The 54217-nt window shown below is 34.0% G+C and carries 52 protein-coding genes, 2 tRNA genes, 1 riboswitch and 1 other annotated feature; of the genes, 18 read left to right on the top strand and 36 right to left on the bottom strand.

The features are described from left to right. Positions 1-308 precede the first annotated feature (308 nt). A complete protein-coding gene (locus tag RPL90_RS07800) occupies positions 309-1490 on the bottom strand; it encodes a PDDEXK-like family protein (RefSeq protein ID WP_313547490.1) in 1182 nt (393 codons plus the stop codon). Positions 1491-1918: 428 nt separating this feature from the next. Here RPL90_RS07800 and RPL90_RS07795 point away from each other — a divergent pair, with 428 nt between their 5' ends. The 12 genes from RPL90_RS07795 to RPL90_RS07740 all read left to right on the top strand — a co-directional run bounded on the left by RPL90_RS07795 (position 1919) and on the right by RPL90_RS07740 (position 12200). Continuing rightward, complete coding sequence (locus RPL90_RS07795; RefSeq protein ID WP_313547488.1) at positions 1919-3346, top strand: DUF6038 family protein; 1428 nt, start codon at positions 1919-1921, stop codon at positions 3344-3346. A gap of 127 nt (positions 3347-3473) precedes the next feature. Continuing rightward, complete coding sequence (gene cch1 / locus RPL90_RS07790) at positions 3474-5273, top strand: cassette chromosome replicative helicase (protein ID WP_313547486.1); 1800 nt, start codon at positions 3474-3476, stop codon at positions 5271-5273. A gap of 69 nt (positions 5274-5342) precedes the next feature. After that, on the top strand, positions 5343-5621 hold the full coding sequence (locus tag RPL90_RS07785) for a recombinase family protein (RefSeq protein WP_084944755.1): 279 nt from the start codon (positions 5343-5345) through the stop codon (positions 5619-5621). A gap of 190 nt (positions 5622-5811) precedes the next feature. Further along, positions 5812-7161 carry a cassette chromosome recombinase CcrA gene (ccrA, locus tag RPL90_RS07780; protein ID WP_313547484.1) on the top strand — a complete coding sequence of 450 codons (1350 nt, stop codon included), beginning with the start codon at positions 5812-5814 and terminating at the stop codon, positions 7159-7161. 19 nt (positions 7162-7180) lie between these two features. Then, the gene (gene ccrB / locus RPL90_RS07775; RefSeq protein ID WP_313547482.1) at positions 7181-8809 is read left to right on the top strand and encodes a cassette chromosome recombinase CcrB; all 1629 of its coding nucleotides are present in this window, start codon (positions 7181-7183) and stop codon (positions 8807-8809) included. Positions 8810-9283: 474 nt separating this feature from the next. After that, positions 9284-9622, top strand: a complete 339-nt coding sequence (locus tag RPL90_RS07770) for an SAUGI family uracil-DNA glycosylase inhibitor (RefSeq protein WP_313547480.1) — start codon at positions 9284-9286, stop codon at positions 9620-9622. A 95-nt stretch (positions 9623-9717) separates the two neighbouring features. Further along, positions 9718-10029 (top strand): DUF960 family protein, encoded by a 312-nt coding sequence (locus RPL90_RS07765; RefSeq protein ID WP_313547478.1) that lies wholly within the window; start codon positions 9718-9720, stop codon positions 10027-10029. A 15-nt stretch (positions 10030-10044) separates the two neighbouring features. Next, entirely contained in the window at positions 10045-10551 is a 507-nt protein-coding gene (locus RPL90_RS07760) for a DUF1643 domain-containing protein (protein WP_313547476.1), read from the top strand. Between the two features lie 20 nt (positions 10552-10571). Then, entirely contained in the window at positions 10572-11018 is a 447-nt protein-coding gene (locus tag RPL90_RS07755) for a JAB domain-containing protein (protein WP_065865876.1), read from the top strand. Between the two features lie 169 nt (positions 11019-11187). After that, complete coding sequence (locus RPL90_RS07750) at positions 11188-11727, top strand: HTH domain-containing protein (protein WP_229347799.1); 540 nt, start codon at positions 11188-11190, stop codon at positions 11725-11727. Positions 11728-11751: 24 nt separating this feature from the next. Then, positions 11752-11964 carry a hypothetical protein gene (locus RPL90_RS07745; protein ID WP_229347794.1) on the top strand — a complete coding sequence of 71 codons (213 nt, stop codon included), beginning with the start codon at positions 11752-11754 and terminating at the stop codon, positions 11962-11964. 56 nt (positions 11965-12020) lie between these two features. Then, positions 12021-12200, top strand: coding sequence for a hypothetical protein (locus RPL90_RS07740; protein ID WP_065865875.1), 180 nt, complete (start codon positions 12021-12023; stop codon positions 12198-12200). 132 nt (positions 12201-12332) lie between these two features. Here the strand turns inward: RPL90_RS07740 and RPL90_RS07735 are convergent, their stop codons facing one another. The 4 genes from RPL90_RS07735 to RPL90_RS07720 form a co-directional block, all read right to left on the bottom strand. Continuing rightward, complete coding sequence (locus RPL90_RS07735; RefSeq protein ID WP_107529391.1) at positions 12333-12470, bottom strand: hypothetical protein; 138 nt, start codon at positions 12468-12470, stop codon at positions 12333-12335. Between the two features lie 13 nt (positions 12471-12483). After that, a complete protein-coding gene (locus RPL90_RS07730) occupies positions 12484-13368 on the bottom strand; it encodes a permease (RefSeq protein ID WP_313547468.1) in 885 nt (294 codons plus the stop codon). An 89-nt stretch (positions 13369-13457) separates the two neighbouring features. Beyond that, a complete protein-coding gene (locus RPL90_RS07725) occupies positions 13458-13778 on the bottom strand; it encodes an ArsR/SmtB family transcription factor (protein WP_040030671.1) in 321 nt (106 codons plus the stop codon). Positions 13779-13810: 32 nt separating this feature from the next. After that, the gene (locus RPL90_RS07720; protein WP_040030670.1) at positions 13811-14011 is read right to left on the bottom strand and encodes a hypothetical protein; all 201 of its coding nucleotides are present in this window, start codon (positions 14009-14011) and stop codon (positions 13811-13813) included. Positions 14012-14215: 204 nt separating this feature from the next. On the opposite strand from RPL90_RS07720, the gene arsR reads away from it, so the two are divergent. The 3 genes from arsR to arsC are packed head-to-tail and all read left to right on the top strand — an operon-like array spanning position 14216 to position 16238. After that, positions 14216-14530, top strand: a complete 315-nt coding sequence (gene arsR / locus RPL90_RS07715) for an As(III)-sensing metalloregulatory transcriptional repressor ArsR (RefSeq protein WP_040030669.1) — start codon at positions 14216-14218, stop codon at positions 14528-14530. Continuing rightward, positions 14527-15819, top strand: coding sequence for an arsenite efflux transporter membrane subunit ArsB (gene arsB, locus RPL90_RS07710; RefSeq protein ID WP_313547462.1), 1293 nt, complete (start codon positions 14527-14529; stop codon positions 15817-15819). Before arsR ends, arsB begins: the two co-directional genes overlap by 4 nt. A 17-nt stretch (positions 15820-15836) precedes the next feature. Next, positions 15837-16238 (top strand): arsenate reductase (thioredoxin), encoded by a 402-nt coding sequence (gene arsC, locus RPL90_RS07705; protein WP_002434455.1) that lies wholly within the window; start codon positions 15837-15839, stop codon positions 16236-16238. A gap of 19 nt (positions 16239-16257) precedes the next feature. Here the strand turns inward: arsC and RPL90_RS07700 are convergent, their stop codons facing one another. The 15 genes from RPL90_RS07700 to RPL90_RS07635 form a co-directional block, all read right to left on the bottom strand. Next, a complete protein-coding gene (locus RPL90_RS07700) occupies positions 16258-16599 on the bottom strand; it encodes an ArsR/SmtB family transcription factor (RefSeq protein ID WP_025907459.1) in 342 nt (113 codons plus the stop codon). An 18-nt stretch (positions 16600-16617) separates the two neighbouring features. Further along, positions 16618-17235: a CadD family cadmium resistance transporter gene (locus RPL90_RS07695; RefSeq protein ID WP_313547459.1), complete on the bottom strand. Its 618-nt coding sequence runs from the start codon at positions 17233-17235 to the stop codon at positions 16618-16620. Between the two features lie 235 nt (positions 17236-17470). Then, positions 17471-17950 (bottom strand): 23S rRNA (pseudouridine(1915)-N(3))-methyltransferase RlmH, encoded by a 480-nt coding sequence (gene rlmH / locus RPL90_RS07690; RefSeq protein WP_313547457.1) that lies wholly within the window; start codon positions 17948-17950, stop codon positions 17471-17473. 533 nt (positions 17951-18483) lie between these two features. Further along, positions 18484-19266, bottom strand: a complete 783-nt coding sequence (locus RPL90_RS07685; RefSeq protein ID WP_313547492.1) for an MBL fold metallo-hydrolase — start codon at positions 19264-19266, stop codon at positions 18484-18486. A gap of 559 nt (positions 19267-19825) precedes the next feature. Further along, entirely contained in the window at positions 19826-20899 is a 1074-nt protein-coding gene (locus RPL90_RS07680; RefSeq protein ID WP_313547455.1) for an NAD(P)-dependent alcohol dehydrogenase, read from the bottom strand. Positions 20900-20911: 12 nt separating this feature from the next. Next, a complete protein-coding gene (gene xylB, locus RPL90_RS07675; RefSeq protein WP_313547453.1) occupies positions 20912-22402 on the bottom strand; it encodes a xylulokinase in 1491 nt (496 codons plus the stop codon). A gap of 15 nt (positions 22403-22417) precedes the next feature. Next, positions 22418-23269 (bottom strand): MFS transporter, encoded by an 852-nt coding sequence (locus RPL90_RS07670; protein ID WP_398573860.1) that lies wholly within the window; start codon positions 23267-23269, stop codon positions 22418-22420. Positions 23270-23278: 9 nt separating this feature from the next. Then, positions 23279-23719, bottom strand: a complete 441-nt coding sequence (locus RPL90_RS12970; RefSeq protein WP_398573859.1) for an MFS transporter — start codon at positions 23717-23719, stop codon at positions 23279-23281. Positions 23720-23796: 77 nt separating this feature from the next. Further along, positions 23797-24807 carry a LacI family DNA-binding transcriptional regulator gene (locus tag RPL90_RS07665; protein ID WP_313547451.1) on the bottom strand — a complete coding sequence of 337 codons (1011 nt, stop codon included), beginning with the start codon at positions 24805-24807 and terminating at the stop codon, positions 23797-23799. A gap of 223 nt (positions 24808-25030) precedes the next feature. Further along, positions 25031-25819 (bottom strand): two-component system regulatory protein YycI, encoded by a 789-nt coding sequence (locus RPL90_RS07660; RefSeq protein WP_313547449.1) that lies wholly within the window; start codon positions 25817-25819, stop codon positions 25031-25033. Further along, positions 25820-27160 carry a two-component system activity regulator YycH gene (gene yycH, locus RPL90_RS07655; RefSeq protein ID WP_313547447.1) on the bottom strand — a complete coding sequence of 447 codons (1341 nt, stop codon included), beginning with the start codon at positions 27158-27160 and terminating at the stop codon, positions 25820-25822. It abuts the gene before it with no gap. Next, positions 27150-28976: a cell wall metabolism sensor histidine kinase WalK gene (gene walK / locus RPL90_RS07650; RefSeq protein ID WP_313547445.1), complete on the bottom strand. Its 1827-nt coding sequence runs from the start codon at positions 28974-28976 to the stop codon at positions 27150-27152. Before walK ends, yycH begins: the two co-directional genes overlap by 11 nt. Positions 28977-28989: 13 nt before the next feature. Next, entirely contained in the window at positions 28990-29691 is a 702-nt protein-coding gene (yycF, locus tag RPL90_RS07645) for a response regulator YycF (RefSeq protein WP_048792854.1), read from the bottom strand. A 276-nt stretch (positions 29692-29967) separates the two neighbouring features. Beyond that, positions 29968-30040, bottom strand: a tRNA-Asp gene (locus RPL90_RS07640). Between the two features lie 6 nt (positions 30041-30046). Then, positions 30047-30121, bottom strand: a tRNA-Glu gene (locus RPL90_RS07635). A 601-nt stretch (positions 30122-30722) separates the two neighbouring features. On the opposite strand from RPL90_RS07635, the gene RPL90_RS07630 reads away from it, so the two are divergent. Next, complete coding sequence (locus RPL90_RS07630) at positions 30723-31067, top strand: VOC family protein (protein ID WP_313547442.1); 345 nt, start codon at positions 30723-30725, stop codon at positions 31065-31067. A 174-nt stretch (positions 31068-31241) separates the two neighbouring features. Continuing rightward, positions 31242-32507: a macrolide family glycosyltransferase gene (locus RPL90_RS07625; protein ID WP_313547440.1), complete on the top strand. Its 1266-nt coding sequence runs from the start codon at positions 31242-31244 to the stop codon at positions 32505-32507. Positions 32508-32514: 7 nt separating this feature from the next. Here RPL90_RS07625 and RPL90_RS07620 read toward each other — a convergent pair whose 3' ends face one another. From RPL90_RS07620 to hutH, 10 genes are all read right to left on the bottom strand, one after another. Continuing rightward, positions 32515-33804, bottom strand: coding sequence for an adenylosuccinate synthase (locus tag RPL90_RS07620; protein ID WP_313547438.1), 1290 nt, complete (start codon positions 33802-33804; stop codon positions 32515-32517). Between the two features lie 286 nt (positions 33805-34090). Continuing rightward, on the bottom strand, positions 34091-35491 hold the full coding sequence (gene dnaB, locus RPL90_RS07615) for a replicative DNA helicase (RefSeq protein WP_313547436.1): 1401 nt from the start codon (positions 35489-35491) through the stop codon (positions 34091-34093). Positions 35492-35521: 30 nt separating this feature from the next. Further along, entirely contained in the window at positions 35522-35968 is a 447-nt protein-coding gene (gene rplI, locus RPL90_RS07610; RefSeq protein ID WP_313547434.1) for a 50S ribosomal protein L9, read from the bottom strand. Beyond that, complete coding sequence (locus RPL90_RS07605) at positions 35968-37932, bottom strand: DHH family phosphoesterase (RefSeq protein WP_313547432.1); 1965 nt, start codon at positions 37930-37932, stop codon at positions 35968-35970. Before RPL90_RS07605 ends, rplI begins: the two co-directional genes overlap by 1 nt. Positions 37933-37947: 15 nt before the next feature. Further along, positions 37948-38859 (bottom strand): DUF2232 domain-containing protein, encoded by a 912-nt coding sequence (locus tag RPL90_RS07600; protein WP_313547430.1) that lies wholly within the window; start codon positions 38857-38859, stop codon positions 37948-37950. Positions 38860-39055: 196 nt separating this feature from the next. Next, positions 39056-40024: a homoserine O-acetyltransferase MetX gene (metX, locus tag RPL90_RS07595; RefSeq protein ID WP_313547428.1), complete on the bottom strand. Its 969-nt coding sequence runs from the start codon at positions 40022-40024 to the stop codon at positions 39056-39058. 60 nt (positions 40025-40084) lie between these two features. Beyond that, positions 40085-40184: riboswitch (SAM riboswitch) on the bottom strand. 109 nt (positions 40185-40293) lie between these two features. Further along, a complete protein-coding gene (locus RPL90_RS07590) occupies positions 40294-40623 on the bottom strand; it encodes an AzlD domain-containing protein (protein ID WP_313547426.1) in 330 nt (109 codons plus the stop codon). Further along, positions 40620-41315: an AzlC family ABC transporter permease gene (locus RPL90_RS07585; RefSeq protein WP_313547424.1), complete on the bottom strand. Its 696-nt coding sequence runs from the start codon at positions 41313-41315 to the stop codon at positions 40620-40622. The genes RPL90_RS07590 and RPL90_RS07585 overlap by 4 nt, the downstream gene beginning before the upstream one ends. A gap of 199 nt (positions 41316-41514) precedes the next feature. Beyond that, complete coding sequence (gene serS, locus RPL90_RS07580; RefSeq protein ID WP_313547422.1) at positions 41515-42801, bottom strand: serine--tRNA ligase; 1287 nt, start codon at positions 42799-42801, stop codon at positions 41515-41517. A 58-nt stretch (positions 42802-42859) separates the two neighbouring features. Further along, positions 42860-43053 (bottom strand) — a binding site (T-box leader). A gap of 60 nt (positions 43054-43113) precedes the next feature. After that, positions 43114-44616 carry a histidine ammonia-lyase gene (hutH, locus tag RPL90_RS07575; RefSeq protein ID WP_313547420.1) on the bottom strand — a complete coding sequence of 501 codons (1503 nt, stop codon included), beginning with the start codon at positions 44614-44616 and terminating at the stop codon, positions 43114-43116. A gap of 291 nt (positions 44617-44907) precedes the next feature. On the opposite strand from hutH, the gene RPL90_RS07570 reads away from it, so the two are divergent. Next, positions 44908-45720 carry an NAD(P)H-hydrate dehydratase gene (locus RPL90_RS07570; protein ID WP_313547418.1) on the top strand — a complete coding sequence of 271 codons (813 nt, stop codon included), beginning with the start codon at positions 44908-44910 and terminating at the stop codon, positions 45718-45720. Between the two features lie 159 nt (positions 45721-45879). Here RPL90_RS07570 and gyrA read toward each other — a convergent pair whose 3' ends face one another. The 6 genes from gyrA to dnaN all read right to left on the bottom strand — a co-directional run bounded on the left by gyrA (position 45880) and on the right by dnaN (position 53990). Continuing rightward, a complete protein-coding gene (gene gyrA, locus RPL90_RS07565; protein ID WP_313547416.1) occupies positions 45880-48546 on the bottom strand; it encodes a DNA gyrase subunit A in 2667 nt (888 codons plus the stop codon). Between the two features lie 34 nt (positions 48547-48580). Continuing rightward, a complete protein-coding gene (gene gyrB, locus RPL90_RS07560; RefSeq protein WP_398573858.1) occupies positions 48581-50533 on the bottom strand; it encodes a DNA topoisomerase (ATP-hydrolyzing) subunit B in 1953 nt (650 codons plus the stop codon). A 12-nt stretch (positions 50534-50545) separates the two neighbouring features. Beyond that, complete coding sequence (gene recF / locus RPL90_RS07555) at positions 50546-51661, bottom strand: DNA replication/repair protein RecF (protein WP_313547412.1); 1116 nt, start codon at positions 51659-51661, stop codon at positions 50546-50548. Next, positions 51658-51891 carry a S4 domain-containing protein YaaA gene (yaaA, locus tag RPL90_RS07550; RefSeq protein WP_313547411.1) on the bottom strand — a complete coding sequence of 78 codons (234 nt, stop codon included), beginning with the start codon at positions 51889-51891 and terminating at the stop codon, positions 51658-51660. The genes recF and yaaA overlap by 4 nt, the downstream gene beginning before the upstream one ends. Positions 51892-52036: 145 nt before the next feature. Then, positions 52037-52732: a DsbA family protein gene (locus tag RPL90_RS07545; protein WP_313547410.1), complete on the bottom strand. Its 696-nt coding sequence runs from the start codon at positions 52730-52732 to the stop codon at positions 52037-52039. Between the two features lie 127 nt (positions 52733-52859). Further along, positions 52860-53990, bottom strand: a complete 1131-nt coding sequence (dnaN, locus tag RPL90_RS07540; protein WP_313547409.1) for a DNA polymerase III subunit beta — start codon at positions 53988-53990, stop codon at positions 52860-52862. Positions 53991-54217: the final 227 nt, after the last annotated feature.

Raw genomic sequence — 54217 nt, 5'->3', positions numbered from 1 at the left:
ATGATTTAATAATGTACATCTCCTTTTTGATTATACACAACTTATTTTTTAATTTCACTTATGATATGCTTCTGCTTATCTGGTAGTGATGCGGTTTTTTATACCCTAAAATACAAAAGTCCCAGACTATTAATATAGACTGGGCTTACATAATGTTACTACATTTTACTTTTTCATATTAATTGTTATAGGACGCAATTGAAAGGAAGTTATTCATTTATGTATAGTTAAGATCACACTATAAACAAACACTTTTTATTAGTTGAATAAAAAATTAAAACCTCACTACAATGTTATTTATTTCGTATTTAGCTTATTTCCTCATTCAATAAAATCTCTTCTATTTTATGTAACTCATGAGTCAAAAATTGCTCAAAATTTTTCTCCACTTCAGTTATAATATCTTCGTATTCAAACTGTTTATTACTAGAATAAAGTTCTTTTGTATAAATGTTATTATAAACTGGAGACAACTTTTTTTTAACTTTTTTAAATACATTTGGATGTGCTAATGCTTTTTCATGTAAATGTTTTCGAGTTTCTTCATCGCTAGGGCCAATCACTAAATGTAGACTTTTACGATTATTATTATTTCTAACTTCAAATAGTAAATATCTATTGGATGAAGTCCATTTCGATTCATAGTTATTTCTCCCCATTTTTTCATCTAATTTTTGAGAAGTAAATCGAACTAAACTTTTGCTACTGTCATCTAGAATTAAAGACTCTGTTTCTTTTACTATACTTTGAAGCTTGTTAGAAATATCACTATGTATATCAGGTTTATATTCAAATATTAAATCTAATGCCCGTTTATGCTTGAAATAAATTTCAGTACATAATTTTTCTAAATTTTCGTCTTTCACTATATACCTCCTTAATATATCTATATATTGGTTAATAAAACTGATTACTTTTGGATTTATAATCTCTTTTTTCATGGATACAATATTTTCTAAACAAGTAATAATGTCTATATAAGACATGCTTATCCAAGTATCTATATCACTTGAATCCTCTGCTTCTGGTGTTAAAAAGATATAATTTTTTTCGTAATCGAAAAACTCTGACTCTAATACATGCTGATACCTATTCAACTGTCCTTTACTCTCTTTGCTCCAAATTTTATTTTCAATAGCAAAAATAACTTTATTCACTTCTGAGATAAGCAATATGTCAATATGATTCCATTCTCTACGCACTATAACATCATCAAAATCTTTCAATAACATTTCCAGAACAAAACTATCATCCATTTCTACTGCTGGTTTATTCAAAAAAATTTCAATAAACTTTTTAATGAATAAATCATTCAAGCCATGTACCTCATTTGGATTGAACAACCAAGCAAGCATATTACTATGTCTAATTTCTGTATTGATTGTGCCTAATATTTCAAACACATTAAAATTATCTACATTTGCTTCAATTTCATTTAATATATCCACATCTTTTAAAAACTCAACTAATAATTTTTCATCATTATCCACCTGAAGTCCACCCTCTAACACAATAATAATTAATTTTGTCTATTATTAAATCTAAATATTTATATCTCTATATTAATCGTTCAAAGTATACCTTATTTGGCTAATGTTTCTTAATATTTAATAAGCGTTGTTTATAACTCATATCATCGCAAATCTTTTTATAATATTTTGTCATACGATTTCTTTCTAGTACTTTGCTTTTAGAATTTTTTAAGTATCATCATTTTTTATTAGAAAAACTTCTATTAGTAATTTCTGAATAAAGATTATCCTCATAACGTAATTCTCTTGTAAAATCTTCAAAAATGATTCTACAGTAGCCTAGATCTTAAAAGAACACCCATTTTCTTATAACTAATTGAAATTTTACTTTATAATATAATTAAAGTAAACATAACCAGTAAAGACGGTTTGAAAGGACTATCATTTTGAATTTTGAAAATTATAAATATTTTACAGGAAAAGATTTAATGAAAGAATGTAACTTAAGTGAAAAAATGTTTAAGAATAGTATGGATAAGCTCGAACGAGTTTATAAGTTAGATATCAATAGATACAAATCAAATCCATCAGCAACCAATAGCGGTTACAGTTTTAATTTATTTGAATTAGAGTTATTTAAAATTTTGCTAAACACTATTGAGGACTTTCCTGTTCCAACATCTGCTAAAAAATTTGATGACATAGATTTAAGAGAGGAGGCATTAAAGAAAAATAATAGTCAATTTATTAGCTATATTACTAATATCAGCGATTCAATTGATAATATTAAAAACGATGCATTAAAAGCGCAAATTTATGCATCTGAAAACTATTCTTTTACTTTAGAATGGCTTAGTGCTCAATCAAAGTGTAATGATGCATTGTCTTCATTTTTTAATTATACAAATTCTCTAGATTTAGATAAGAGTTCAAAATTATATAGAAAATTAGCACATAGAATTGACGAGTTACTGTTTGAAACATTAATGGAAGATAATATGACATTTGATAATGATTTCAATTTCAAACAACTATATAAAGTTCATCAATATAATAAAGAAAACAATCCCGAAAATTTTATTATATACAACCAAGTAGAACCTGATGATTCCATGTATTCGAATGTAAATTATGAAGTAGCTAGATATATATCAAACGAACCAAGTATAGATGATTATAGCGAACGTACTGATAACAAATTATTAGATTTTTTCATTATTGATATATTAAACAAACTCTACCTTCCAAGTTTGAATAAAAGAATCAATCATAAAATTGTGTCTGATGATATACAAACTGATGAATCGAAAATCCGTGAAAAATTAAGAAAAAAAGAAATTGTAAAATATCCATTCAATGTTAATGGATACTTTCTCGGTATTGAAAATGACTTATTTTCTAACTATCAAAGAATTATTAATACTATAAATCAATATAAAAACAGTACTTTTGATTTACAAAATTTTGAATCACGTCTAGACAATATAATAAATAGCTCCAAGCCATTAATATCAAACGATAAGTTTTTCCATATTTATAAAGAATTTTATTTGTCATTATCTAAATTTTCTAACCTATTTTATACTAATCGCCAATCTTATATTGATGATGGTATGAGTCCAAATCAAGTAGAGAGCTTCTTAAATGACTTGTATCGAATTCATCTTTTATTAGATAAATATTCACTTAATGAAGATATTGAGCCACTTTCAAAAATAAACATTACCGAATTAACGAACGCTTTCCACTTATTTGAAGAAATAAAATCTACTCAAATTAAAGACGAAATCGTCAGTAAACAAGTCAATGATTTATCTAGTTGGTCTATCGCAAAAACTCTAAGTGAAACCTTAGACAATTTAAAATTTGAATAGCACTACCAAAGGAGGTCGTCCATTTTTTTTGTTTATGGACGACCTCCTTATTTGCGTTTAATTCTCCTTTAATATGTATTTAGCAACACAAATTTAATGCTTATATAGCAAAGGAGAAGAGTAAACTATGGTCAATAAATTGAACAAAGATACAATTTTTGAACGTAAGCAATGCAAACTAACTAAAAATGATGGTTGGAGTAAAGAAAACCCACCTACTACTAAGGAGGGGAAAATTACTTTTACAGATTTGGGTGGTTATATCAATATCACTGATCGCTTCCAAGATCCAACATCTGGGAAAGAACGCTTAATCTTAGAAAACGAGTATGGTAATACTGTTATTCGTGATGCCGACATCTTAACGCCTATGAAACTTCCTTCCTTAATGGGTTACGGCTTTACTATTAACACTCGATATATTCACGAGTTGTGTTATGCATTGCAATTAATGCGTGAAAGTCTGCCAATGGCCACTTTGTATAGCGGTTCTGGCGTAATTAACACAAAAGATGGGTTAGTAATCAATACCAACTATATTGAATATCATCCATCAATACCACAAAACACACAAATTTTGTGTGATGGAAAATATGACCTTGAACCTAAGGGGAGCTATGCACAATGGTTATTAATGTACGATGCAGAAGTTAAAGGTCATTTAATGCTTGAAATGGCAGTTACAATGGGCGTTAGTGCCCTTGTAACAAGCTACTTAAACAAAATAGACCTAATAGAATTCGGGGGTACAATATACTCTCTAACGGGTCACAGTAGTTCAGGTAAGACAACAGCTGCAATGTTAGCTGTTTCTGTAGGTGGAGCTCCAACAAAAGGAACAAGCACACTATTTCGTAGTTGGAATACAACTCGTAATGGTTTAGAAGGTTTTATCAATGAAAATTACGGGATACTTGTTGCTTTTGATGAATTGTCGACTGCCACATTCCCTGATACGACAGGCTTACTCTATTCTATAGCTGAAGGGCAAGGCCGTCAAAGAGCGAATGTTCATGGTGAAGCCAAAGAAACGAAGACCTGGTCAACATCGCTTGTTTCCACTTCTGAATATAGCATTTTTTCTAATAGCGCTAAGAATGACGGATTATACGTTCGCACAATAGAGTTAAATGATGTATTCACTCACAGTGCTGATAACGCAGACAATATAAAACTAGGTGTACGACAAAATTATGGTCATCTATTACCTTTAATCGGTTCTTTTCTCTTAAATCATGAAAATACGGTTAGAACTTTTTTCGAAGAAGAAAAGCAATGGTTCAAACATGCGTTAAGCAATGAAAAAGAAAAAACAGGACAACGTATGTTCAACCGTTATGCAGTATTTGTTACTTCTGCACGTATATTATCAACTGTAACAAATCGATCTGTATTATTAGATGAAATGCGAGAGTATCTACTAAATTATCATAACGAAACAGTAGCTGAACGGTCATTAGCTGATAAAGCAATCGAATTAATTGTCCAATTTGTAGCACAGTACAGAAATAAATTTTCAGATGACGGTAGATTATCAAAGATGCTGGAGGGATTTGGTCTCATAGAACTAAAAGATGACCATATCCAAGTTAAGATAATTGCCAAAGTTTTCAAAGATATGCTTAATAATAATCAATTTCAAGACACTAACAATGTAGTTGAAGCTTTAAAAGAAAAAGGTTATATGGAATCTGATAGAGATCGTAAGACAACAAAACGAAGTGTCAAAGATGCTCAAGGTAAAACAAAATCAATTGTATTCTATCATCTTAAATTGGATAAAGATCTTGCCCCTATTTTCGGCTTAAGCTCTAATATTGAACCTTTCACACCACCGCAATTTGATGGCATTACAAATCCTGAGTTACTTAATGACTTTATTAAGCAAGCCAAAGAAAAAGAAGCAAGTGACGAATTAGAACTATAAATTTGAATATTATACCGCTACAACGCTTAAAACGCGTTGTAGCTCATTAAATCAATCGGAGGAAAAATTATGAAAGTAATTGCATTAGCACATAATATTACAGATGAAAGAGAAGACCACTTGGATAAACAACCTATTGATACTGTAAGAGAATATTGTAAAAACAATGGTCTTAAGATCACTAAAATCTACGACGAAGAAAGCACCTTGGTAGATGATATTAACGATAATCATATCAAACCTAAACGTGTTGTCTTTTGGGGCACCTATGAAGATTATCCTAAGTTGGACAAACTCTGTTCAAAGCGAAAAATTAAATTCATTACAATATTTCCAATGTTGGTATAACACTTTTACTACTATAAAAGTCAATTGGGAGGAAGAATATGGACGAATTAATCACATTACTCGCTGATTTAGTGATTGAAGAAATTAATCATGCTGATGACTAATAATAACGCCCAACACCAGCAGGTGTTGGGCTCATCTATAAATTCGTTCATAAATATATATTATCACTTTGGAAGGAGGAAACAGGATGAAACAAGCAATAGGTTACTTACGACAGAGCACTACAAAGCAACAATCACTCTCGGCTCAGAAACAAACCATCAAAGCATTAGCCGAAAAGCATAATATTCAACACATTACCTTTTATAGCGATAAACAATCAGGTAGAACTGAAAATCGAACAGGCTACCAACAAATTACTGAACTGATTCAACAAGGACAATGTGACGTACTATGTTGCTATCGTCTGAATCGACTTCATCGTAATTTGAAAAATGCACTAAAATTAATTAAATTATGCCAGCAGTACAATGTAGATATCTTGAGTGTTAACGATGGCTATTTTGACTTAAACAAATCATTTGATCGTCTAAAACTCAATATCTTCATTTCATTAGCTGAACTTGAGTCAGATAATATTGGTGAACAAGTAAGCAACGGGATAAAAGAAAAAGCACGTCAAGGCAAACTGATTACTACACATGCACCTTTTGGATATCATTATTATAAAGGCACATTTGTAATCAACCAAGGAGAAGCACAAACGGTGACTGCAGTATTCAAATACTATCTTCAAGGATATGGTTACAAAAAGATTGCACAATATTTGGAAGAAGATAATAAGTTAATCAACCGAAAACCATATCAAGTACGTAATATTATCCTTAACCCTAATTACTGTGGCCGTGTTATCAATCAATACGGACAATATGAAAACATGTTCCCAGCTATTGTCAGTACAACGATATACGAAGAAGCTCAAGTTATCCGAACTCAGAAACAAGTAAAACGTAAGCCGTCAGAAAATCAACTCAAACAAAAAATCAAATGTCCCTATTGTCATTCGACACTCACAAACATGACTGTCCGAAAACCAGATCATTCATTGCGTTACTATGTCTGTCCGCAAAATATGAATAATGCTCGCTTTGTTTGTGAATTTAAAGGAATCAACGCACAAGAATTAGAAACAAGTGTTTTAGCGACTTGTCAGGACTTCTTTCAAAATCAACAGCTCTATTCAAAAATAAACCATACTATTCAACAACGACTCAAAAGACAAAGAGATATAGAAACTAAAACTACACTCAATCACGAGCAGCTGATAGAAAAATTAGCCCAAGGCAAAATTGATGTAGAAACATTCAGAGAACAATCTCAATCAATAAACCTACAGAATAAGCCTATACAAGCAATAAGTGATACTCAGTTACAAACATCGCTACAAAAGGTTATACAAAAAAGTTTCACGTTAAACATGCTGTATCCCTATATTGATGAAATTCGCATTACAAAAAACAAAGCTCTTGTGGGGATCTATTTCAAAAATGAACCATTGAACATTGTGAACCAAACCTCACAATCATCGATTGCTTAATTAGAAAGGATGAAAAATCATGCAACAACTCAAACAAAAACGTGTCGGTATCTATGTTCGTGTATCAACGGAAATCCAAAGTACTGAAGGCTATAGTATCGATGGACAAATCAATCAAATTCGAGAATATTGTGATTTCAATAACTTTTTTGTTGTAGATGTATACGCGGATAGAGGTATTTCTGGAAAGTCTATGAACCGACCAGAACTACAACGTTTGTTAAAAGATGCGAGCGAAGGCCAGATCGATTCTGTTATGGTGTACAAAACAAACCGGCTAGCACGTAACACTTCTGACTTACTCAAAATTGTTGAAGACCTTCATCGTCAAAATGTCGAATTCTTCAGCTTATCTGAACTTATGGAAGTTAATACAAGCAGTGGTAAACTGATGTTACAAATACTTGCAAGCTTCTCTGAATTCGAACGCAATAACATTGTCGAGAATGTATTCATGGGACAAACTAGACGTGCACAAGAAGGCTACTATCAAGGGAATTTGCCCCTAGGATATGACAAAACACCTGATAATAAACACGAACTGATGATTAATCAACATGAAGCGAATATCGTGAAATATATATTCGAATCTTATGCCAAAGGACATGGTTATCGTAAAATTGCCAATGCCCTCAATCACAAAGGATATGTTACTAAAAAAGGTAATCCTTTTAGCATCAATTCAATAACCTATATCTTAGTCAATCCATTCTACATTGGTAAAATTCAATTTGCGAAATATAAAGATTGGAATGAAAAGCGTCGTAAAGGACTGAATGATAAACCTATTATAGCTGATGGTAAACACCCTCCTATTATTAGTCAAGAATTATGGGATAAAGTCCAATCACGCAAAAAACAGGTCAGTCAAAAACCTCAAGTTCACGGTAAAGGAACCAATCTATTAACAGGTATTATTCACTGTCCACAATGCGGCGCACCTATGGCGGCTAGTAATACAACGAACACATTGAAAGATGGTACTAAGAAGCGAATACGTTATTATTCTTGTAGTAACTTCCGAAACAAAGGCTCAAAAGTATGTTCTGCGAATAGCGTTAGAGCTGACGTGATTGAGAAATACGTTATGAATCAAGTACTCGAAATTGTCAAAAGTGATAAAGTCATTAATAAAGTCTTAGAACGTGTCAATCAAGAGAATAAAGTCGATGTAGCTGGACTCAATCATGATATTGCCTATAAGCAACAACAATTTGATGAAATACACACTAAACTAAAAAATCTAATTCAAACCATCGAAGACAATCCAGACTTAACATCTGCACTTAAACCAACCATTCATCAATATGAAACACAACTCAATGACATTACAAATCAAATGAATCAACTCAAGCAGCAACAAAATCAAGAGAAACCATCTTATGATACGAAACAAATCGCTGCCCTATTACAACGAATATTTCAAAATATAGAATCCATGGATAAATCACAGCTCAAAGCTTTGTACCTAACGGTTATTGACCGTATTGACATTCGTAAAGATAAGAATCATAAAAAGCAATTCTACGTTACACTAAAACTTAATAATGAAATTATTAAACAACTTTTCAATAATAATAATCTAGACGAAGTGCTTCTCAGCACTTCGTCTTTGTTTTTGCCTCAAACACTCTACTTTCAAATCTAATATAGACATATTGTCCTTTCGTCATTCAATAACACCCATCTAACGAATCTTTTCAACATACTAACAAGTCACAACTCAATTTGAAACTTATATTGATATGACGAAAGAACATCCCAAAATAAAATATGAGTGGGATAGTAACGGGATTGGCTAACTTCATATGGGAGAAAGATTACGCAAGCGTAATCCCAAAATCCCGTTATTATTTATAAATAAATAATATAAAAAGAAAAAAGTAAATCATAACCACACCTACAAATCCAAATGATATATAAATATATAGCTATATTTCCCGAGAAATGAGCGGGATAACGGGATTTCCTTGTCATATCAACAATTGTGACGACTTTCTATTGGGATCTTTTCTGTATTTCAGTGGGATTTCTAGGCGAAACAAATGGTATTTCAAACTTATATTATCAAAATGATGTATCACATGTATACATCCATCAAATACATTAGGAGGTCATAACAATGACACTAGAACAACAACTCAAGCACTATATAACCAACTTATTCAAACTGCCAAAAGATGAAAAGTGGGAATGTGAATCTATCGAGGAAATCGCTGATCATATCTTACCTGACCAATATGTAAGGCTTGGGCCACTCAGTAATAAAATACTTCAAACCTACACCTACTACTCTGATACACTTCACGAAAGTAATATCTACCCTTTCATTCTCTACTATCAGAAACAGCTCATATCCATTGGTTATATTGATGAAAACCACGATATGGATTTCTTATACCTACACAACACTATCATGCCCCTTTTGGATCAACGATACTTACTAACAGGAGGACAATAATATGCATAAATATATCAAACTAACACAATTAGCAATCACTATCCTAAGCGAAATCATTACATGGATGAAAGAATCAGAACGAAAGGAAAACGCTTATGAATAGATATATCACTCGTGGTATTGCCAATAGCTTACCTATCATCTTACAAAAACAATTATGGCAACTCGTAGCACGACGAGAACAAACACAATCAAAAGGCAAGGAATCATTGGATTATTTTCATATATTCCAATTCAATATGGACAATAACCAACTATATATCAAACACAAACAAGAACGGCCTGAGTATGTCAAAACGCATAAGGCAAATGTCAAACAGTCTATCGATATCAATAAGGTCTACATTATCCGAGAAGATGATGTAGACCTTTCTTATTACGTCATGTTACTACCAGAAGAATACTAGAGGAGTGAATATTACATGGAAACAATAAAAAATACATTAGAAACTGAAGCCATATTCAGTGATGACCAACAACATCGCTATCTACTTAAGAAAACATGGGATAGTGAAAAACAAACAATTACAATCATTACAATGTATCCACATTATGATGGTATTCTCTACATCGACCTAACAACTCAGCTCATTATGAACAAAGTTTCAGAAATGGATGCATTTGGTTCAATCAATTTTGTGAATCTATATTCTAATATTACAACACCTTTTAATCTTAAACATTCAAAAAATGCTTATGATAATCATACAAATATTCAAATTATGAAAGCAGTGAAAGAATCGGATGAAGTGATATTAGCATGGGGTGCTTACGCTAAAAAACCGATTGTTGAAGTGCGTGTCAATGAAATATTAGAGATGTTGAAAACACATAAAAAGAAAGTGAAACAACTCATGAACCCAGTAACCAATGAAATTATGCACCCCCTTAATCCAAAAGCAAGACAGAAATGGACTTTGAAAGCATAACCCATATATGGAGGTAAACGATGAAAGAAATCAATATTGTTTCACTACAAATGATAAAAACAGATACATTAAATTATCTAAAAAATCGTATTTCAAACCCTGGGGATGCGACAGAAATTATGCGTTCATTCATTGGAAACAGTGATCGAGAACATCTCATACTTATATGTATGAATAGTAAAAACGAAACTACACATATTCAAACACTATCGATAGGTTCTATTAACCAAACAGTGATTCACCCCAGAGAAACATTCAAAACAGCGATGCTCAGTAACGCCAACAGTATTATGCTAGGACATAACCATCCAAGTGGAGATGTAACACCCTCTCCTGAAGATATCAATGTGACCGAACGATTAATGCTCATCAGTGAAATGATGGGCATTTTATTTTATGACCATGTTATTTTCTCAAATAGTAACGCCTATTCCATTAGAAAACATAATTTAAAAGTAGAGGTATAGCCGTATTTTGTCATTACCGCTATTTCTTCACTTATCAATATTTATAAAATCTCTTTATATCAATGTATTTATCTAAAAAATATTTTTCACAACTTTTATTAAATATACGGAGGATTGACTTATTGTGACAAACCTATTTTGTAATGTATAACTTAAAGGAGGTGACATATTGGATCGTGCATTTCGAATATTAACAATATACCATCGTTTACTACAGAATAAATCCGTCAACAAACAATCACTTACATTAGAACTCAATACGAGTCCTAGGACGATACAAAGAGATATCGACGATACCAGAAACTTCTTATATGAAAGTAAATCGTGGATCAGTACACCTAAAGCAATCACGTACGATTATAAATCAGAAAGTTATAAGCTCGAACAAGATAAGCATGAAAATATGCATTTTATGTATGATATTTTGACTGCTTTATACCTGACGACACCCAAATTAAGTCATTACTTTTATCAATATCTTAAATTATTAATCATCAAACATCATTCAGGTCATCGAACTACATTACTAAAATATCTTGACCGCTTTGAAATTGATAAAAATCAAACAGGTATTTTGCCAGCATCATTAGTTGTTCGCGCAATGAATGAAATTTATATAGATGATATTAATCAAATGAATCTGAGTTTGTCTGAAAAATCCGTGGATATACAAGAAAAATCAAAGTTACAAACCTATATCACGTTTTAAATCGGTAAAGATGTGTGGTCAAAAATGCATCGATTTTATCAAATTCATGTAATAGAAAAATATGATGCACATTATCTTATTGTCACTTTCAAGATGACAAGAGTCGAAGCTATTCAACTCCGTTTTATATATCAATCCAATATACGTATCATTTCACCCCCTGATTTAAGAGAACAAGTGATTGATGAATTACTTTTACTACAATTAACATATTTAAAACAACAAGTTCAAAAGTAAACCAAGCAGACAATGTTTTACAAATAATATTAATTATAATGAAAGGAATGATAATCATGAGTAACATCATAAAAACGATAGGCAAAGGCATTGGAAAAGGTGTCGGTGCAGCAGCAGGTCTAGGTATTTTAGGTTCTTATTTCAAAAGAACTTTCACAATAAAAGGACCACTAGGTAAAGAAATAACAAGAATTATAGAAAATCACTTTAGTGAACCTGTAGAAATCAAAGCATAATATAGAGGTAACCATTTTCAAAGACACATTGATTTCAAAATATGTCCTTTTTAATTATTGTAGAATAAATATAGAAAAGCGTAGCAAAATAGATTAATATAAGGGCCTGGATATAAATTCCAGGCCCTTATATTACTTGTTACAGCAATTGTTATTATCTTCTTGCTCTTTTTCATCTTTTTCTTTTTTTTCGTTCTTTTCCTCAATTTCTACCGAACAACATGACTGTTCTTGAGGTTTTATTTTTTTTAATGCGTCTTTAATCCCCATTATTTCACCTCCTTTAAATAATGATATTCACAATCAAACCTGTAGCAATGGCTACAATTAAAATTGCAATAATGAATGATATTACAAATTTTTTCTTGAATAGCTTAGATAGCAATACGACCTCTGGAATACTTGCGCCAGCACCACCAATTATTAATGCAACTACTGTTCCTAGCGACATACCTTTTGATACTAATGCTTCGGCTATAGGTAACATTGTTTCTGGTCTGATATACATAGGGATACCGATAACAGAAGCAATAAACACCGATATAAAACCATCACCACTTGCATACTTAGTTATAAATTCTTCAGGTATGAATCCATATATAAAGGCACCAATAAATACACCAATAAATAGATAAGGTAACATTGGGTATAAAAATGCCCACGCATCGTTTAATGCTTGTTTAAAACGAGATCCTGTTTTATTAGCAAAAAAGCCATCACCTTTAACATTGACCCCTTTATAACTTTCAGCTAAATTCATTTTTGAAAATACTAAACCTGTTAAAATACTGAAAATTGCTAGTACTACAAAATAAACAATAGCTACTTTCCACCCTAATAAAGCCCATAACATAAATATCATTAGTGGGTTCATTAACGGTGAAGCAATTAAAAAACTCATCGCTGGACCAAAAGGAACTTTGGAATTTAATAAACCTGCAAGTATTGGAATAGTTGAACAAGAACAAAATGGTGTAACAGCACCAAATATCATACCTAATATATAATTGACGGCTTTATTAGGTTTGCTCAAAAGCTTTTTAATTTTTTCTTCTGAAACAACTTGTTGAATCAGACTTACTATAAAACTCACTACTATAAATAGTAATAATAATTCAAAAAATAACATCAGAAATGTTTTTATGAATTCTATAATTGAATCTACCATTAGTATAACGCCTCCGAATTTATTTAATCAACTTTTATTGATGTATTAATCAAAAAAAATTGATTAATTCTATGTTAAAAAGAAGATACTTAAAGTATCTTACAGCAAGTATCTTCATTTAAAACCACCTGTATTTGTTGCTCATTAATTTTATAATAATTCCATGTGCCATGCTTTTCAGCAATAAGAATATTTGCATCTACTAATTTTTTTAAATGATAGGAAAGTTTAGATTGTTTTAACGCTAATAATTCTTCTAGATCACAAACACATAAAGATTTTGAATCGCTTTGACGTATTGAATGTAGAATTTTAAGTCTGATTTTATCAGCTAGCGCATTAAACATCTGTTCATAAAAGTCTAATTGTTCTTCCTCAGTTCTATTAGGACTGGACTTAATAATTTCCATTAAATAATCACCTCTCTTATATACAGATATTTCTATTTTTGTTTGAGTTCTAGTATTGCTTGATTAAAATGAGTTTCTGTTATTTTACCATACATGTCAGGTTCTCCTTTAAAGAACTCCTTTTTCATATATGATATAGCTTCTTTTAAAGAAACTTCTCTTGATATCATAATTAGATTTAAGTAACTAACAAAATAATCAACAGATAATATACCTGCATGATTTATTCTCATAAAATCGAACTCCTTTATAAAATACTAAAATGATATATCAACTTTTTTTGATGTATTAAATATAAATTATTATTTCAACTTTTGCAAGATAATAAAACTAGTTATTTACGACGCATTCTAATCTAATACTAAAATTAGTCAAAAAACTACATAGACACAATGCTATATAGATGTTAATCTATGTGATTAATAGGAGGTATATTTATGTCTTATAAAGAATTATCAGCAATATTAAAAGTTTTATCAGATTCAAGCAGGTTAGAAATATTAGATTTACTTTCTTGTGGTGAGCTATGCGCTTGTGACTTATTAGAACACTTTCAATTCTCACAACCTACACTAAGTCATCATATGAAGTCATTAGTAGATAACGAATTAGTTACAACACGAAAAGACGGCAACAAACATTGGTATCAACTTAATCATGCTATTTTAGATGATATTATTCAAAACTTAAACATCATTAATACATCTAATCAAAGATGTGTATGTAAAAATGTGAAATCAGGTGACTGTTGATGACCATTTTAGCAATTATAATCTTCTTGTTAACTTTAATCTTTGTGATATGGCAACCAAAAGGTTTAGATATTGGTATTACAGCTTTAATTGGAGCTGTTGTTGCTATCTTTACAGGAGTCGTAAGTTTTTCCGATGTATTAGAAGTAACCGGTATTGTTTGGAATGCAACTTTAACTTTTGTAGCTGTTATTCTAATTTCATTAATATTAGATGAAATTGGTTTTTTTGAATGGTCTGCAATACATATGGTCAAGGCTTCAAACGGTAATGGCTTAAAAATGTTTGTTTTTATTATGTTACTTGGGGCAATTGTAGCAGCATTTTTCGCAAATGATGGTGCGGCTTTAATCTTAACTCCTATTGTATTAGCGATGGTAAGAAATCTAGGGTTTAATAAAAAAGTGATTTTTCCCTTTATTATTGCCAGTGGTTTTATTGCTGATACAACATCATTGCCCTTAATTGTAAGTAATTTAGTAAATATCGTTTCTGCAGATTACTTCGATATTGGATTTATTGAATATTTTAGTCGAATGATTATTCCTAATATATTCTCTCTGATTGCTAGTATTCTCGTTTTATGGTTATATTTCAGAAAATCTATACCTAAAACGTTCGATACAGAAAATCTTTCAGATCCTAAAAATGCAATTAAAGACCCTAAACTATTTAAGATTTCATGGATTGTATTAGCAATACTACTTGTGGGTTATCTTGTTAGTGAGTTTATTCAAATCCCTGTATCAATCATTGCTGGTATTATTGCTATTATCTTTGTACTGTTAGCTCGCAATTCCGAAGCTGTGCATACGAAACAAGTAATTAAAGGTGCACCATGGAATATTGTCCTATTTTCAATTGGTATGTATTTAGTCGTATTCGGCTTGAAAAACGTAGGCATCACCACAATTTTAGCTGATGCATTATCCAATATTTCAAGTTATGGACTATTCAGTAGTGTTATGGGCATGGGCTTTATATCTGCTTTGTTATCATCAATTATGAATAATATGCCTACAGTTTTAATAGATGCAATTGCTATCGGACAATCGAATGTAGTTGGAACAATTAAAGAAGGTATGGTTTATGCGAATGTCATAGGTTCTGATTTAGGACCTAAAATAACACCGATTGGTTCTTTAGCAACATTATTGTGGCTACATGTCTTAACACAAAAAGGTGTGAAAATTTCGTGGGGAACATACTTTAAAACTGGAATTATCATTACTATTCCGGTCCTATTTGTAACACTCTTAGGTTTATACCTTACACTCATCATATTTTAAGAAAAGAGGCTTTAATTATGGATAAGAAAACAATTTATTTTATATGTACAGGAAACTCTTGTCGTAGCCAAATGGCTGAAGGTTGGGGAAAAGAAATATTGGGTGAAGATTGGAATGTCTATTCTGCTGGTATTGAAACACATGGTGTTAATCCTAAAGCAATAGAAGCTATGAAAGAAGTGGATATTGATATCTCAAACCATACATCAGATTTGATTGATAGTGATATCTTAGAACAGTCAGATTTGGTCGTAACATTATGTAGTGATGCAGACGATAATTGCCCTATATTACCACCTAATGTTAAAAAAGAACACTGGGGCTTTGATGATCCAGCAGGAAAAGAATGGCCAGAATTTCAACGTGTTAGAGATGAAATTGGAAAAAGAATACAAGAATTCAAAGAAACGCTCGTTTAATGTGAGCGTTTCTTTATATTTAAGTCATACATTTTATTAATAATGATTTCATTTCTATATCTTTGATATAATAGTATGCCATTTTCCCATCCTTGTAAAAATTCAGCACGTCTCTTTTATACAGGGCTCTCAAATGATGTGATGTTGAAGCTATACTCAAACCCAATGTTATAGATAAGTCACAAACACATAATTCTTTCTCTTTAATTAGAGCTAATATAATTTTCAGCTTATTCTCATCACTTATCTTTAATAATGTATTGATAAGCCGTTGAGTTTTTTCTTCTTTTAAAAATCTTAAAGCATAATTCACTTTTTCCTCATGAACACAAATGACGTCACAAATTTTATTGTTACTCATATTAAGTCACACCTTAATTTATAATATAAATCCTAATATCGTTTGTATGGTTTCATTTTCAATAATAATAAATAAGCCCAATGCTATGTAAATAACAGCCATAATCCAACGACTGAATTTCTCAACAATTTCACCCACACCAGGAATTCTAGCTAGTTTTTGTGCTGTGAATACTAAAAAGAAAATTAAAACTAAAAATACAATTAAGGTAGTCAGTAATTCAATAATATCCAATGCTACAAAATAAGGGACAAATAAACCAATATTATCTGCACCACAACTTGCAATTGTCACTAAAGAAACAGTCCTTACTAATTTGGACAAACCTTTTTCGTTTAATTCTTTTTTTGCTCTTTTTTCACCTTCACAATCATCATAAATAGCAACTTTTATACCTAAGTAGATGGGGATCAAACCTAATAAACCTAATATCCATTTCTCTGGAACATAATTTAACACAAAAGCTAAAAATAAACTGACTAATATGAGGATAATCGATCCTAAATATTGACCTATATAAATATCCCTATATTCTTTTCTAGTCTTTGCTCTAGCAAAAAATATTAATAAAATCACTAATAAATCTACCGCAGTTGCAATATAAAGTATTGCCGCAGTTATAATAGTCTGAACCATAGAGCACCTCATTCAAATATACATTTGAATGAATTGTATCATATATTGCATATCTTATGAATAATAAATATTAGAACCGAAAAGTGACACTTTAACTGATAGTAAGGGGCTGTGTACATACGAGTGATTTATAGATTCTTTGAGAATACGACTTAAAGCGATTTTAATTTGTCAATTCATTGCATTTTGTTTTTTTAACAATTTCACCAATAAGAAGAACCTTATAAAAACCGCATCATTTATGATACGCTTCTCCGCGCATTATCTTGAATGCTCTATAGACTTGTTCGATTAGCACGACGCGCATCATTTGGTGTGGGAAGGTCATCTTGCTGAATGATAGGCTGTAATTGCTTCTGTTTAGGACGTCTTGGTGTAGGCCATGAGAGCCGCCGATAATAAATACGAAGTCGCTTTGGCCTTGGGTCATACGGCGTTCTATTTCCTTCGATAAACCTTCTGAGGTCAACATGTTGCCTTTGATTTCTAGTGTGATGACGGTGGCTTGTTCTTTGATTTTACTTAGTAAGCGTTGGCCTTCTTTCGCTTTTACTTGTTCTATTTCTTTGTCGCTCATGTTTTCGGGTGCTTTTTCGTCTGCTACTTCAATGACTTCTATTTTGGTATAAGCGCCGAGACGTTTTTCGTATTCTGCGATGGCTTGCTTCCAGTATTTCTCTTTGAGTTTGCCTACGGTTAGTATTGTTATTTTCATATTATCCTCCAAATATCTTGAATGCTCACAAGTTATTAGACTTATCCACAAGTTATACACTTATTCACACATTTCCCTCTAATTATACCATTATTGAATAATCATACTTTACACTTTTTACAATTTTGTAATGCATATTCCGTGGATAACTTGTGTATTTGTGGATAACCCTGTGTATAATGTGGGTATTGCGCTGTGAATTGTGCACAATTCTGGATAACTATGTACAAAACAGTGGATAACTTCGTGGTTGTCTTACATAGTTATACACAATGATTTACAATTGCTTAATATACTATTACAAAGCATTTTAGAAAAATGGTGTCCTTGTATTATAAAATTATGACTAACTTATCAACTTCATACTAAAATAATTCCATCTCTAAAATAATATCATGCTTTGTTTTTATTATATTGCACCATGTTTATAATTTAAATTATGGTATTAAAAAAACTGAGACGTCTTATCATGTCTCAGCTCCTCTATAACACCATGCATTCAAATCTCACCAACCATTATTTCAATGACGCTTCTACAATGTATAAATAGGCGTCGCTTCTGCCTTATCTGTATCGCATAGTACAACTTCACGATCTGTATCGATGTCATTTTCGTTCAATACTTGGGCTACGCTCATGCGTGCTAAATCTTTCATATTATTATCTTGTGATAAATGTGATAAATAGATGCGTTTCGTACTACCTGTAATCACGTCTGTCATAGCATGTCCTGCATCTTCATTCGACACGTGGCCCATATCGCCTAGAATACGTTGTTTTGTTTTCCACGGATAGCGGCACATACGTAACATATCCACATCGTGATTGCTTTCGAACATAAATGCATCGCTGCCTTGAATCATGCCTTTCATGCGGTCTGACACGTATCCTGTATCTGTTAAGATGGTAAATTTCTTATAATTGTTATGGAAAATGTAAAATTGAGGGTCAATCGCATCGTGAGAAACATTAAATGATTCTATATCAAATCCTGCAATAGATTGTGTATCGTACGGGTTAAAAATAAATTTTTGATCCATAGGAATTTTACTATCTTTTTTATCTATTGCTGTCCAAGTTTTTTCGTTGGCATAAATCGGTAATTTATATTTACGTGCTAGCACGCCTAGACCTTTAATGTGGTCGATGTGTTCATGTGTCACAAGTATACCGTTTAAATCTTCTATCTTTTTATCTATTTGTCCAAATAGTTCTTCCATTTTTTTACCAGTTAGACCTACATCTACGAGTAAACTGCCTTTATCACTTTCCACATAAGTGGCATTTCCCGTACTACCACTCGCTAATACACTCATTCGTATCAAGCGATTTCACCCTTTCTAATCTTTAAACTACTACAATTTTTAATTTCTACACTACGTGCATGCTTACTGCACTGTTCCTGTAGTCTTCCCTTTGAAACTTACATATCGTACAACCGCTTCGACTGTTAACATTCCACGATTGTCGTATGTGATTCATGCTATAAATAAGTTGTAAATATTGTTATTAAGCCGTTCATTAAAAACACTATTATATTATACTATAACAAGTTACTTTATGCCTATACAACAACTACACTTTTGTAATTAATGTTAGTTCAAAACTACACTACTTTTCCACATATACATAAAAAGAGAGCGAAAAAAAATCTCATTTGTTAAAAAAATTGTATCCCCGCCTCGTCAAGGATGACTATAATTGTAAAAAGCTTAATACAAGCGCATTTTTAACTCAGTCATCTACTGCCAATAAAAAATAAGCCTGGAGCTAATATTACGCCCCAGACTCCTCAAATTTTTTATTGAATCATACCTAAATCACACTCACGAATTTTGCAAAAGTTTAATTTTTGCGCCCCTCAAACCTTAATGATTACGCTTCAGGTTTGCCGTTCGGATAAACCATAACCTTTAATGAACCACTTTTGTTTGTACGTGCTTGTTCCATAGCTTGTTGTGCATCTTCTAAATTGTATTCATCGGTAAACATTGAATCTAGATCTGCAGCTGTTGAATTTAACATTTCCACGCCCATTTGATATGTGTTGGCATATCTGAAAATACCTACGATGTTAATTTCATGGTTCGCAATAAATGGAATGTTTAGGTCGTTCGTTTCTTGTTGTGGTAAACCAACGATAGCAAGTGTACCGCCATTTTTTAATGAACCTAAGGCATTTTTTAGTGCTGTCGGATTACCTGCAGTTTCAATAGCGTAGTTTACGCCGTCACCGTGTGTGATTTCTTTAATGCGTTCGTTAACGTCTTCTTTTTTAATATCAATGGCATGTGTCGCACCGAGTTTTAATGCTTCGTCTAAACGGATTTGTTCTAAGTCTGACACGATAATATTCGTTGCACCAAAGGCTTTAGCTGCAACGACAGCCATTAAGCCAACTGGTCCCATACCCATAATGACTACAGTAGACCCTGGCTGAACGTTTGCACGTTTACACGCTTGAATGCCTACTGAAAATGGTTCGTTTAATGTTGCTTGTTCATATGTCATTGAATCAGGAATGTGGAACAAAAAGCCTTCCGGATGGCTAATGTATTGGCTGAATGCACCATCGATGGGTGGTGTTGCTAAAAATTCTACGTGTGGACAAAGATTATATTGTCCTGCCTTACAGTATTCACATTCTCCACAAGTTACACCGGGTTCGATTGCTACACGATCACCTACTTTAAATTTTGTTACTGCTGCACCAACATCTGCAACGATGCCTGCACATTCATGTCCTAAGATAAGTGGTTTTTCTACGACGAATTCTCCTACTCTGCCGTGTTCGTAATAGTGGACGTCTGAACCACAAACGCCTACAGCCATAACTTTGACTAAGACATCGTATGGACCGATTTCTGGTACGTCTACTTCTTTTAACTCCATATCGAAAGGTTTATTAAGTAATGAAATGTTCATTTTTTGTGGTATTGGTTGTGCCATTATAAATTCCTCCTAATTTTGTTCAATTGCTAAAAGTTGGCGTGATAAATCTTTTGTTTGTGCATATACTTGGCGATAAATTTTAAAATACTGTGTATAACGTTGATGATTATCTTCGTTAGGCGTATAAGTCGTACTTGTATTTATAAATTGCTTCGCGCAATCTTCAAATGACTCGAACCACTCTAGTCCGACTGCTGCTATCATTGCAGCGCCCATTCCTGGGCCTTCTTCATAATTTAATTTACTAACTTTGGTATTAAAGACGTCTGCTTGGAGTTGTAGCCAAAATTCACTTTTAGCGCCTCCGCCAATAGAAATGATATGGTCGATTGACTTACCTGCTTGGCGCATAAAGATGATTGCTTCATAAAGTGCGTAAGTAATGCCTTCTATTGTTGCACGTGCCATTTGACCGGCTGTTGTTGAGCCACTTAAGCCGATAAAGCTACCTCGAACTGTAGCATCGCCGTGTGGTGTACGTTCTCCTTGGATATAGGGTGCATAAATTAAGCCATTTGCACCGATATTTGTTTTTGAAGCCGCTGCTATCATGTCTTCAAATGAAGTTTCTGGGAATACAGTTTCTTTGAACCAATTTAAACTGTAACCTGCACTTAACGTCACTCCCATTGCGTATGCAGTTTCGGGTAAAACGTGTTTGAAATAATGAATGTTATGACTGTAATTCAACCCTTCACTTTTTTCAGGCGCTAAGATTACGCCTGATGTCCCAATGCTACATAGTGTTTGATCTTCGTTGATGACGCCTGCACCTAACGCGCCACATGCATTATCTGCGCCTCCAGCAAAGACGGCTATTTCCTCTTCCAAGCCTAGTTCGGTCAATAATGCATCAGTCACTTCGCCGACGCGACAATGAGATGCTATTAGCGGTGGAAAAATATCGCCTAGTTCAAGGTCACTTGCGATGCCTTCCGCCCATTCGTTCGTCTCAGAGTCTAACAATAATGTTCCTGCTGCATCGCTATATTCCATATGCAGTTCACCAGTTAAACGATACCTTACATAATCTTTTGGTAAGACAAATACATCTAACTTGCTCCAGTTATCGGGCTCATGTTGTTTCAGCCACAATAATTTTGGTAAAGTAAATCCTTCTAAAATAGGATTTTTCAACAATGTATCACCATAACGTTGTGCTAGTTGTTCACATTGTGCTGTTGTACGCGTATCATTCCATAAAATAGCATTACGAATGAGGTTGCGTGATTTATCTAGTGGTACAAGACCATGCATTTGTCCTGAAAATGATATGCCTTCGATGCGTTTATCTTGCATCGCTGAATCTTGAATAATTGCTGTGATAGTTTTCTTAGTAGCTTCAAACCATGCCTCTGGATCTTGTTCATTATATCCCGGGAAATTTTGTATAAGTTCTAACGGTTCACTTACTGTAATAACAACTTCACCTTGTTTATTGACTGCTATAGTTTTAACTGAACTCGTTCCTAAATCGATGCCTAATACGACGTTTTCCATTATATCCCTCTTATCTTAACTATTAATTTGCTGTGTACGTTCATCGTGACGGATATGAGATAATTCTCCGCGTTGTTTATCAATACTTGGTTGATAAACTTTAATGAAGTACGTAATGATTGCACCTATAAAGTAACATATTGCGAATACCCATACGACACCTACGATATCGAATAATGGTAGGAATATTGTAGCTAAAGCAGGTGCTATAAAATTACTTAAACCAGCCGCTAAGTTATGTGATGATAATGTAGCGCCGATATGATCAGGTTCTAAGGCCGTGAAAATAGCGAAAATTGGTACGAATGCTGATTGTGTAATACCAAATAACACTGCGCATAACACTGCTATTGAGAATACGTCGCCACTCCATACTGGCAAGTAGTAGAATAATAACGTCGTTACTCCACAACCGATACATCCAAAAGTCATAACTTGGCGTTTCCATCCGATTCGGTCGCCAATAATACCCCAAGCGACATCACCGACAATACATGTAACGTGCATAGTTCCCCAAACCCATAGCCATTGTTGAGTTGTGAAACCTATGTCGTCAGTAAATAAAGAAGGGAAAATAACGACTAAACCAAATAATGATAGCTGGTTAATAATTCTTACGATAAAAACCTTAATAATGTTAGGGTTTTTATAAACAACGCCTATTTCAGATAACACTGTACTAAATCTTTCTTTAGTTGGTTTATGTGCATTGGGTCTAACGTCATGTTTACCGACAGTAATGTAAGCAATTACGCCACCAATAATAATCCATATTAATGACATCCAAAGTGTACCCATAAAGCCAATATGTGGAATTGTAAAGCTAGGTAAATATGTACCAATAACACCCATACCTACTGAATACATAGCCCAAAATCAACCGATGGCAGTTGCTAACCGAGTCTTGTCAGTAATATATGTAACCCATACTAAGAATGCATATAAGAATAAAGGATAACCAAGTCCACGAATACCGTACATTACAAGCATCATGCTATAGTTTTCCATACTCATACCAAAGACAAGAAATAATACATGAAATACTAACCAAATCACTGTACTTAACATCATTACTTTTTTAGGTCCATAAACATCGGATAATACGGCTGCTAACCATGACCCGACTACGACCATAACGCCATATACTGTAAAGACCATTGACGCTTGAGAATGTGAAAAACCAATATCTACAATATTTTTAGAAAGAAAGGCTTGTTCAATACCGTCACCTGTCATAAATATGAAAATTGCAATTAATGCTACGAAAATAATTTTAGGAATCCCCATCCAAGTATTTTGTTTTATATTTTTTTCCACTTCTTTACCCCCTTAAATCAACATTACTTAAACGTTTAAGCATTAAACAAAAACACTCACTTACTATGACTGTTTACTTATAAAAACGAACACGAATCTCGAATAATTAATTGAGTAGCTAATTTTGTCGATTTTACGCGTTCACCTTTAATTAAGTCGTGAATCATTTCTCCTGCAACTTCACCAATCTCTTTTGCAGGTTGTGAAATAACTGATAAGCGTGGTGTGAAAATTTCGTTCCAATAACTATCATCAAAGCCAATGATAATTACATCTTGTCTAATCACTTTGTTCATTTCTTTACAAGCTTGCAATGCACCTAGTAGTAATAAATGATTGGTAGCTAGTATTGCTGGAACATTTTCTTGTAATAATTTAATCGTGGCATGATAACCACTTTGTACTTGTGCTTCGGTACCTTGACTTAAGTTACTATAAAATATAATGTTTTCATCTAATTCTAAATTGTTATCTTTTAGTGCTAATTCATAACCGTTTCTTCTTCTAGGTGTTGTACCAATGTCTGAATTAGCTAGTAACAATCCGATGTGTTTACCACCTTGATTAATTAACCTTTCAGTAGCTTTATATGTAGCTTCTTCATTATTCACGCTAATGCATGGTAATTTACTATCATCAATTTCTCTATCGAGCGTTAAGATAGGTATCTTATTCCATTCTTCTTTAATGGTTAGTTGAGAAGACACAGGCGCGACAATAATAGCGCTTACATTTTGAGCTAAAAAAATATCAATCAATTCATTTTGACGTTGTTCATTTTCTTCTGATGATGCTACTGCAACTTGTAAATTGTGTTGTTGGCAAGCATCATTGAGTGAAGTTAATACTTCAGTAAAAAATGGATTTTGATCGGGGACGATAAATGCAACTATATTAGATTGTCCCGTTTTCAAGCCACGTGCAAATTGATTGGGTGCATAGTTTAATTTTTCGATGGCAGTTAACACTTTTTCTTTTGTTTTGTCACTTAACTCGTTGTTTTTATCGTTGAGTACATTTGACACTGTAGCTATAGATACTTCAGCAAGCTTTGCGACATCATGGAGCGTTGGCTTACGTTGAGTCATGTTATTCTCCTTAAACGTTTAAGTAAGATGCTAAAAACTAATACAATCACATTGTAGCACTTCTTTAATTTTATGCAAGCGCTACCATTTATAGATTTTTTTATATTCATTAGAAATATCACTGAATACATTGTTTTGATAGTCCTTAATGAAAATTGGATCACTTTTATATTTCATCAAACAAAAGCGAAGCATAATTTCTATGCTTCGCTCTTGTTTCAAACTATTCTTCTATGATTTTAGGGCTTTGGCTAACCGCTTCGACGTAATACGTTTTCGTTTTGTTTTGACCTTTATGTTTTACTTTAATTTCCCAGTTACCTTCTAACACTTGGACGTTCGGTTCTTTTACGACCGTGTAATATCCGAGTCTTACTTGGGTCACTTCGTCTTTATGTTTCAAATAACGGTTATAGTATAAGGCGTCGATAGCTGCTCTTGCGCTGATAACTTGTTTCTTTTCGTTGTTTTCCCCTTTGGACGGTTTGATAGATTCCATGGCTTTTTGTTTATATTTTGTTGCTTGTTTTTGCTTATTTATATCAAACGTCAGCCGTGCCTTATTATTATTCATAATTGGAAAAGCGTTATACGTTTGTTCAAGGATCACTTTGTCATCTGTTACATCACTCATCGCGTAACTATCGCCCTTATACACATTATTTTTAATATAATTTTTCAGATTAGTGAAACTGTCTTTGCTCACGCTGATATGATGATCTAAGTCAGACTTAGCGATATCACCATTTGCACCACTTTCTACGCCTTTTTTATTTTTGGCATAGTCTGTGAAGTCTTTTGTACGAGCGGTTATAAGTTGCATTTTAACGCCTTTCACACTCTGAAGATTATTAGGTATAGTGATTTCTTCTTGTTTAAAATTTACTTTGTTGTCGCTATCACTTTCGCTAATGTGGGATTTATTAACTTTATCGATATAAATGATGATTAAGCTAATATTTACTAGAATAAATACAAAGATAAATAATGTTTTAGCGCGTTTCCAGTTCATTTATTCTAGCCCCCCATCTTTTGTGTATGGATGCCATTTGCCGTTATATTCAATATACCATTGCGGCTTAAATTCACTATTACGTTGAATTTCGATGTCTTTATTGTCTTGCTTATCATTCATCGTATAGCCGAGCGCAATATTCGTTACTTTTTCAAAATCAATTTGTGGATTATTGGCTATGGATGCACGTACTTCTTCGGCACCAGGTAATGAATTATCACTATCGTCGCCACTATCAATCGTCACATTGGTTTTTAGTAATGCTCTAGCGTAACCGAATATTCCTTTTTTACCCCAAGCCACTTTGATTTGATTTAAATTATCGGTATTAAAGGTCGGACGCCCATTTAAGAATAATTGATATGTTAGTTCTCCTGTATCGTTATCGGTACTAAACAATCTAAAGTCATCGGTAAAGCCACCATGGCCATTAATATAATTAAACGTGCTTGGTATCGTTTCTTTCATATTCTTAGTCTTATCTTCATCTTCAGACAAATTGGTATAGCGATACTTTTCAGATTGGTCATTATAGTTAGCAACGCCAGTATTATTATTGTAAGTTGTTGTACCATTATTAGCACTTCTTACGACGACAGAATCGTTGAATAAAATTGAATTCATGGCGTCTACACTAATACGATTATAAATCGTCCGGTAGGTCTTTAAATGTTTAGGATTTTCTGGCGCAAATATATGAGTAGCTTTATCAATAGTATCTTTATTTGTAATGATATCTGAATAAGGCGACATTGAGTCGCTATTATCTTTTAAGGCTTGTGCCATCTTAGAGCTTTTAGCCGTCGTTGTCATACGAACAACTTCGTGTCTATCTTTACTAATCGCATATAATTTTAATTTACCATTATGGTCTTTATCAATGAGCAGACGATTAAAGTTAAAATGATTCGGCACTTTGGCATTAACGTTTAGAACTTGGCCTAAATACGTAGCTAAAGGCATTTGATACGTAAAATCAAGTACAACAAAGTCATTGCTTAAATCAGGGATAATTAAATTATGCTGACTGTGCATACGTTCAGAATGGGTTACACGTTGGTCTTTTAACGGTTTAGTCAATGCTTTTACATTGCTTTTCGTCGCATCCATACCTTCTGTCTTATCTCCGTTAGAATGAATAATTTGATATGGCGTAATTGCTTGTGACATACCACCTTTTAAAGGCTTACCAATCGTATTCGTATGTTTATCTTTACTGTCATGACTATTAACGTTTGCTAAATCAGGTGAAAAGTTCCATGTCATATATGTTAGAACGGCACTCATTAGGACAAGTAGCGACAGGATGATCGTTTTAAATAGCTCTTTACTCCGCATCCCAATCACCATCTTCGATTACTTCACAAGGAAGTGTAATAAAGATTGACGTACCTTGGCCTTCAACACTATTCGCCCATATACGACCATTGTGTGCCTCGACAATTTCTTTTGAAATCGCAAGACCTAAACCTGTACCACCCATTTTACGTGTACGTGCTTTGTCTACACGATAGAAACGATCAAAAATTTTATCTACTTTATTAATAGGAATACCGATGCCATTATCTTTAATGCGAATCGTCATACGATTATAAAGTGCGTTTTGTTTCACGTGGAACTCGACACGTTTATCACCACGAGAATACTTCATTGCGTTGGTAATAACGTTATCGAATACTTGTGTCATCTTATCTGGATCGATTTCAGTAAAGATTGTTTCATTTGGAATTTCACGTACAAATGATGTATCTTTTGCCGCCATCTCATGTCGATTAATAATTTTATTAATAAACATGTTAAAGTCGACGATTTCTTTCGTAATTTGGTCTGATTCATTGTCCATTTTAGACAGTTGTAACAAGTCATTAACGAGTCGAATCATACGTTCTGTTTCTTCTCTCGTTACGTTTAAAAATTGTGGTGCGAGATCATCGTCTTTCCATGCGCCTTCTTCTAACGCTTCGATATAACTGTTCATAGAAGTTAATGGTGTACGTAGTTCGTGTGATACATTGGCTACAAATTCACGACGTTCACGTTCAACTTGTTGTTGCTCTGTAACATCATGCAGTACGGCAATATAGCCTGTCACGAAACCAGTTTCTTGGACGATTGTACTAAAACTCACTCGGGCAATAATGCCTTCTGATTCATTAATATCTAATAAGAAGCTATCGTTACTTTCTTGAATTTCGTCAAGTGAAAATTCTTCTTCTAACCCTAAAACGTTCAACATAAAGTAACCTGTAATATCTTCTTTAGTCGTTCCCATCATTTTTAATGCCATGTCATTGACGATACGTATACGACCACGTCTATCAGTGGCGATAATACCATCACTCATATGCGTAATAACGGAGTCCAATCGCCGCTTTTCACTTTCGGTATTCGCTTGCGCTTCTTGCACGCGCTTAGATAAGTTATTAAACGCTAGGGCGAGTTCACCAATTTCGTCATTACCATATATTTTCACTCGTTGTGTATAGTTACCTTTAGACATCTCTACCGTTTGGTTACGCATATCCGTAATTGGCTTCGTAATTGTTCGGGCAATAAAGAAACCGAGAATAACCGTAATTAACAACGAAATACCTGTACCAATGATAAAGATTTGGTTAATACTATTTAATTGGCTATAAACGTCGTTAATGTCTGCTTCTATGTAAATGACACCGCTTGTGCCTTTAGACGTTTTGACCGGTAAATTATACACCCACATACGTTGCTTACCATTGCCATAGTCTTTCAACATCGTATGGCTGTTTGCTTCGCCGAGTGATAATGCTTTTTGAATAGAGTTATCATTCACTTTTTGATTTATTAGACTACGGGTAGACTGCTTAGACGTAGCCATAATAATTTGATCCTTATCAATGAACCGAATTTCTCCAATTTCTTGTCTATTCGCATACTCATTTAACAAGTTTTGGACTTCTTTCTGTGCATTGACAGAATCATCATCGTAGACTTTTTCTATATTAATTTCGATTTGTTTTGCATATTGTGAAATATTATTTTTAAATGTTTGTGTTAATTCTTTTTCTAGACTATTGGTAAAATACAAACCGATGATTTGCATACCGATAACGATTAACAATACATAGACAATAACAAGCTTCGTGTGTAAGGATTGAAAATGTTTTAGCCATTTCATTAATTATAGGCCTCTATTCGTGTTGTTGGAGGAAATATCCAACACCACGACGTGTCACAATGTACTCTGGATGTGAAGGATCGTCCTCAATTTTTTCACGTAAACGTCGGATTGTTACGTCTACTGTACGTACGTCACCAAAATAGTCATAGCCCCAAACAGTTTGTAATAAATGTTCACGTGTCATTACTTGACCCATATGTTTTGATAAATAATGGAATAATTCAAATTCACGGTGTGTCAACTCAATGTCTTCACCACGTTTTTTAATTGAATAAGCATCTGGATAAATCGTAATATCTTTGATAGCAATTTCATTTGTTTCATCATTTACCTCTTGTGCAGGTTGTGAATAATGACGACGTAAGTTTGCTTTCACACGTGCAATTAATTCACGCGTACTAAATGGTTTCGTCACATAGTCATCTGCACCTAACTCTAAACCTAAAACTTTATCAATTTCAGAGTCTTTCGCAGTTAACATAATGATTGGCATTTCGAATTTTTTACGTACTTCACGACAAACTTCCATACCATCACGGCCTGGTAACATAATGTCTAACAGTACAATATCTGGTTCTTCATCATATATTAAGTCTACCGCATCATTACCATCATAAGCGCAATATACTTCGTAACCTTCTTTTTTTAAGTTGAATTCTAGAATATCAGCAATTGGTTTTTCATCATCGACTACTACAACTTTTCTAGCCATATATATAGACCTCATTTCTCAATTGTGTAATTATTTTCTTTGTCTACACATTACTCTATTATATAATTTACCATTTATGACGTGCTAATTCTATTTATGCAAACAAAAAAGTAAATTTATAGATTATATAATAATAGCATTACATGTTTCATTTCTAAACTATTTTGTTATTTATTGCAAATTTACCATACATATTTATGCTCAATCGTGTTATAAATATGCTTAATTATTAAAAAATATTAAAAAAAATTGCCCATCCTATTGGATGGGCATATACGGTCTCGACGGGAATCGAACCCGCGATCTCCTGCGTGACAGGCAGGCGTGTTAACCGCTACACTACGAGACCAAAAAATGGTGACTCCTACGGGACTCGAACCCGTGTTACCGCCGTGAAAGGGCGGTGTCTTAACCGCTTGACCAAGGAGCCTGTCGTAAGCACAAAAATAATTATAGCAACTCTCATTAATGATGACAAGCTATTTTTTTAATTTTTTTCTTTAAATTTTTCATAATCATAAATGGTGTAACATAGTACAATTTTTAACTACTATTTAAACTCGTGAAAATGAAAAATTATGCTTTACGCCTTTGTCTTTGTTTTTACCCATAAAATATTTTAGGCTCAAACACTTCATAATGTTTGACTAAAGCTTTTTCTGAAACAGCTTTTTGGCTACCGGGAATGTTACTTGTATCGCTTTATATTTATCAAAAGTATTAATTTTTTGATCATAAAGCGTTTTTTGTTGTGTTCAATTTTGATAGTTTATTTATGGTTATTTCTCCTTTAAATTAAGCTATTATTCCGTTATATTATGATGACTTTATACAAAGCTTAATTACTATTGTGATAAATAACAAAAAATACATCTTAAATAATATGAAATTTACTTTGATTACATATAAATAAACAAATCAATTTTTTACATATTAACTTCAACTTTCAAATAACTACATCTATTTACGGATTGTACACTACCATAGACTAGCTTAAAATGACTATATATTGATTACTAGGAGATAAGCTTGTGGAATTAAAGCATTTAAATTTAACTGTAGAAACAATAGCACCAACACGTGATTTCTTTTTAAAATATTTTGATTTTACTATGAAAACGGAGAAAGGTGGCAATCCAGAAGTTTTGATTAGCCCTGAAGGCTTTATTTTAACGCTAATGGAAGGACCAAAGGCAACATATCCTAAATCTTTCCACGTAGGGTTCCCCCAATCTTCACCATCTGATGTAGATAAGATAAATGCCCTTATTAAGGAGGATGGTTATAAAGTCCCAACGCCAAAACAAACTCCGCATGGCTATACTTTTTATGTAAAAGCACCTGGCAACTTTATGATCGAAGTACTTTCGCATTAACTCTAAGGTAGTCTTCCCTACTGACAAACCTCTGACTCCCCTTATCTATAAGCATTGAATTTTGAACAAAACATGAATTTAAATATGAAAAAAAATTAATAAAATTTAAATCATTTTTGTTTTCAATGATATTTGGTAAAATTATTTAATATTACATCTTAGGAGGCATTATCAATGGCGAAAGTATTATTCATAAATACCGGTTCAGAAGGACATATTAATCCAACTATTGCGTTGTGTAAGTCGCTCGTAGAACGCGGAGAAGAAGTAGTTTATTATATGGGTGACCAATATGTTGATAAATTTAAAGATACAGGTGTCGAAATCCGCACTGTATCTACAGAAAAATTAGTATCAGCATTTACTTCATTTGGGTCAGGCCATTTATTTCATGTTATTAACGGTTTATTAAAAACTGCAGATGTTATTATGCCTCAAATTTTAGAGGAAACGAAAGACGAGCATTATGATTATATGATTTATGATTCTATGTTCAGTTGTGGTTATTTAATCGCTCAAAAATTCAATATACCAACTATATCCGCAATTACTTCATTTGCTAAAACTAAACCAATGTTTGATAGTTTTGCTAATTTCATGGCTTCAAAATTAGAACAAGATGAACTAGAATCTGCCAATCTTGTCTTCGATACATTGAAAGAACATGTGGCACAAACATACGGCGTAAAAGTTCCGTCACGTCACGAAGTTATGAATAATTCTGGTGATTTTAATATTTCATTCGTCACGAAAGGTTTCCAACTCGACTATGATGCCTTCGACAGTGCTAAATTTAACTTTGTAGGGCCATCAGTATTACCACCTAAACCTTCAGGTTTTATGGATAATGTGAATACAGACCGCCCTCTTATCTATGTATCTTTAGGCACTGTATTCAATCAAAATGTAGCCTTTTTCAACAAATGTTTTTCTGCACTAGCAAATATAGATGCGACGGTAATAGTGTCTATTGGTAAAACAAATAAAGTCGAAGATTTTGATACAATACCAGACAACGTTATTATTAAAGATTACGTACCACAAGTTGAAGTTTTACAGCATGCCGACCTTTTCTTGACACATGCGGGTATGAACAGTACAAACGAAGCAATTATGTTAAATGTGCCGTTACTCGCCTTTCCACAAAGTGCTGATCAACCAGTCGTTGCGAATCAAATAGAACATTTAAAAATAGGACAACAACTAGATGCAAATGTAATTACAGCCGAACATTTAGCAAACACTGTCACAGACATGTTAACTCATCGTCAAACTTATCAGCAAAACATTGAAGCAATTAAAAACGTTCAAACTCATACGCAACCTGGCTATGAGGTAGGTGCACAAGCTATTTTAGACTTCCGTGACAACAATACCAATAACATAATAAAACCCTGTAGATGCGTCGATAAACGTCATTTACAGGGTTTCTTATATTAATTAAAACTTATTTTTCCCAAAGTGGTTGAATTAAGTTTGTTTGGTTACGGTCTGGGCCAACAGAGAAAATAGAAATACGTACGTTACATAATTCAGAAATACGTTCTAAATAGTTACGTGCATTATCAGGTAGTTCGTCTAAAGTACGACAGCTTGTAACATCTTCAGTCCAACCTGGTAATTCTTCAAAAATAGGTTTGCAACGTTGTAACTCATTTAAGTTAGCTGGGTATTCAGTAATTTCTTTACCATCTAACTCATAAGCTGTACAAATTTTAACTGTATCTAAACCAGTTAATACATCGATTGAGTTAATTGAAAGATCAGTAATACCACTTGCACGACGAGAATGACGTAATACTACTGAGTCAAACCATCCTACACGACGAGGACGTCCTGTAGTCGTACCATATTCACGACCAACTTCACGGATATGTTCACCATCAGTATCAAATAATTCTGTTGGGAATGGACCATCGCCTACACGAGAAGTATATGCTTTACATACACCAATAACTTTAGATACGAATGTAGGACCAACACCGCCACCAACTGTAACGTTACCAGCAACAGGGTTACTAGAAGTTACGAATGGGTATGTACCATGGTCGATATCTAACATGACACCTTGTGCACCTTCGAATAAAACTTTTTCGTCAGCTACAAATGCGTCGTCTAACACTTTAGCTGTATCAGTAACGTAAGGTGCTAAACGTTGCCCTGCAGCGTAATATGCTTCAAAGATTTCATCAAATGATGGGCATTCTTTACCGAACATACCTTTGAAATATGCATCTTTATATTCAATATTTTCTTTCAAACGTGCTTCAAACGTTTCTTTATTTAATAAATCTGCGACACGGATACCAATACGTTGTGCTTTATCTACATAAGCTGGACCGATACCTTTTTTAGTTGTGCCTATTTTGTTATCTCCACGGCGCTCCTCTTCATACTCATCTTGTTTTAAATGATAAGGTAAAATAACTTGCGCACGATTTGAAATACGTAAATTATCAGTAGAAACGCCTCTGTCATTAAGGCCATCTAATTCTTTTAATAATGCAACTGGATCCACTACGACACCATTTCCGATAACTGCTAATTTATCTTTGTAAAAAATACCAGACGGTACTAAGTGTAATTTGTAAGTTTCTCCATCGAACTTAATTGTGTGACCTGCGTTATTTCCACCTGAAAATCGTGCAATAACATCTGCTTGTTCTGCTAAGAAATCTGTAATTTTACCTTTACCTTCGTCTCCCCATTGTGTCCCAACGACTACGATTGATGACATATGAGCACCTCCAAGTTTTTCTCGTTTAACCATTAAGTATTCTACCAATAGAATGATGATAATGCAAACAAAAATCGAACATTAAAATTGGGCACTTTTTAAAATTTCGCTGAAGCTTAACACCTTAGTTTATTAGCTAAAAACGTTGATTTATCAATATTTAAAAATAATAATCATGAAAACTTCGATACATACTTCCATATCAAACGCATCTCTAAATGTAATCAAAAACCGTACAATAAAACTATATATCGTTTAATTGTACGGAAAAATATTTTTTATTTAATTATCCAAAATCTGCATGGGCATAATCTATATCAGTGAATTTATTGTATTGTTTCATGAAATGTAATTTTACTGTACCTGTCGGGCCATTACGTTGTTTTGCAATGATAATTTCAATTTCACCGTTCTCATCGTTCGTTTGTGGCTCAAATCCTGCATCATCATCGTCTTCGTCTTCTTCGCCACGATTGTAATAATCATCACGATACAAGAAGGCAACGATATCAGCATCTTGCTCAATTGAACCAGATTCACGAATATCACTCATCATTGGTCGCTTATCTTGACGCTGTTCGACGCCACGAGATAACTGACTCAAGGCAATAACTGGACATTCTAGTTCTCTCGCTATCGCTTTTAAAGTACGTGATATTTCAGATACTTCTTGTTGACGGTTATCTGAAAAACGTGAACCACTACCTTGAATAAGTTGTAGATAGTCAATAACAATCATATCTAATCCGTGTTCTTGTTTTAAGCGACGACATTTAGAACGAATATCAGTAATGCGTATACCCGGTGTATCGTCAATAAATATTTTAGTGCGTGATAATTTACCTACTGCAATCGTAAATCTATTCCAATCTTCTTCTGTCATCGTACCTGTACGGAGACGGTTAGAATCGACATTACCCGAACTACAAATCATACGTGTCGCTAGTTGGTCTGCGCCCATCTCGAGGGAGAATATACCAACTGAAAATTGACCTTCATGTGTTGCTACTTTTTGCGCGATATTAAGCGCGAAGGCAGTCTTACCAACAGAGGGACGCGCTGCTAATATGATTAAATCATTTCGGTTAAATCCTGCCGTCATTTGGTCTAAATCTCGGTATCCTGTAGGTATACCTGGCGTTTGCCCGCTATTTTGATCGAGTAATTCCGCATTTTCATAAACGTCGCCTAAGACATCTCTAATATCTTTAAAGCCATCGCTTTCACGTGTAGAAGATAATTCCAAAATACGACGTTCAGCATCGTTAAGTATTGTGTCTAATTCAAGTTCATCATTATAACCATCATTTGCAATACTATCTGCAGCTTGGATTAATTTACGTTTTAAGGCATGCTTAAAAACAATGTCCGTATAATACTGTACATTTCGCGTTGTCGGTACATTATTAGATAACTCTGCTAAGTATTGTGGTCCACCCGCTTCACTCAAGCGACCTTCTTGTGACAGTTGATCCATTATAGTGACAACATCGATTTCTTTATTATCTTCGTTGAGATTCATCATCGCACGGAAGATATGTTGATGTGCACCTCTATAAAATGACTCAGGAAGTAATACTTCCTGAGTTGAGTTTACTAATTCTGGATCAATGATAATGGCACCTAAGACAGATTGTTCAGCCTCATTACTATGGGGCATTTGATTTTGTTCATACATTCCATCCATGTCGATTACACCTCATATTTCAATCCATAATTATTGTTCAATTGTGTGTACACGAATAGTACCTTCGACTTCTTTATCTAATTTAACCGGTACATTTGTATAACCCAATGCATGGATACCACTTGGTAAATCCATTTTACGTTTATCAATTTTAATTTCATGTTGCTCTTGTAAAGCTTGTGCAATTTGTTTCGTACTTACTGAACCAAATAACTTGCCACCTTCACCCGTTTTAGCTGAAACTTCTACTTCAAGGTCGGCTAATTTTGATTTAAGTTGTTTCGCTTCATCGATTTCTTTTTGGCGTTCTGCTTTAGCTGCTTTTTCTTGCTGTTCTAATTGTTTAAGATTTCCTGGTGTCGCTTCGACAGCTAATTTATTTTTTAAAAGGTAGTTATTAGCATAACCTACGGGTACGTCTTTGACTTCGCCTTTATTACCTTTACCTTTAACGTTTTGTGTGAATATTACTTTCATCAATTTTCACTCCTACTCATTTGTTCTGTTATTGCTTGTTGTAATTGTTCGATCGCTTCTTCGACCGTAACATCTTTAAGTTGTGTGGCAGCATTTGTTAAATGGCCACCACCACCAAGTGCTTCCATTGTTAGTTGAACGTTAACTGCTCCTAGAGAGCGGGCAGACATACCAACAAGTGAATCTTCTCTTCTAGCGACAACGTAAGATGCCTCTACACCATCTAAACTTAACAGCTCATCTGCAGCTTGTGCAACTGTAACAGGATGGTATATTTTGTCGTCTGGACCATGAGCTATAGCAACACCATTATCTTGTAATTCTACCGTACGAATTAATTCTGTACGATTAATATACGTATCGATATCATCTTTCAGGAAGTGTTGCGTCAAAATTGTGTCGGCACCGTGTGCACGTAAATAACTTGCGGCATCGAATGTTCTTGAACCCGTACGTAAAGTAAAGTTACGTGTATCAACGATAATACCTGCGAACATTACTGTAGATTCTAAACGTGTTAAACGTTGTTCTGTTGGCTGGTATTCTAATAATTCTGTCACTAGTTCTGCCGTTGAACTAGCATATGGTTCCATATAGACAAGTAACGGGCTAGAGACAAAGCTTTCACCACGTCTATGATGGTCAATGACTACTTTTCTATTTGCTTTGTTTAAAATATCTTCGTCTATAACCATTTCCGGCTTGTGCGTATCGACAATAACGACAGTCGTTCTCGATGTCATATTGTCCCAAGCCTCTTCAGAACTAATAAAACGTTCTTTTAATTCAGGTTTTTCATCGATAGAATCCATTACACGACGTAATGTTGGGTCGATATCTGAATCATTTAACACGATATGCGCATCTAAGTTATTCATCATTGCAAAACGAGAAACTCCGATTGCTGCACCAATGGCATCTAAATCAGGACGTTTATGTCCCATGATAATAACTTTATCGCCTTCCATAAGTATGTCTTTTAATGCGTGTGAAATTACGCGTGCTCTTACGCGTGTACGTTTTTCCATTGGGTCAGTCTTACCACCATAGAAACGTACATTACCATTTTGGTTTTTAATCGCAACTTGGTCGCCACCACGACCTAAAGCTAAATCTAGTCCTGATTGTGATAATTCACCAAGATCGATTAAACTATCAGAACCTTCACCTACACCTATACTTAATGTAAGTTGTGCCCTGTAACCAACACTTTTTTCTCTTAACTGGCTTAAAATATCAAAGTTTGCATCTTCAATTTCATCTAATATGTGTTGATTTAAATACGCAACGAATTGGTCTGTACTATAACGCTTAAAGTAAATGTCATATTCAGTTGCCCAACGGCTAATAACACGTGTAACCATTGAGTTAATTTCCGAACGTTGTGTATCATTCATATTTTGAGTAATCTCGTCATAATTATCTAAAAATAGCGTTGCGATAATCGGTTTTGATTCATTATATAACTCATTAATACGAACTTCTTCAGTTATATCGAAGAAATATAAAATATGCTCTTTGTCAGAATATCTCACCCGATAGTGATAATTTCTATCTTCTATATCAATTTCTTCAGTTTTTTCTAATTGCTTTAATATATTTGGATAAACTTCATTTACTGGATCAGAGATTACATTACGATCCAAACGTTCTGCCATAAATTGGTTCATCCACTCAATATTTTCATTTTCATCAATAACTACCATACCGATTGGTAAATTTTTAATTGCTCGATTACTACCGGCTGATATGTGTCCACTTAAATTATCGACGTAGTTGTCCATCTTTTGTAAAGCTTGCCTTACCATTAAAGCTGCAATAATAATTACGACTATCAAAATCGCAGTAGCGATGCCGGCAATGAGTTGGTTAAAAATAAACCATACTGCAACTAATACTAATGCCGTAATTGCCATAATGATAAATGGTAAAACTAATGCTTTTTTAGTGGATTGACGGTTCATTTTGTCCACCTCACATTATTTTTTAATGATACCTTTTAAGTTAAATGCTAAATCAATAAACCCTATTAAAACTACAATATGTGTGAATGGCGTTAAAATTGTCCCAATGACCATTAACACTACTGTTAAAGATGTTGGCATGCCTTTCGCTTTGCCAAAGAAATGTATTAAACTTAAACCTTGCAAATACATACATAATGATAACACAATTTCAAAATTCAATACGATACTTTGGAAAGTACCCGCTTTAGACGCAAACATAACACAGAGCAGTGTAATAACGTATAAAATAAGTAAAACCTTATTCATTTGCCATGCAAATAACGGTTTAAATACTGGTGTTGCTACTTTAAATTTGCGTAATATTGGAAATGTAATAATTAGGTTAATTAAGATAAGTAGAAATATCGTTATAATAACGTAGCTAGGTAGTTGAACTGCAAGTTGGCGGAAGCCTTCTCCTATCGTATTTTCGTAGCCATTCTGCACACCACTTTCCTCAATGGTTTGTAACATTTGAGTTCTTAATGGTTTCATTAGCATATCTACTGTTGGTATTTTATTAAGCGCTTGTAAAATCATAAAAGCGACCAATGAGATGATACTGATAAATGTTGTAGTTACGTATAAAATACGTTCTTTTGATGTACGTTCTTTTAATAATTGGCCTACTAAAAAACTAACAATTAATATTAAGACCATCGTACTTAATACGAATATATTACCTAACAAAGTGGTTAAAATTACTGTAATTACAGCGGTCAATCCAAAAGATTCTTTAGATTTATGCCATAGTACTATGCCTGGTATTGTCGCAAACAAGCATAATACAAAACCAAGTGGCGGTAATATATGTAAGACTAAAGCAACGATGATGAGTGAGATAATACTCAAAATAGTAGCTTTAGGTTCAATTTTTGAAAACAAATTTTGCCACTCCCATACTTTTTGACTGTATTACTATTCTAACCTCTTTAGAAATTTTATACAATTATTGATAATTTCGATTGAGTAGGTCAAATTCCATTCATAACATGAACAATTCTTTTCTTGAATCATCAGTCAACGAAAAAAAGCGCTTAGTTTACTTATTACAGTAAATTTAGCGCTTTTTTTTATAATTTTATTTACGTTTAAATTTAGAAACTTTTAAGAAATGATACAAATTGGGTGCCCAATCGTTAAAGTTTAGTAAAAACCCGTCATGGCCTACATTGTCAGGTACAAAGAAATGACGATGATATTTAAATCGCTCTCCTACTGCACGTACTAGATCATCCGGATACAATAAATCATCCGTAAAGCCCATCGTTAAAACTTTAGTATCTAAAGATTTAAATACTTCGGTAACGTCCGTACGATCTCTATCGATATCATGACTATCCAAGACGTCCAGGAGTGTTAAATAACAGTTGCGATTAAAGTTTTCTTTAAATTTATCACCTTGATGTCGTTGGTATGCTACGACTTGATCTGGTGAAAATCGTTTATCATAACTTTTAGATGAGCGATACGTTAAAAAGCCTAGTTGTCGTGCAATACTCATGCCTTCTTTACAAGCTAACTGAATTGATTGACGTGCAATTTCATTAAACGCACGACTATAAGAAGAGGTCTTATCCGTAGCGGCAAGTATGACTGCCTTCTTCACATCAAATTGTCTATTATATAACAATTCCATAGCTTGCATACCACCAAGTGAACCGCCGATTAATATATCAATCTGTGAAAATCCTAACGCTTTGATACCAACCTCTAATGCGCGTACAACATCTCTTAAAGTTAGTTTTGAAGGAAAATCATCATCTATTAATGCGGAACTTGAACCAAATGGACTACCAATAACATTAAAAGTTAAAAATTGGTAATCGTTAATTGGCATATAACCACCATCAATAATTTCGCGCCACCAGCCATGATCTTTGTCCGTTCCATACGTCACATGGTTACCTGTCAGAGCATGACATACTAACACGAGCGGTTGACCTTTGAAGCCTACATGTTCATAACGTAATTTTAAATTTGATATTGTTTCCCCTGATTCTGTTTCAAACGGTCCTAATTCTAACGTGTCTACAGTATAATTTGTCATGTTCGACCTCCTACTAACTTAAAAACCCTCTCACTCGATATAAGTAAGAAGGTTACTGGTTACTTATCATTCGAATATCTTCGTTGGTTTTAGCACCGTACTCGATAGCCGGTTGCTGAAGCATCTATGGGCCAAGTCCCTTAGCTTCTCAAAATAAGATTTGATTTAATTTATTAGATTTATTTTTTCGAAACACCCATACTATAGATATCGAAATTTTCTATTAATTTCATTCTAACGAATAACGCTTACTACTTCAATGTTTAACATTAAAATAGTAAACGTATAAGCGCCATTATAAAAATACCGGCAATTATAGTTATTGTGAGGCTTCTAGATATAAATGCCACTAATACAGTTGGAATGATTGTTACTAAAAATGGAATATTAATGGTATAACCAAATTTACCGCTGTGTTGTTCGATGACGCCATCGATAATCAGTGCAGTAAACAATGTAATTGGAATAAACGATAACCATTTTACGACTTTTTCCGATAAATGAACACGCGTAATCAACATAAATGGTACCACCCTAGTTAACCACGTGACCACACCACATAAAACGATGATGATTAGCATATGTAGCGTCATACTCATTGGGTCATCACCACCCCTAGCGTAGCGGCAAGTACCGAAGATAAAATAATAGCTATGTATGTAGGCATAAATAAACTAAATAAAAACATCATTACAATGACACATACGATTAATACGATATAAGTCATAATTTGAGAACGTTGTACTGTTTCAAATTGTGAAATTGCTAAAAAGATAAACATACCAGTAATAGCAAAATCTAAACCGAGTGCATCTGGATTGTGGATATATTTACCAAAAATGGCGCCAACAATACATGATATAGTCCAAAATAAATATGCCGTTAAATTAAGTCCATGTAACCAGCGATCATTTATCTGTTCCCCTTTTAAATGGGGTGTTATCGCAACACCAAATATTTCGTCAGTAACTAATGTTGCTAATCCTAAACGATTAAGCCAACCATAATTTTTATATTGGGGAGCTAATGTCATGCTTAATAAAAACATCCTCGAATTAACTATAAAAGTCGTTAGCACAATTGCAGTGATAGGTGTACCAGCAATCACTAAACTACAAATAATAAATTGTGCTGCACCGGCATAAACGAGTAAGCATAATAAAATTATTTCTATAAGACTAAATTTAGATGCTACCGCAACGATTCCAAAAGAAAGTCCCACACCTGCATAACCTAATAATGTAGGCACACATTCTTTAACACCTTGCCTAAATGTTAAATGCGAAGCCATATACTACCCCTCCCCTGCCTGAAAGCATATTATTGATAGTCTAATACAGAATATTAACGTAAGCAATAAAGTAAGTCTTCCGTTTGTGTGAGGTAAGACAAGCGAACCACTAAAAATCGCTATATTTTAGCCTCCCCTACCCTATTAAACAAGCGTTCCATCTCGTAGACGGAACGCTTGTTATAGCTATAATATACTATTATTTAACCACTGGAGCTATTTTAGTTTTACCACCCATAAATGGTACAAGTGCTTCAGGAATTGTAACTGAGCCATCTTCATTTTGATAATTTTCAACGATAGCTGCAAATGTACGACCTACCGCTAACCCACTACCATTTAATGTGTGAACTAATTCTGGCTTAGATGCTTTATCTCTTTTGAAGCGGATATTCGCACGACGTGCTTGGAAATCTGTAACGTTTGAACAAGAACTTATTTCTTTATAATCATCATAGCTTGGTAACCAAACTTCTAAATCATAAGTTTTACTTGCACCGAAACCGATATCTCCAGTACATAAAATCACGCGACGATAAGGTAATCCTAATTCTTCTAAAATAGCTTCCGCGTGCAGCGTCATTTCTTCTAAAGCATCCCATGAATCTTCAGGTTTTTCGTAACGGACCATTTCTACTTTATCGAATTGGTGTAAACGAATTAACCCTCTTGTATCTCTTCCAGCTGAACCCGCTTCACTTCTATAACAAGCTGATTGCGCCGTAAATTTCTCAGGTAAGACATCGGGACCAATAATTTCATTTCTATAGTAGTTAGTTAATGGTACCTCAGCTGTCGGAATAGTATATAAACCTTCTTTTTCGACTTTAAATAAGTCTTCTTCAAATTTAGGTAATTGGCCTGTACCGTACATTGATTCTGCATTAACTAATTGTGGTACCATCATTTCAGTATAACCGTGTTGTGTCGTATGTTTAGTAACCATATAGTTCATTAACGCACGTTCTAATTGTGCGCCTTCACCAGTTAAAAATACGAAGCGTGCACCTGAAACTTTTGCAGCACGTTCAAAATCAACCATTTTTAAGTTTTCTACTATATCCCAATGTGGTTGAGCTTCAAAATCAAATGTTCTTGGTGTTCCCCAACGTTTTAACTCAACATTATCTTCATCTGAATCACCCACTGGCACATCATCATGAATTAAGTTCGGTATAGTAGCTAAATGATTCGTTAATTGTTCGTCGACATCATTTAATTGTTCATCAAGCTGTTTAATCTGATCTCCTAATTCTCTCATTGCAGTGATTGCATCATCCGCATTTTCTTTATTACGTTTTTTCTGAGCAATCTCACCGCTTACTTTATTACGTTCTGCCTTCATTTCTTCAGATTGACTAATTAATTGACGACGTTGTTCATCTAAATTAAGTACCTCATCAACAACACTTTCACTCATACCACGCTTAGCTACTTTGTCTTTAACTAATTGAGGTTCTGTACGAAACATTCTAATATCTAACATATCGTTCATTCCTTTCGATGTTTATTTGAGTGGCACAAAAAAAGACCACATCCCTAACACAAGGGACGTGGTCACGCGTTGCCACCCTATTTAACAGCCTAATTAAGACTGCGCTCTCACTAAAATAACGGTTAAACCGATTGTTCTCATAAATAGGTAGATTCATTTTAATGCTGATTACTTGTTCGCACCAACCACAAGTTCTCTGATATCAAGCGTCTTAAAACTACTTAGCCTATGAACAATGCTTTATTTACTTAAATTAAATATAGCAAATTCAAATGTTATTTTCAAGCAACATTGTTACTCTGATTATGCATTATAAGCTCTATCACGTAAATATTGAGCAACCGCTGTAATGTCTTTATGGAATTGTCTATCTTCAGTTATCGTTGGAATGATATGTCTTAATTCATCATATTTCGCGCGTGTCTTTGGTGATAATTTTTCAATGTCTTTATGTTCCACTGCTTGTAGCGCAATAATACATTCAATCGCAATTACACTTCTCGTATTTTCAATAATATTATAACCATGACGTGAGGCTATCGTACCCATTGAAACGTGATCTTCTTGATTCGCCGAAGAAGGTATAGAATCAACACTAGCGGGATGGGCTAATGTTTTATTTTCTGATACTAAACTTGCTGCAGCATACTGCATAATCATTGCACCACTTTGTAAACCTGGTTGTGGACTTAAAAAGGCTGGTAGTCCATTATTCAATTGTGGGTTAACTAGGCGTTCTAAACGACGTTCAGCGACGTTACCTAATTCACTCACTCCTATCTTTAAGAAGTCTAAAGCAAAGGCAATGGGTTGCCCGTGGAAATTCCCACCTGAAATAACGAGCGTTTCATCGTCTTCATCAAAAATAAGTGGGTTATCGTTTGCTGCATTCATTTCAAATTCTAATTTCTCTTTAACATAGTTAAATACTTGGAAACTAGCACCGTGTATTTGAGGAATACAGCGTAGAGAATATGCATCTTGCACTCGAATCTCACCTTGTCTCGTTGTTAATTGCGATCCTTCTAACCAGTCCAACATGCGTGCTGCTACTGCAGTTTGTTCGTCAAAGTTTCTAACTTTATGTACATTCTCATTATATGCGTCTGTAATACCATTTAAAGCCTGATGCGTTAATGCTGCAATCCATTCAGCTTGTAGTGCTAAATCTTCCGCTTCAATGTAATTAATTACGCCTTGTGCAGTCATTGCTTGTGTTCCATTAATTAATGCTAGTCCTTCTTTAGCTTGTAACTGTAAAGGATGTCTATTTAAATTACTTAAGACATATCTGCTATCAACTTCTTCTCCTTGATAGAAAACATTACCTTCACCAATTAATGCTAAAACCAAATGTGCTAATGGTGCTAAGTCTCCTGAAGCTCCCAATGAGCCTTGTTGTGGAATGACCGGAATAATACGTTGATTAATAAAGTAAACAAGTTGATCGATCAGTTCAACAGTTGTTCCTGAATGTCCTTTTAATAAAGTATTTAAACGTAATACCATCATCACTAACGATACTTCTTCTCCAAATGGTTTACCTACACCACAAGCATGTGAGCGGATTAAGTTTGTTTGTAATTGTTCATATTCCCCTTGGTCAATTCTGATATCACTAAATAAACCAAAGCCAGTCGTAATACCGTATATTGTTTTTTTATTAGCGATAATATCTTCAACAATTGCACGACTTTGCTTAACACGTTGTAATGCTTCATCTGTAATCTCTACGGTTTCTCTCTCGTTTAAAAAGTTTTTAATCTGTGCAATCGTTAAATCATTTCCTGTTAATTGTAATACCATTATCCCATCTCCTCTCAATAATTAGCATGCAACTCAAAGTATACGCTTTCATTTTTAGCGTAACAATAGTTATAGCAATAGTCGTAACGTGTTATCAAATTACTGATTTAACAGGCTAAAGGAGGTTATTCACATATATGTAAAATTATTCTCCTTATTAATAAATTTTAACTATTGACTTAACGTACTTGCAGGTATATTATTTTCTATTGTATTTAAAATAAAGTAACGACATATAATGACTAAAACGACGATTTATATAACAGCATTAACTAAAAAGGAGGTTGCGTAATGGAAACTTTATCATCAGTTAGTATTCCTAAACGTAAAGATGATACGCATAAAGGAGACTACGGTAGAATCTTATTAATTGGCGGGAATGCTAGCTTAGGTGGAGCAATTATTTTAGCGGCTCGTGCGTGTGTTTATAGTGGAAGTGGCTTAATCACAGTAGCTACACATCCTAACAATCATGCAGCGCTTCATTCCCGTTGTCCGGAAGCAATGGTTATCGATATCAATGATACTAAAATGCTTACTAAAATGATTGAAAATACAGATTGTATTTTAATCGGGCCTGGACTGGGTTGTGATTTCAAAGGCAATAATGCGATTACTTTCTTATTGCAAAACATACAATCTCATCAAACACTTATTGTTGATGGTGATGCGATTACAATCTTTAGTAAATTAAAACCACAAATCCCTACGTGTCGTGTTATTTTCACGCCACATCAAAAAGAATGGGAACGTTTAAGTAGTATTCCTATAGATGAACAAGTGTACGAACGCAACCGTCAAGCTGCTAACGATATAGGCGCAACGATCGTGCTTAAAATGCATGGTACCGAAATTTATTTCAGAAATAGTGATTATAAATTACCAATTGGTACACCTGCAATGGCTACAGGTGGTATGGGCGACACACTTGCTGGCATGATTACAAGCTTCGTTGGACAATTCGATAATATTGAAGAAGCTGTTACAAGTGCAACGTACACACATAGTTATATAGGCGATTCATTAGCCGAATCTATGTATGTTGTACCACCATCAAGATTAATCAGTGAAATCCCTCATGCTATGAAAAAATTAGAACAATAATATAAAGTAACGCCTCTAATTTTGTGATTAGAGGCATTTTATTTATAGCATAGTAAGAGGGTACTCCGTCTAAAATAGCTGATATAGCTATCTTCTTTATATGAAAAAGCCTAGCAAATTAAGATAATCTGCTAGGCCTTTTTAAATTTATTATGTTTTTTATTCTTCTGTGTCATCGTCGTTATCGGCATTGTCAATATCCTCGTTAACACGATCCATAAAGTCTTGTCTTAACGCTTGAGGTTCGTTGTTATCTTCGTCTTCACCTTCAGTATGAATGGCATTACCTGGTGTATTATCTTCAACTACAGTTTCAGCTTCATTTAATGCTTGAATTTCATTACTGTCTGTAGATGCTATACTTTCTTCTGCTTTAGCTGTTTCTTCTTCTTCGTCTACTTTAGCAACAGTAGAAACTAATTGATTGTCTCCTAGACGTATTAGACGAACACCTTGTGCCGCTCTACCATTTTGTGAAATATCATGAACATCGATTCTAATAATCACACCAGAATTAGTTACAACCATCAAGTCTTCACTACCAGATACCGTTGTAATACAAACGATATCACCGTTACGTTCTGTAATAGTGGCTGTCTTGATACCTTTACCACCACGATTTGATAATCTATATTCACTGACTGGTGTACGTTTACCATAACCATTTTTAGTTACCACAAGCACTTCATCTTCACTTTCAGAGTGCGCAACGTCTAAGCCAACGACTTGGTCGCCTTCACGTATTGTAATACCTTTGACTCCTGCTGCCGTTCTACCAAGTGGTCTTAATGACTGTTCTTGGAAACGTATTAATGATGCGTGTGCAGTACCAATAAGTACGTCTTGAGAACCGTCTGTGAGACGTACCGCAATTAGTTCATCCTCATCTTTGAAACCAATCGCAATTTTACCGTTTTTATTAATGTGAGAGAAATTATTTAATCTTGAACGTTTGATAATACCTTTTTTCGTTGCAAAGATTAAGAAGTTATCTTCACGTTCCAAATCTTTAACAGCAATCATCGTACTAATGCTTTCATCATTATCTAATTCAATAGCATTAACAACGGGTATACCTTTAGATTGACGTGAAAGCTCTGGTACTTCATAACCTTTCAATTTGTACACGCGACCTTTATTCGTAAAGAAAAGGACGTTATCATGTGTACTTAACGTTACAAGTTGGCTTACGAAGTCTTCCTCTAACGTATTCATACCTTGCACACCACGACCGCCTCGATGTTGAGCACGATATGTTGAAACTGGTAATCGTTTAATATAGTTATTATGACTTAACGTAATAACAATTTGCTCTTCAGGTATTAAATCTTCGTCTTCGATATTGTCGAAGCCACCTAATTGTATTTCTGTTAGACGATCGTCTCCATAACGTTCACGAATATCTATAAGTTCATCTCTAACGATTTGTAATAGTTTTTCTTCATCAGCAAGAATTTCTTCTAATTCTTTAATATAAGCAACTAACTCATTATATTCATTTTCAATTTTATCGCGTTCTAATCCTGTTAAACGTCTTAAACGCATATCTAAAATAGCTTGAGCTTGGCGTTCAGTTAGTTTGAAACGTTCTTGCAAGCTATCCATTGCTACTTTATCAGTTTCAGACTCACGAATTGTCGTAATAATTTCATCGATATGATCTAATGCGATTCTTAAACCTTCAAGAATATGTGCACGATCTTGTGCTTTTTTCAAGTTGTATTCAGTACGACGTCTTACGACAATTTTTTGATGTTCTAAATATTCTACAAGTGCTTCTTTTAAGTTAATAAGTTTAGGTCTACCATTAACAAGCGCAATCATATTTACACCAAATGATGTTTGTAATGGTGTTTGTTTATATAAATTGTTAAGAATAACGTTCGCATTGGCATCTTTTCTAACGTCAATGACGACTCTTACACCTGTACGTAAACTTGTTTCATCACGTAAGTCAGTTATGCCATCGACTTTTTTATCTCTAGCTAATTCCGCAATTTTTTCAATCATACGTGCTTTATTAACTTGATATGGAATCTCTGTAACAACGATACGTTGACGTCCACCGCCACGTTCTTCTATTTCGGCACGAGAACGCATTTGGATTGAACCACGTCCTGTTTCATAAGCTCTGCGGATGCCACTCTTGCCCATGATGAGCGCACCAGTTGGAAAATCTGGCCCTTGAATATCTTCCATTAACTCGGCAATCGTTACATCAGGATTATGACTTACTTTTAAGACACCATTGATAACTTCAGTTAAGTTATGAGGTGGGATATTTGTCGCCATACCTACTGCGATACCTGAAGCACCGTTAACAAGCAAGTTAGGGAAACGTGCGGGTAAGACTGACGGCTCCCTTTCATTACCATCATAGTTATCTATAAAATCAATCGTATCTTTATTGATATCACGTAATAATTCAAGCGTTATTTTAGACATACGAGCCTCTGTATAACGCATAGCCGCAGCGCCATCACCATCCATTGAGCCAAAGTTACCTTGACCATCAACTAAAGGATATCGATAGCTGAAATCCTGAGCCATTCTTACCATCGCTTCGTAAATAGATGAGTCACCATGTGGATGATATTTACCCATTACGTCACCAACGATACGTGCTGACTTTTTGTATGATTTATCAGGTGTCATACCTTGTTCGTTTAACCCATATAAAATACGACGATGTACTGGTTTTAAACCGTCTCTAACGTCTGGTAGGGCACGAGATACGATAACACTCATTGCGTAGTCTAAAAATGACTCTCGCATCTCACTAGTTATATTTCGTTCATTTATTCTTGATTCAGGTACTTCAGCCATCAAGATATCCTCCTTCAAAAATCAGTTCATTGTTTTAGAAATCTAAGTTAGCATAGACTGCATTGTCTTCAATAAACTGTCTACGGTTTTCCACGACATCACCCATTAACATTTCGAATGTTTGATCGGCGTTAATTGCATCTTCCAATGTCACTTGTAACATTGAGCGATTTTCTGGATTCATTGTAGTTTCCCACAACTGGTCCGCATTCATCTCACCTAAACCTTTATAACGTGCGATAGACCATTTAGGTGATGGGTCTAATTCAGCTTTAAGCTTATCTAATTCACGCTCATTAAAGACATAATATTTTTGTTTACCTTGCGTTAATTTGAACAATGGTGGCTGTGCAATATATACATAGCCCGCTTCAATTAACGGACGCATGAAACGATAAAAGAATGTTAATAATAACGTTCTAATATGCGCACCGTCGACATCGGCATCTGTCATAATAATAATCTTGTGATAACGTGCTTTACTTAAGTCAAACTCGCCACCAATGCCAGTACCAAACGCAGTAATCATTGAACGAATTTCGTTGTTATTTAAAATTCTATCGAGACGTGCTTTTTCAACGTTAAGAATTTTACCACGTAAAGGTAAAATCGCTTGTGTTTCAGAGTCACGACCTGATTTGGTAGACCCCCCGGCAGAGTCACCCTCTACGATAAAGATTTCACTACGGTTAGGATCTTTACTCGAACAGTCTGCAAGTTTACCTGGCAAGCTTGAAACTTCTAAGGCAGTCTTACGACGTGTAACTTCACGCGCTTTTTTAGCAGCAATTCGTGCTCTAGACGCCATAATCCCTTTTTCAACAATAATGCGTGCTACATTAGGATTTTCGTAAAGGAAACGTTCGAATAGTTCAGAAAATAATTTATCGACAACTTGACGTACCTCAGAGTTACCTAATTTCGTTTTGGTTTGTCCTTCGAATTGAGGATCACCATGTTTAATTGATACTACGGCAGTTAAACCTTCTCGCGTATCTTCACCTGAAAGTCTATCTTTGTCTTCTTTGATAATTTTACTTTTAATGCCATAACTATTTAAAACACGAGATAACGAGCGTTTGAAACCATCTTCGTGCGTTCCACCTTCATACGTATGAATATTATTAGCATAAGTTAATAAGTTCGTTGTGAAGCCATTGTTATATTGTAAAGCTATCTCAACTTCGATATCATCTTTTGATTCATGTACATATATAGGCTCCGGATGAATAGGCTCTTTGTTTTCGTTAAGCATTTCTACGTATGATTTAATACCACCTTCGTAGAAATAAGTATCTTCACGTTGCTTGCCGTCTTCGTCTTTCTCTGATTCACGTTCATCCCTTAACGTAATTGATATACCTTTATTTAAAAACGCTAATTCTCTAATACGTTGTTGTAATGTTTCGTAATTATAAACAGTAGTTTCTGTGAAGATGGTAGGGTCTGCTTTAAAACGAATAACAGTACCTGTATTATCATCGTCTGTTTCTCCAATAACTTTTAAGTCAAACTGTGGAATACCTTTTTTATAAGCTTGGTGATATATTTGATTGTCTATGTGTACATAAACTTCTAAATCTTCGGATAAAGCGTTTACTACAGAAGAGCCTACACCATGTAGACCACCTGATACTTTATATCCGCCACCACCGAATTTACCGCCGGCGTGAAGTACAGTTAAAATAACTTCGACTGCTGGACGTCCCATTTTTTCTTGGATACCTACAGGAATACCACGTCCATTATCTGTTACTTTAATCCAATTATCTTCTTCAATCACAACTTCAATTTGGTCTGCGTAACCAGCCAATGCTTCGTCAATACTGTTGTCAACGATTTCCCACACTAGGTGGTGAAGTCCTTTTTCTGCAGTAGAACCAATATACATCCCTGGTCTTTTACGTACCGCTTCTAGACCTTCTAATACTTGAATTTGCCCAGCATCATAATTTTCCGTGTTGTTCACATCTGACAATGTGTTCACCTTCACTTTCTGTTACTTAATAATTTCGCCTTGATTAATACGATATGTTTTCGCATTCGACATGATTTCATGATCTATACCATCTATTGATGTCGTAGTAACGAATGTTTGTACTTTGTGCTGTATTGTACTTAACAAATGTGACTGACGAGAACTATCCAATTCACTCAATACATCATCTAGTAATAATATGGGATATTCACCCACTTCAATACGCATTAACTCTATTTCTGCTAGCTTAATTGATAAAGCAGTTGTCCGTTGTTGACCTTGGGAACCATATGTTTGAGCGTCCATACCATTAACATCAAACGCTAAATCATCTCTATGTGGTCCAAATAGGCATACGCCTCGATCCTTCTCACGCTCCATATTATCGTTGAGCATGGTTAAGACTTCCTCGGTCAGGTCAGTCTCACTTTTATTAATATCGGATAGCTTTAAACTTGGTAAATAGCGTAAACCTAAACGTTCTCGGTCATCAGTTATACCAGCATGAATAGGTTGTGCAAGTGATTCTAATTCTTCAATAAACTTTTCACGACGCAAAGTGACTTTCAACGCATATGTAGCAAATTGTTGATTTAATACTTCTAGCATAGTGCTATCTGTCTTTTGCCCATATTGTAATTGCTTTAAGTAATTATTTTTTTGTTTGAGAATGCGTTGATATTGCGCTAAATCATTTAAATAAACAGCTGATATTTGTCCTAATTCCATATCGATAAATCGTCGTCTAATTTGTGGAGATCCTTTGACGATATTTAAATCTTCAGGCGCAAATAACACCACATTTAAATGACCAACATATTGTGTTAGTCGACTTTGTTCTAAGTGATTGATTTTAACTTGTTTACCTTTTTTGGTGATAAACATCGTAAGTGGCATTTCACCATATCTGTAACTTAACTCTCCCTCTATTTTAGCATACTCCTTGTCAAAACGTATGAGTTCTCTGTCATTAGATGTACGATGACTTTTAGCGAGCGCTAAAGTATAAATGGATTCGAGTAGATTGGTTTTACCTTGCGCATTTTCCCCAATTAAAATATTAACTTCTGGATGGCACTCTAACTCAATCTGCTCATAGTTACGATAGTTTTCCAGTTGGAGTGAGGTTAGTTTCATTCTGCACCTTGATGTAAAATGAGAAATGAACCTACTTCCGGTATATCAATTCTATCTTGGTGGTTCAGCTTTTTACCACGACGTGTCTCTAATTCGTCGTTAAGAAATATTTCGAATTCATTTAAAAACCATTTAGCTTGGCCTCCAGATTCGATAATACCTTCAGTTTTGAGAAATTGTCCTAAAGTGATGTCACCATCAACAACTATTTCTTCAACCAAATCAATCACTCCATTTCATTTCTTTAAGGTCATCTACTTATTATACCTTTTTTTAAGCAAAATTTCATGTAAAACAAGGCTAAAATGAATAGTTATTTTGAATTTTAATTTATTGTGCCTAATATGTGCTGAAAACATTGATGCTTAATGCATTTCAGCGATTTTTTGTCGTATTGTTCAACGCAGTAATGATCTCTCTCTTAAGTGCCTTGTAATCTGTTATATTTTCGCTACGTTTTTGGTTAATATATAAAACCGGTACTTGATCTATATGAAGTTCGTGCGCTAACTCATGACTATGATTCAGCGCTTGCGGTTTCTTAATTAACTTTTTCAATATTTGTGAAGATGAGTGATCTAATTTCAGTTGATCTATGAGCAGTAATAAATGTTGTTGATAATGTGTTGTAGTTATTTTATTTAATTCAGAGGCTTTTGGAGAAGCAGTATATATTTTGTGATGTAAATCCCAATATTTATATTTATTAAGCGTATATAGCTTCTGAGACACGTTAGAATTAATATATGATATTTCATTGGGGAATGGAACGTCTATGTATTGAAATTGTACCTGTGGATTATTTTTAAAATCTTTTTCTAATCGCAAAACGATATCACGATCAAATCGTTTACAATGTGAGCATAAATAATTACCAAATTGCGTTATTGTCACTCTTGCTTTGTTATGCCCCCATGACGGAATTACCTGCTTTGTCGTATTAATCGCTTGAGCCAAGCGTTTACCTTCTTTGTTGAAATTTACATGCTGCTTGGATTGAAAGATGACAATCGCTGCTAAAATGACGACTGTAACACTTAAAAATAAAGTTAATTGTATTCTAGAAAACAATTAAAATCACCAACTTTAATCAATTATTTTACTTGTTACACGTCATAGTGACCTGATTTACTCTAAAAATCTATAAAAAAATAGCGCTCCAAAGTATCAACTTCGAAGCACTATTACCTATTTCAAATTAATAAGTTCTGATTGGTAAAATTAATTGTGTTACAGAATCATCATCTTTAGGTTTTAAAATAAATGGTTTCATTGTGCCGAAAAATTCAACTTCAACTTCGTCATTGTCGATGGCTTTTAGTGCATCCATCATGTATTTAGAGTTGAATGAAATTTTTAAATTGCCACCCTCTACATTACTTGCCTCTACTTCTTCTTTTACGGTACCTATTTCTGGTGAAGTTGATGATAATTCAACTAATTCATTACCAGTACTTAATTTAATCACATTATTGCCGCCTTCTCTTGCTAATAAAGAAGCGCGATCAATGGCATGATAAAACTCACCATTATTTACACCTAATTTGATTTCAAAGTTCTCTGGGAATAAGCGTGAAGTATCTGGATAATGACCTTCTAATAAACGTGAAATAAAGTTCACATTGCCAACTTTAAATAGTACTTGGTTGGAGGCAAAGAATATATCTATATCATCATCGCTGTCGCTCATAATTTTATTTAATTCAGATAATGCCTTACCTGGAATGATGACATTTTTATTTTCACTATCTTCTTCTAAGCCTACTTTTCTTACTGCCAAGCGGTGCGAGTCAGTAGCAGTGCATATTAATTCATTATCTTGTATAAGCCAATTGACACCCGTTAGTACTGGACGTGTTTCTGAGGTGGACACTGCGAAATTGGTTTGTGCAATGATGTTTTTTAAGACCTTTACTGATAATTGAATAGCATCTTCGCGTGATACTTCTGGTAGTAAAGGATATTGATCTGGATCTAAACCACTTAAATTGAATTCAGAATGACCTGAAGTAATTAATGTTTGGAATTGATCGTTTGTTGATAATTTTACTTCTTTGCCTGGAAGTTTTTTAATGATATCAACGAAAAAGCGACCTGGTAATACGACTGAACCTGTTTCAGCAATAGAAACAATATCTTCTCCATCAATTTGTTTAGGTATTGTAATTTCGATAGATATTTCTGAATCAGAACCTGTAAGTATTACGTCGTTTTCTTTAGTGTCAATTTTAATACCAGTTAATATTGGTAATGTTGTTCTTGGTGAGATGGCTTTTAGTGCATCATTAAGTTGGTTTATGAAATAGTCTCTTCTAATAGTGAATTCCATCTTTAATTTAAACTCCTTCCAGTCGTTTATATATAAATTATATAGGTTTTAAAACCGTAGTAATAGTAGTAGGGCTTGTGAATTAGTGGATAAGTCTAATAATCTTTTTGGTGGCACAGTTTAGCTTATGTGGATAAACTGTGTATACTGTGTATGACTTATTCACATTACCCACAGATAACAAATTTAATAATACGCTATATTTATTCCTCAGCATAGGTTTTTTA

Source organism: Staphylococcus kloosii, assembly GCF_032139365.1.
Taxonomy (GTDB): Bacteria; Bacillota; Bacilli; order Staphylococcales; family Staphylococcaceae; genus Staphylococcus; species Staphylococcus kloosii_A.
This window is presented reverse-complemented; position numbering and strand designations above follow the sequence as displayed.

Excerpts from the sequence above, each read along its gene's own strand:
- yycF (WP_048792854.1), bottom strand. The coding sequence starts at position 29,691 with ATGGCTAGAAAAGTTGTAGTAGTCGATGATGAAAAACCAATTGCTGAT.
- yycH (WP_313547447.1), bottom strand. The coding sequence starts at position 27,160 with ATGCGGAGTAAAGAGCTATTTAAAACGATCATCCTGTCGCTACTTGTC.
- RPL90_RS07670 (WP_398573860.1), bottom strand. The coding sequence starts at position 23,269 with ATGTATTCAGTAGGTATGGGTGTTATTGGTACATATTTACCTAGCTTT.
- arsC (WP_002434455.1), top strand. The coding sequence starts at position 15,837 with ATGGATAAGAAAACAATTTATTTTATATGTACAGGAAACTCTTGTCGT.
- RPL90_RS07625 (WP_313547440.1), top strand. The coding sequence starts at position 31,242 with ATGGCGAAAGTATTATTCATAAATACCGGTTCAGAAGGACATATTAAT.
- RPL90_RS07660 (WP_313547449.1), bottom strand. The coding sequence starts at position 25,819 with ATGAACTGGAAACGCGCTAAAACATTATTTATCTTTGTATTTATTCTA.
- ccrB (WP_313547482.1), top strand. The coding sequence starts at position 7,181 with ATGCAACAACTCAAACAAAAACGTGTCGGTATCTATGTTCGTGTATCA.
- dnaB (WP_313547436.1), bottom strand. The coding sequence starts at position 35,491 with ATGGATGGAATGTATGAACAAAATCAAATGCCCCATAGTAATGAGGCT.
- rplI (WP_313547434.1), bottom strand. The coding sequence starts at position 35,968 with ATGAAAGTAATATTCACACAAAACGTTAAAGGTAAAGGTAATAAAGGC.
- RPL90_RS07585 (WP_313547424.1), bottom strand. The coding sequence starts at position 41,315 with ATGGCTTCGCATTTAACATTTAGGCAAGGTGTTAAAGAATGTGTGCCT.
- RPL90_RS07730 (WP_313547468.1), bottom strand. The coding sequence starts at position 13,368 with ATGGTAGATTCAATTATAGAATTCATAAAAACATTTCTGATGTTATTT.
- RPL90_RS07620 (WP_313547438.1), bottom strand. The coding sequence starts at position 33,804 with ATGTCATCAATCGTAGTCGTTGGGACACAATGGGGAGACGAAGGTAAA.
- RPL90_RS07590 (WP_313547426.1), bottom strand. The coding sequence starts at position 40,623 with ATGAGTATGACGCTACATATGCTAATCATCATCGTTTTATGTGGTGTG.
- RPL90_RS07605 (WP_313547432.1), bottom strand. The coding sequence starts at position 37,932 with ATGAACCGTCAATCCACTAAAAAAGCATTAGTTTTACCATTTATCATT.
- RPL90_RS07720 (WP_040030670.1), bottom strand. The coding sequence starts at position 14,011 with ATGAGAATAAATCATGCAGGTATATTATCTGTTGATTATTTTGTTAGT.
- RPL90_RS07765 (WP_313547478.1), top strand. The coding sequence starts at position 9,718 with ATGAATAGATATATCACTCGTGGTATTGCCAATAGCTTACCTATCATC.
- RPL90_RS07735 (WP_107529391.1), bottom strand. The coding sequence starts at position 12,470 with ATGGGGATTAAAGACGCATTAAAAAAAATAAAACCTCAAGAACAGTCA.
- rlmH (WP_313547457.1), bottom strand. The coding sequence starts at position 17,950 with ATGAAAATAACAATACTAACCGTAGGCAAACTCAAAGAGAAATACTGG.
- RPL90_RS07785 (WP_084944755.1), top strand. The coding sequence starts at position 5,343 with ATGAAAGTAATTGCATTAGCACATAATATTACAGATGAAAGAGAAGAC.
- RPL90_RS07695 (WP_313547459.1), bottom strand. The coding sequence starts at position 17,235 with ATGGTTCAGACTATTATAACTGCGGCAATACTTTATATTGCAACTGCG.
- arsR (WP_040030669.1), top strand. The coding sequence starts at position 14,216 with ATGTCTTATAAAGAATTATCAGCAATATTAAAAGTTTTATCAGATTCA.
- metX (WP_313547428.1), bottom strand. The coding sequence starts at position 40,024 with ATGACAAATTATACTGTAGACACGTTAGAATTAGGACCGTTTGAAACA.
- RPL90_RS07700 (WP_025907459.1), bottom strand. The coding sequence starts at position 16,599 with ATGAGTAACAATAAAATTTGTGACGTCATTTGTGTTCATGAGGAAAAA.
- RPL90_RS07685 (WP_313547492.1), bottom strand. The coding sequence starts at position 19,266 with ATGAGTGTATTAGCGAGTGGTAGTACGGGAAATGCCACTTATGTGGAA.
- RPL90_RS07725 (WP_040030671.1), bottom strand. The coding sequence starts at position 13,778 with ATGGAAATTATTAAGTCCAGTCCTAATAGAACTGAGGAAGAACAATTA.
- ccrA (WP_313547484.1), top strand. The coding sequence starts at position 5,812 with ATGAAACAAGCAATAGGTTACTTACGACAGAGCACTACAAAGCAACAA.
- RPL90_RS07740 (WP_065865875.1), top strand. The coding sequence starts at position 12,021 with ATGAGTAACATCATAAAAACGATAGGCAAAGGCATTGGAAAAGGTGTC.
- RPL90_RS07665 (WP_313547451.1), bottom strand. The coding sequence starts at position 24,807 with ATGACTCAACGTAAGCCAACGCTCCATGATGTCGCAAAGCTTGCTGAA.
- recF (WP_313547412.1), bottom strand. The coding sequence starts at position 51,661 with ATGAAACTAACCTCACTCCAACTGGAAAACTATCGTAACTATGAGCAG.
- walK (WP_313547445.1), bottom strand. The coding sequence starts at position 28,976 with ATGAAATGGCTAAAACATTTTCAATCCTTACACACGAAGCTTGTTATT.
- RPL90_RS07570 (WP_313547418.1), top strand. The coding sequence starts at position 44,908 with ATGGAAACTTTATCATCAGTTAGTATTCCTAAACGTAAAGATGATACG.
- RPL90_RS07770 (WP_313547480.1), top strand. The coding sequence starts at position 9,284 with ATGACACTAGAACAACAACTCAAGCACTATATAACCAACTTATTCAAA.
- RPL90_RS07745 (WP_229347794.1), top strand. The coding sequence starts at position 11,752 with ATGCATCGATTTTATCAAATTCATGTAATAGAAAAATATGATGCACAT.
- serS (WP_313547422.1), bottom strand. The coding sequence starts at position 42,801 with ATGTTAGATATTAGAATGTTTCGTACAGAACCTCAATTAGTTAAAGAC.
- gyrA (WP_313547416.1), bottom strand. The coding sequence starts at position 48,546 with ATGGCTGAAGTACCTGAATCAAGAATAAATGAACGAAATATAACTAGT.
- dnaN (WP_313547409.1), bottom strand. The coding sequence starts at position 53,990 with ATGGAATTCACTATTAGAAGAGACTATTTCATAAACCAACTTAATGAT.
- xylB (WP_313547453.1), bottom strand. The coding sequence starts at position 22,402 with ATGGAAAACGTCGTATTAGGCATCGATTTAGGAACGAGTTCAGTTAAA.
- RPL90_RS07680 (WP_313547455.1), bottom strand. The coding sequence starts at position 20,899 with ATGGCACAACCAATACCACAAAAAATGAACATTTCATTACTTAATAAA.
- hutH (WP_313547420.1), bottom strand. The coding sequence starts at position 44,616 with ATGGTATTACAATTAACAGGAAATGATTTAACGATTGCACAGATTAAA.
- cch1 (WP_313547486.1), top strand. The coding sequence starts at position 3,474 with ATGGTCAATAAATTGAACAAAGATACAATTTTTGAACGTAAGCAATGC.
- RPL90_RS07760 (WP_313547476.1), top strand. The coding sequence starts at position 10,045 with ATGGAAACAATAAAAAATACATTAGAAACTGAAGCCATATTCAGTGAT.
- RPL90_RS07755 (WP_065865876.1), top strand. The coding sequence starts at position 10,572 with ATGAAAGAAATCAATATTGTTTCACTACAAATGATAAAAACAGATACA.